Below are 57,611 nucleotides of genomic sequence, written 5' to 3'. Positions count from 1 at the left end.
CCGCGGCCTGCGTGGCGGGCGGCACGTTTGCACCGCGCCGCCAGAACTGGACTTAGGCCAGCAGGTGTTTCACGCCTTCGCGCTCTTCGGTCAGTTCTTTCAGGGTCAGGTTGATGCGCTCTTGCGAGAATGCATCGATTTCCAGACCTTGAACGATGGTGTACTCACCGTTGTCGGTGGTGACCGGGAAGCCGAACACGGTGCCTTCAGGGATGCCGTACGAACCATCCGAAGGAACGCCCATGGTGGTCCACTTGCCGTTGGTGCCCAGCATCCAGTCATGGATGTGGTCGATGGCGGCGTTCGCTGCCGACGCTGCCGACGACAGGCCGCGCGCTTCGATGATGGCCGCGCCGCGCTTGCCGACGGTCGGCAGGAAGGTGTTGGCGTTCCATTCCTGGTCGTTGATCAGGTCTTTCACAGCCTTGCCGTTGACGGTGGCGAAGCGGTAGTCGGCGTACATGGTTGGCGAGTGGTTGCCCCAGACGGTCAGCTTTTCGATGTCTTTCACGGCGGTGCCGGTCTTGGCAGCGACTTGCGACAGCGCGCGGTTGTGGTCCAGGCGCAGCATGGCGGTGAAGTTTTTCGCCGGCAGCGACGGTGCCGATTTCATGGCGATGTAGGCGTTGGTATTGGCAGGGTTGCCGACCACCAGCACTTTGACATTGCGCGAAGCGACGGCGTCGAGCGCCTTGCCTTGCACCGTGAAGATCTGCGCGTTCGCTTCCAGCAGGTCCTTGCGTTCCATGCCTGGGCCGCGTGGACGCGCGCCAACCAGTACGGCCACGTCGACATCCTTGAATGCCGTCAGCGGATCGGAGTGGGCGGTCATTTCCGTCAGCAGCGGGAATGCGCAATCGTCGATTTCCATCATCACGCCCTTGAGCGCCTTCTGGGCTTTTTCGTCCGGGATTTCAAGCAGTTGCAAGATGACAGGCTGGTCTTTGCCGAGCATGTCGCCATTGGCGATGCGGAACAACAGGGCGTAGCCGATCTGGCCGGCGGCGCCGGTCACTGCAACACGCATTGGGGTTTTAGCCATGATGAATCTCCAAAAATGGGAAAGAAAACGGGCTTGAAGCTGGGCTTACGCTTATCCGGAAAAACTATAATGATACCAAAACCGGCCCGCGCCACCGAATTGCTGGTGTACGCCGCCGTCACGCTTGTGCTGCACGAGGCCAGAGTGGCTGGCCGACAACATAAAACGCTGGCTCACAAGTTTTATCGAAGGCAGTTTAGGCCTCTGATCTGTATCTGTCAATCATATCTTATGTCTTATATAAGACAGATAACTACGAGTGTTTTACTGGACGCGGGCAGTGATTTGTGTTGAAATGTCGGACTATGAATTCCGCCTCGTCCAATCTGACCAACAATGCCACTGCTGCAAGCGGGGCGGTCAGTCCGACCGCGGGCACCCCGGCCACGCCCGTCGCTGCGGCGGCCAGTACCCCAGTCACCGTGACGGCCAGCAGCAATACCACTGCGCCCGCCGTGCCTGCAGTCACTGCATCGCCCACCTTCAGTCCCCTGTACCAGCAGATCAAGGCGCTCATTACGCAGAGCCTGCAATCGGGCGAATGGAAGCCGGGCGAGCTCATTCCCAGCGAAGTCGAGCTGGCAGGGCGCTTCAAGGTCAGCCAGGGCACGGTGCGCAAGGCCATCGATGAACTGGCAGCCGAGAACCTCGTCATGCGCCGCCAGGGCAAGGGCACTTTCGTTTCCACCCACCATGAGGCGCGCGCGCATTTCCGCTTCCTGCGCCTGGTGCCGGACGAAGGCGTGCCGCATTATCCCGAAAGCAAGTTTATCGAAGTCAAGCGCGTGCGCGCGCCGGCCGACGTGGCGCGCCTGATGGATCTGAAGTCCGGCGACGCCGTGATCTTCATCAAGCGCGTGCAGTATTTCGACGGCGTGCCGACCATCGTCGAAGAGCTGTGGCTGCCCGGCCTGATCTTCAAGGGCCTGACGGCCGAGCGCCTGGTGGAATACAAGGGCCCCATGTACGGCCTGTTCGAAACGGAATTTGGCACGCGCATGATCCGTGCGTCCGAGCAGATCCGCGCCGTGTGCGCCGATGCGGGCGCCGCGCAATTGTTAAATATCGACCTCGGCACGCCTTTGCTCAGTTCCGAGCGCGTGTCGTTTACCTACGGCGACAAGCCGGTCGAACTGCGCCGGGGCTTGTACCTGACCAGTCGCCACCATTATCAGAATGAACTCAGCTGAAGCAGCGGGATGCCTGCGGGCATCCGGAGAAGCGGCAAGGCTGAAGTGCATCGCTTGCAAGATGCCTGTCGCAAGGCGGGCAACGGAGACAACAGAAAGCGCAGCTAAAGCATGGCCGGCCCCGGCGGGCCGTGCTTTGCCGGCGATTCTGTAATTAAATTACGTGAACTACGGAAAGTAGCGCGGTATTTTGTAGTAAAAAACCATTTTGGTTATATGTAACAATAGATATTGGTATGGGTTGCGAAAATCGGCGAAAATCGCGGCTTCAATATTTAGTTGAAATTCAAAGGGGAGGTTTTTGTTATGTCTGAAGCCGTAAGAGAAGTACCAAAAAAAGAACGGCCGCAATTCCGTAACATTCATGTTACCGAATTGTCGAACTACCGCATGGCTGTCGGCGCCATCGTCTCGATCCTGCATCGTATCAGCGGTTTCATCATTTTCGCCTTGCTGCCGTGCATCCTGTACATGCTGGAACTGAGCCTGCGTTCCGAAATGTCCTACGCCTACTTCCAGGGCATCGCCTCGCACTGGTTCGTCAAGCTGATCACCCTGGGCCTGGTCTGGGCTTTCCTGCACCACTTCTGCGCCGGTATCCGTCACCTGTTCATGGATGTGCACGTTGCCATCGAGAAAGATTCGGCACGCAAGACCGCGTCGTCCGTGCTGGTCGTGAGCCTGGTGTTGACGGCTCTGGTCGCTTTGAAACTGTTTGGAGTATTTTAAACATGGCAGACAATAATATCGGACCGAAACGCCTCGTCGTCGGTGCCCATTACGGCTTGCGCGACTGGCTGGCGCAACGCGTCACCGCCATCGTCATGGTGGCATATGTTGCCATCCTGCTTATTTCTTTCTTGACTGGCAGCAACTTCAGCTATGAAGGCTGGGCTGGTCTGTTCGCACAGCAGTGGTTTAAATTGTTCAGTCTGGTGACCTTCGTCGCCCTGTTCTACCACGCATGGGTCGGCGTACGCGACATCTGGATGGACTACGTGAAAAGCGCTGGCCTCCGTCTGACCCTGCAAATTGCCACCATGCTGTGGTTGATCGCTTGTGCCGGCTGGACGGTACAGATACTCTGGAGTGTGTAATCGTGGCAGCATATAAATCTGCAATCCCTACCCGCCGCTTTGACGCGGTCATCGTTGGCGCCGGCGGTTCCGGCATGCGCGCGTCGTTGCAGCTGGCTGAAGCCGGCCTGAACGTCGCTGTTTTGTCGAAAGTTTTCCCGACCCGCTCGCACACCGTGGCGGCGCAGGGCGGTATCGGCGCGTCGCTCGGCAACATGGCCGAAGACAACTGGTTCTGGCACATGTTCGACACCGTCAAGGGCGGCGACTATCTGGGCGACCAGGATGCCATCGAATTCATGTGCCGCGAAGCACCGAAAGTCGTGTACGAACTGGAACACTTCGGCATGCCGTTTGACCGCAACCCTGACGGCACCATCTATCAGCGTCCGTTCGGCGGCCACACGGCCCACTTCGGCGAAAAGCCGGTGCAGCGCGCCTGCGCGGCAGCCGACCGTACCGGTCACGCCCTGTTGCACACCTTGTACCAGCGCAACGTGCGCGCCCGTACGCACTTCTTCGTCGAATGGATGGCACTCGACCTGATCCGTGACGCCGAAGGCGACGTGATCGGTGTTGTCGCGCTGGAAATGGAAACCGGCGAATGCATGATTCTGGAAGCAAAGACGACGGTCATGGCAACGGGCGGCGCAGGCCGCATCTTCGCCGCGTCGACGAATGCGTTCATTAATACCGGCGACGGCATGGGCATGGCGGCACGCGCCGGCCTGCCGCTGCAAGACATGGAATTCTGGCAATTCCACCCGACCGGCGTGGCCGGCGCGGGCGTATTGATCACCGAAGGCGTGCGCGGCGAAGGCGGCATCCTGATCAATAGCGAAGGCGAACGCTTCATGGAGCGCTATGCGCCGACCCTGAAGGATCTGGCGCCGCGCGACTTCGTCTCGCGTTCGATGGACCAGGAAATCAAGGAAGGCCGCGGCTGCGGTCCGAACAAGGACCACGTGATGCTGGATCTGCGCCATATCGGCGCCGACACCATCGCCAAGCGCCTGCCGTCGATTCTGGAAATCGGCCACAAGTTCGCCAACGTCGACGCCACCAAGGAACCGATTCCTGTCGTGCCGACGATTCACTACCAGATGGGCGGCATTCCGACGAACATCCACGGCCAGGTTGTCACCCCGACCGGTCCGGACAATTCGGCGAAGGTCGTCAACGGCCTGTACGCGATCGGCGAATGCGCCTGCGTTTCCGTGCACGGCGCCAACCGCCTGGGTACGAACTCGCTGCTCGACCTGGTGGTCTTCGGCCGCGCGGCCGGTAACCACATCGTCAACAGCGGCCTGAAAGCCAAGGAAAACAAGCCTTTGCCAGCCGATGCTGCCGATTTCGCCATGGGCCGTCTGCAGCGCCTGGAAAACTCGACCGGCACGGAAACCGTGCAGGGCGTGGCCAACGACATCCGCGCAACGATGCAGAAGTACTGCGGCGTGTTCCGTACCGACGAGATGCTGAACAAGGGCGTCGAAGAAATCATGAAGCTCGACGAGCGCCGCAAGCACGTCTCCTTCAAGGATAAATCGATGGTCTTCAACACGGCCCGCGTGGAAGCGCTGGAGCTGGACAACCTGATCGAAACGGCGAAAGCGACCATCGTTTCGGCGGCAGCGCGCAAGGAATCGCGCGGCGCCCACGCCCAGGACGACCATCCGCAACGTGACGACGACAACTGGATGAAGCACACTCTGTGGTATTCGGAAGGCAACCGACTGGAATACAAGCCAGTCGTGACCAAGCCGCTGACGGTTGATACCTTCAAACCGAAACCACGTACTTTCTAAGGCTATACCATGGCACGCACTCTTAAATTCAAAATCTACCGCTACGATCCTGACCAGGATGCCAAGCCGTACATGCAAGACCTGACGGTCGAACTGAAAGACACCGACAAGATGCTGCTCGACGCATTGCAGCGCATCAAGGCGGACGTCGATGACTCGCTGGCCCTGCGCCGCTCGTGCCGCGAAGGCGTGTGCGGTTCGGACGCGATGAACATCAACGGCAAGAACGGCCTGGCATGCACCACCAACCTGAACGAACTGTCGGAGCCTATCGTGCTGCGTCCGTTGCCAGGCTTGCCGGTCATCCGCGACCTGATCGTCGACATGACGCAATTTTTCAAGCAGTACGATTCGATCAAGCCTTTCCTGATCAACGATTCGATCCCGCCTGAAAAAGAACGCCTGCAGTCGCCGGAACAGCGCGAAGAACTCGATGGCCTGTACGAGTGCATCCTGTGCGCATGCTGCTCCACGTCGTGCCCGTCGTTCTGGTGGAATCCGGACAAATTCGTCGGCCCGGCCGGCCTGCTGCAAGCCTACCGCTTCATCGCCGATTCGCGCGACGAAGCCACGGGCGCGCGTCTGGACAACCTGGAAGACCCGTACCGCCTGTTCCGCTGCCATTCGATCATGAACTGCGTCGATGTCTGCCCGAAAGGGTTGAACCCGAACAAGGCGATCGGCAAGATCAAGGAATTGATGGTCCGCCGCGCGATCTGATCCTCGTGATCGCGTCCGCCGGGCGCCGTTTGCGGGAAGAGGGTATCCTCTCTTGCCTGCAGGCGGCGCCTGCAAAGCAGCATCGTGCCGCAAGGCACACGTAAAGTGGTAAACCAAATGACAGAATCAATTTTGTCCTCGCATCAGGCCGACCCGGCCAACCGCGCCCGCCTGCGCTGGCGTTCACGCCGTGGCCTGCTGGAAAACGACATTATCCTGACCCGTTTTCTCGATGCGTATGAAACCGAATTGACCGATGAAGAAGTTGACGCGCTGACGCGTTTGCTGGATTTGTCGGACAATGCGTTAATGGATCTGGTACTGGCCCGTAAAGAGCCGGAAGGCGAAGTCGATCTGCCGCATGTGCGCGCACTGCTGCAACGACTGCGCATTGCCTAGACGCCTGGGCGATATATTGCAAACGGTGCGAGTGGCGCGCTGTAGCACTGCCGAATGCGGTGCGAATTGCAGCCAGAATTTTTGATTTTAATTTCGACTCACTCCCGAGAAGGAAGAGCCCATGAATATCTCTGACACAAAAGCTACCCTGTCGTTCTCCGATGGCAGCCCATCGCTTGAATTTCCAATCTACAAAGGCACGGTTGGCCCGGACGTCATCGACATCCGCAAACTGTACGCCGGTAGCGGCAAGTTCACCTACGACCCAGGCTTTATGTCGACGGCCGCCTGCAACTCGTCGATCACCTACATCGACGGCGACAAGGGCGAGCTGCTGTACCGTGGTTACCCGATCGAACAGTTGGCCGTCAACGCCGACTTCATGGAATCGTGCTACCTGCTGCTGAACGGCGAATTGCCGAACGCGGCGCAGAAAGCCAAGTTCGTCGACACCGTCACCAAGCACACGATGGTGCACGAACAGATGCAATTCTTCTTCCGTGGCTTCCGCCGCGACGCGCATCCGATGTCGGTCCTGGTGGGCACCGTCGGCGCGCTGGCATCGTTCTACCATGACTCGCTGGACATCAACGACCCGCGTCACCGCGAAGTGTCGGCCATCCGCCTGATCGCGAAGATGCCAACCCTGGTCGCCATGACCTACAAGTACTCGGTCGGCCAGCCGTTCGTGTACCCGCGCAACGACCTGTCGTACAGCGCCAACTTCATGCACATGATGTTTGCCAACCCGTGCGAAGAGTACAAGGTCAATGACGTGCTGGTGCGCGCCCTGGACCGCATCCTGATCCTGCACGCGGACCACGAGCAGAACGCATCGACTTCGACCGTCCGTCTGGCCGGTTCGTCGGGCGCCAACCCGTTCGCCTGTATCGCTGCCGGTATCGCCTGCCTGTGGGGTCCTGCCCACGGCGGCGCCAACGAAGCGGCACTCAACATGCTGAAGGAAATCGGCACCGTCGAGAACATCCCTGCCTTCATCGCGCAAGTCAAGGACAAGAACTCGGGCGTCAAGCTGATGGGCTTTGGCCACCGCGTGTACAAGAACTTCGACCCACGCGCCAAGCTGATGCGTGAAACCTGCTACGAAGTGCTGCAAGAACTGGGGCTGCAAGACGACCCGCTGTTCAAGCTGGCGATGGAACTGGAAAAGATTGCGCTGAACGACGAGTACTTCGTGTCGCGCAAACTGTACCCGAACGTCGACTTCTATTCGGGCATCGTGCAATCGGCGCTGGGCATCCCTGTGTCGCTGTTCACCGGTATCTTCGCTATGGCCCGTACGATCGGCTGGATCGCCCAGTGGAACGAAATGATCGCCGACCCAGAGCAAAAAATCGGCCGTCCGCGCCAGCTGTTCGTCGGTTCGACCACGCGTGAAGTACTGCCACTGGACAAGCGTTAATCCAGAGCGGTATTGAGCAAACAAAAAACGGGCATCGGCCCGTTTTTTTATGCGCGCGGAAGAGGCATGACTCAGTCGAGCGCCGCCAGCAGCGACTGCAGGCAAACGCTGCCGCCTTCGAGTTGCAGGCTGGCGCCATCGTGAATGTGCGGCAGGACGATGCAGCGCGGCGCATTGTGCTTGAGGATGCCGCCCCAGTGGGCAACCCTGGCGCCGGCCTGGCGACGGATCGCCTCGACCGTCGCGCCGCTGGCGAGGATGCGGGCTTGCGGAAAGGCTTGCCGCAGCACGCCCAGGCCGAAATACGCTTGCGGCTCGGCCGCGCTGATATAGATGGTGGTCAGGCGCTTGCCGCTGGCGGCGATGGTGTGCGCTAACTGCGCCGCATCGTCGCGCAGGAACTGGGCATTGACGAGGATGGCATCGGCCGCGCCGCTCAGCAGCAACGAAGTGGACGGTGCGCGGCCCAGCACATCGAGGCGGAAGGTTTCCAGGGTGCGGGAGAGGAGGGCGGCGCATGCAAGCATATTATTCTTTCGATATCAGATACTCTTGTCGCATATTATCCTTTCGACCAGGCGCGACAAATAGGGTAGATTGCAATACTTAGTTGCATGGATCGGATGAATCAAGGGAGGGTTGCAGATGGACCGTATCACCGCCGCACAAGTATTCGTCGCCATCGCCGAGCGGGGCAGCATGGTGGCCGCCAGCGAGGCGCTCGACATGTCGCGCGCCATGGTGACGCGCTACCTGGCCGAGATGGAGCAGTGGGCGGGGGCGCGCCTGTTGCACCGCACCACGCGGCGTTTGAGTCTGACGGATGCGGGCGACGCGACGCTGGCGCGCTGCCGGCAGATGCTGGAAGTGGCCGGCGCCATGGCCGTCACGTCGCCCGAGGGTCTTGACACGCCGCACGGCTTGCTGCGCATCACCTGTTCGCAATCCCTGGCGCAGACGGCGCTCGCTGGCGCAGTGACCGCTTACCTGCGGCGCTACCCGCGCGCCGCCGTCGACCTGCAGATGGAGAACCGCGCCGTCAATCTGGTGGAGCAGCGCATCGACCTGGCGATCCGCATCACGAACGCGCTCGAACCGAACCTGATCGCGCGCCAGCTGGCCAGTTGCGCCTCGGTGGTGTGCGCCGCACCATCGTATCTGGCCGCGCACGGCACGCCGCGCCGGGCGGAAGACCTGGCCCTGCACAATTGCCTGACGTACACGTATTTCGGCAAGAGCCTGTGGCAGTTCACTCATCATGGGGAAGCGCTCACTGTGCCCGTCAGCGGCCGCCTGTCGGCGAATGAGTCGCTGGTGCTGCTGGTGGCCACGGTGGCGGGGGCGGGCATCGCCATGCAGCCGCGCTATTCGGCCGCGCCGCTGATCGCCAGCGGCCAGCTGGTGGAACTGCTGCCCGCCTACCAGCCGCAGGACATGGGCATCTACGGTGTCTATACCTCGCGCCAGCATATGTCGCCGCTGCTGCGCACCATGCTCGACTTCCTGGTGGAGTGGTTTGCCGGCGATGCCGATTGGCTGGCAGCCATCGCGCCGCCGTTGCCAGGCAGACCAGTTGGTCGCAGGCGGCACGCCGGCAGGGCCGCCGATGTGTTGTAAGCATAACAGTGACAGGCTTGCAAGCCCGGGAAAATCAACAACACAGCTTACATTTGCTTGCCAAATAAAATTCAACTTGCAGTTGTTGCGTTACAATACCGCGTGCTATTCTAAATGACGGTATGCAGAATGCTGGTGCAATAAAAAAGCCCTTCCCCACAACTTGATGTGCAATCCGCTAACCGGTCAGGCCGTGTCGCGGAAGGTTAGATTAACCCGCTAATTCCTCGCGAAGCGCGAAGAAAGGTGAGCAATATATGCAGCAATTAACGACCAACTCCTACCTGTTCGGTGGGAATGCTCCGTACGTGGAAGACCTGTACGAGGCGTATCTGAATAATCCAGGCTCGGTACCCGATAACTGGCGTTCCTACTTCGACGCCATGCAGCACGTGCCTGCCGTCGACGGCACCAACAAGCCTGACGTGGCGCATGCCTCCGTCGTCGCCTCGTTCGCCGAGCGCGCAAAAGCAGGTCCGATCCGCACAGTGACCGCTTCCTTCGATGCTGAAATGGGCCGCAAGCGCGTCGCCGCCACGCAACTGATCGCCGCTTACCGCTACCTCGGTTCGCATTGGGCCAATCTGGACCCGCTGCAACGCCAGGAACGTCCGATGATCCCGGAACTGGAGCCGAGCTTCTACGGTTTCACCGACGCGGACATGGACACCGTGTTCAACATCAGCAATACCTATTTTGGCCCCGAGACCGCCACCCTGCGCGATCTGCTGAACTATCTGCGCGATACCTACACGCGTTCGATCGGCGCCGAATTCATGTACATCTCCGACCCGGCCGAAAAGCGCTGGCTGCAAGAGAAACTGGAATCGATCCGCTCCACCCCGAATTTCACCCCAGAGAAAAAAATCCACATCCTCGACCGCCTGACCGCGGCTGAAGGCCTGGAACGCTATCTGCATACCCGCTACGTGGGCCAGAAGCGCTTCTCCCTGGAAGGCGGCGAAACGTTCATCGCCTCGATGGATGAAACCATCCAGCGCGCCGGCGAAAAAGGCGTGCAGGAAATCGTCATCGGCATGGCCCACCGCGGCCGTCTGAACGTACTGGTGAACACCCTGGGCAAGGCGCCGCAGGAACTGTTCGAAGAATTCGAAGGCAAGCATGGCGACGACCTGCCTGCCGGCGACGTGAAGTACCATCAAGGCTTCTCGTCGGACATCTCCACCGCGGGCGGCCCGGTCCACCTGTCGCTGGCGTTCAACCCGTCGCACCTGGAAATCGTCAACCCAGTGGTCGAAGGTTCCGTCAAGGCCCGCATGGATCGCCGCGGCGACGTGCACGGCGCGCAAGTGCTGCCTATCCTGGTGCACGGCGATGCCGCTTTCGCCGGCCAGGGCGTGGTCATGGAAACCCTGAACCTGGCGCAGACCCGCGGCTACGGCACGGGCGGCACGGTGCATATCGTGATCAACAACCAGATCGGTTTCACCACCTCGGACCCGCGCGACTCGCGCTCGACCCTGTACTGCTCGGACGTCGTCAAGATGATCGAAGCACCGGTCCTGCACATCAACGCCGATGATCCGGAAGCCGTGGTGCTGGCGACGCAGATCGCGCTCGACTACCGCATGGAATTCAAGAAGGACATCGTCCTCGACATCATCTGCTACCGCAAGCTGGGCCACAACGAGCAGGATACGCCAGCGCTGACGCAGCCGCTGATGTACAAGCGCATCGGCCAGCATCCAGGCACCCGCAAGCTGTACGCGGACAAGCTGGTTGCGCAAGGCGTGATCCCTGCCGATGGCGGCGACAAGATGGTGGCCGCCTTCCGCGACGCCATGGACGCCGGCAAGCACACCGTCGATCCGGTCATCTCGAACTTCAAGAACAAGTACGCCGTCGACTGGCTGCCGTTCCTGAACAAGAAATGGACCGACTCGGCCGACACGGCCGTGCCGATGACGGAACTGAAACGCCTGGCCGCGCGCATCACCACCGTGCCGGAACAGTTCAAGGTCCACTCGCTGGTCGAGAAAGTCCTGGGCGACCGCGCCACCATGGGCCGCGGCGAAATGAACCTGGACTGGGGCATGGGCGAACATCTGGCCTACGCTTCGCTGGTATCGTCCGGCTACGCCATCCGCCTGACGGGCCAGGATGCTGGCCGCGGCACCTTCGTGCACCGTCACGCCGTGCTGCATGACCAGAACCGCGAGCGCTGGGATGCCGGTACCTACATTCCGCTGCAAAACGTGTCGGAAAACCAGGCGCCGTTCACCGTCATCGACTCGGTGCTGTCCGAAGAAGCCGTACTGGCCTTCGAATACGGCTACTCGACCGCTGAACCGAACACGCTGACGATCTGGGAAGCCCAGTTCGGCGACTTCGCCAACGGCGCGCAAGTGGTGATCGACCAATTCATCAGCTCCGGCGAAGTGAAGTGGGGCCGCGCTTCGGGCCTGGTCATGATGCTGCCGCACGGTTACGAAGGCCAGGGTCCTGAGCACTCGTCCGCGCGTCCCGAGCGTTTCCTGCAGCTGTGCGCAGACAACAACATGCAAGTGGTGCAGCCGACGACGGCTTCGCAGATCTTCCATTTGCTGCGCCGCCAGATGGTGCGCCAGTTCCGCAAGCCGCTGGTCATCCTGACGCCGAAGTCGCTGCTGCGCAACAAGGATGCCGGTTCGCCGCTGACCGACCTGGCCAAGGGCGGTTTCCAGACCGTCATCGGCGAAGTCGACGACAAAATCGACGCCAAGAAAGTCAAGCGCGTGGTCGCCTGCTCGGGCAAGGTCTACTACGACCTGGTCAACGCACGCAAGACCCGCGGCCAGACCGACACGGCCATCGTGCGCCTGGAACAGCTGTATCCGTTCCCGCACAAGTCGTTCGCTGCTGAACTGAAGAAGTTCCCGAACCTGGTCGAAGTCGTCTGGGCACAGGACGAGCCGCAAAACCAGGGTGCCTGGTTCCAGATCCAGCACAACATCTTCGAAGGCCTGGAATCGGGTCAGCGTCTGGCCTACGCCGGCCGTCCTGCTTCGGCGTCGCCTGCTGTCGGTTACTATGACAAGCACTACGCCCAGCAAAAAGACCTGCTGGAAACGGCATTCTCGAAGCTGAAGGGCTTTATCCTGACCAAGTAAGGATAACGGGCGCCGTGCGATGCGCATTGCGCCTGATCAAGATGATGACGGAGCGCCGTCCTTGCTACGCAGGGTCGGCGCCGCAATAACAAAATAAACGGAGTTTTACATGGCACAAATCGAAGTCAAAGTTCCCCAGTTGTCGGAATCGGTTGCGGAAGCGACCCTGCTGGCATGGCACAAGAAAGTCGGCGAAGCAGTTGCGCGCGACGAAAACATGATCGATATCGAAACCGATAAAGTGGTGCTGGAACTGCCGGCGCCCGCCGCCGGCGTGATCGTTCAAATCATCAAGGCTGACGGCGCCACCGTCGTCGCCGGCGAAGTCATCGCCATCATCGACACCGACGGCTCGGCCAAGGTCAGCCCGATGGAAGTGTCCGCCGTGCCTGCACCAGCCCTGGCTGCCGCCGCACAAGACGCCGCTACCGCGTCCGCGCCAGCCGCTGCGACCAAAGGCGATGTCGCCATGCCTGCCGCCGCCAAGATCCTGTCCGAAAAAGGCCTGTCCGCTGGCGACGTCGCCGGTTCGGGCAAAGACGGCCGCGTGACCAAGGGCGACGCCCTGGCCGCTTCCGCCAAGCCAGCTGTCGCGCCACTGGCGCCAGCCGCTGCCAAGCCAGCGCTGCAGCAAGTTGCCACGCCGTCGGCCGCCAGCCTGGGCGACCGCCCTGAAGAGCGCGTGCCGATGAGCCGCCTGCGCGCACGTATCGCCGAGCGCCTGCTGCAATCGCAATCGACGAACGCCATCCTGACCACGTTCAATGAAGTGAACATGCAGCCGGTCATCGACCTGCGCAACAAGTACAAGGACAAGTTCGAGAAAGAGCACGGCGTCAAGCTGGGCTTCATGTCCTTCTTCGTCAAGGCCGCCGTCGCCGCCCTGAAAAAGTACCCGATCATCAACGCTTCCGTTGACGGCAACGACATCGTCTACCACGGCTACTTCGACATCGGCATCGCTGTCGGTTCGCCGCGTGGCCTGGTCGTGCCTATCATCCGCAACGCGGACCAGCTGTCGATCGCCGACATCGAGAAAAAAATCGGTGAATTCGGCGCGAAAGCCAAGGAAGGCAAGCTGACCCTGGACGACCTGACGGGCGGCACGTTCTCGATCTCGAACGGCGGCACCTTCGGCTCCATGCTGTCGACCCCGATCATCAACCCGCCGCAATCGGCGATCCTGGGCGTGCATGCGACCAAGGACCGCGCTGTCGTGGAAAACGGCCAGATCGTGGTGCGTCCGATGAACTACCTGGCCATGTCCTACGACCACCGCATCATCGACGGCCGCGAAGCCGTCCTGGGCCTGGTGGCGATGAAAGAAGCGCTGGAAGATCCTGCACGCCTGCTGCTGGACCTGTAAGCACTGTAGTCCCCCGGCGTAGCCGCCGGGGCAATGTAGCTGATACCCCTTGCCAGAAGACGCAGCTGGCTGATCTCAATGAAAGAGGATTCCCATGAACGTCTCTGAAGAAATCAAGCGTCTGCACGAGTTGCACCTGGCGGGCGCCCTGAGCGACGCGGAATTCGCGCAAGCGAAAGCCAAGCTCTTGAGCAATATCAACCTGGACAAGCCGGACAACGCGTCCGGCGCCGCTGCCGGCTCCGGCCCGGCGAACGACCTGGTGCAGGAATTCAACCGCCTGCGCCGTTCGCGCAACGACCGCTGGTTCGGTGGCGTGTGCGGCGGCCTGGGCCGCGCTTCCGGCATGGAAGCGTGGATCTGGCGCCTCGTCTTCGTCCTGTTTACATTGACCTTCGGCTTCGGCGTGGTGATTTACCTTCTATTGTGGATTTTCGTACCAGACGAAGAGATTGGAATAACAAAACATGAGTACTAAACAATTTGACGTAGTTGTCATCGGTGCGGGCCCTGGCGGCTACATCGCCGCCATCCGCGCAGCGCAGCTGGGCTTTTCCGTCGCTTGCGTCGACGAGTGGTCGAACGCCAAGGGCGGCGCCGCGCCTGGCGGTACCTGCACCAACGTCGGCTGCATCCCGTCGAAAGCGCTGCTGCAATCGTCCGAGCATTTCGAACACGCGGGCCACAGCTTCGCCGAGCACGGCATCGACGTCGCCGGCCTGAAGCTGAACCTGGGCCAGATGCTCAAGCGCAAGGACACCGTCGTCAAGCAGAACAACGACGGCATCCTGTACCTGTTCAAGAAGAACAAGATCGCCTTCTTCCACGGCCGCGCCGCTTTCGCTGCCGCCGCTGCTGGCACGTATGACATCAGCGTGACGGGCGAAGCCAACGAAACCCTGAGCGCCAAGCACGTGGTCATCGCCACGGGTTCGAACGCACGCGAACTGCCGGGCGCACCATTCGACGAGAAACTGATCCTGTCGAACACGGGCGCACTGGCCATCGACGCCGTACCCGCCAAGCTGGGCGTCATCGGCGCCGGCGTGATCGGCCTGGAAATGGGCAGCGTCTGGCGCCGCCTGGGTTCCGACGTCACCGTGCTGGAAGGCCTGCCGGTCTTCCTGGGCGCCGTCGACGAGCAGATCGCCAAGGAAGCGTCGAAGTTGTTCACGAAGCAAGGCTTGAAGATCAACCTCGGTTGCAAGATCGGTGCGATCACGCCAGGCAAGAAAGACGTCACCGTGGAATTCGTGGACGCCAAGGGCGAAGCGCAAAAAGCCGTGTTCGACAAGCTGATCATCTCGATCGGCCGCACGCCGAACACGAATGGCCTGGGTGCCGACAAGGTCGGCCTGCAGCTGGACGAACGCGGCTTCATCGCCGTCGACGGCGACTGCAAGACCAACCTGCCGAACGTCTGGGCAGTGGGCGACGTCGTGCGCGGCCCGATGCTGGCGCACAAGGCCGAAGAAGAAGGCGTTGCCGTGGCCGAGCGTATCGCCGGCCAGCATGGCCACACCAACTTCAACACGATTCCTTGGGTAATCTACACCTCGCCGGAAATCGCGTGGGTCGGCAAGACCGAGCAAACCCTGAAGGCCGAAGGCATCGCCTACAAGGCCGGCACCTTCCCGTTCATGGCCAACGGCCGTGCGCGCGCGCTGGGCGACACCTCGGGCATGGTGAAATTCCTGGCCGATGCGACTACCGATGAAATCCTCGGCGTGCACATCGTCGGCCCGATGGCCTCCGAACTGATTTCCGAAGCCGTCGTGGCGATGGAATTCAAGGCTTCGGCCGAAGACATCGCGCGCATCTGCCACGCTCACCCATCCCTGTCGGAAGCGACCAAGGAAGCGGCACTGGCGGTTGACAAGCGTACGTTGAACTTTTAATTGTAGTTAGTCCAGCAGGGGCGCTCGCGGATTTTTTCCGCCGGCGCCCTTGTGCGTTAAAGCGAATCCCATGAACGTAGAAGAGTTTTACCAGCACGCGCTGCAGAAGCGTGATTTCAAGGCCGACGCCGCCCAGCGGCGCGCGGTCGACCGCCTGCAGCTGTGCTATGACGAGTGGGTGGCTTACAAGGGCCAGCGTTCGAGCACCTTCAAGCGCCTGATCAACCGTCCCGCCGTGCCGAAAGGCGTGTACATGTGGGGCGGGGTAGGGCGCGGCAAATCGTTCCTGATGGACAGCTTTTATTCGGTCGTGCCCCTGGTGCGCAAGACGCGATTGCACTTCCACGAATTCATGCGCGGCGTGCACCAGCAGCTCGACGAATTGAAAGGCGTGGCCGACCCGCTCGACGAGGTGGCCAAGCGCATCGCCAAGAAATACCGCCTCATCTGTTTCGATGAATTCCACGTCTCGGACATCGCCGACGCGATGATCCTGTACAACCTGCTGTCGGCCCTGTTCGCCAATGGCGTGTCCTTCATCATGACCTCGAATTACGACCCCGACCTGCTGTATCCGGACGGCCTGCACCGCGACCGCATGCTGCCGACCATCGCGCTGCTGAAGGACAAGCTCGACGTGATGAACGTCGACGCCGGCGTCGATTACCGCGGCCGCGCCCTGGAACAGGTGGAAAGTTACTATACCCCGCTCGGTGCGGATACGGACCGCTCCCTGCGCGACGCCTACACGCGCATCGCCGAGACGGCCGACGAAGATGCGCGCATCCGCATCGAGAGCCGCGAAATCCATTGCCTGCGCCGCGCCGGCGGCATCATCTGGTTCGATTTCGCCACCCTGTGCGGCGGGCCCCGCTCGCAAAATGATTACCTGGAAATCGCCAGCCGCTTCCATACGGTGATATTGTCCGGGATACCGGCCATGTCGGCGGCGCAGTCGTCCGAGGCGCGCCGCTTTACCTGGCTGATCGACGTGTTTTATGATCAGAAAGTCAAGCTGATCATGTCGGCCGAAGTGGCGCCCGAGCAGCTGTACACGAACGGTACGCTGGCCAACGAGTTTCACCGCACCGTTTCGCGTATCATCGAGATGCAATCGCGCGAATACATGGAAAAAGAACAGCGCGGCGCGGCCGACGCGATCGTTTGAGGCAGGGATAAGGAAGATGATGGCAAATACACTATACAAGCTGGGTGCGGCGCTGGGCCTGGTTCTGGCATTGTCCGGCTGCGCGCACCAGGGCGGTGCCGCGTTGGATGAGGTCGGTGTACCGCAGGTGCCCGCCACCTTGTCGGTGGACGAAGCGGACGCCAAGCTGAAGCAGGTCGCCAGCGAGCGCGAGGCCGCGGAAAACGAGTTCGCCGCGCGCGAACTGGAGTGCTACGACAAGTTCTTCGTGAACAATTGCCTGGACAAGGCCAAGGAAAAGCGCCGCCTGATCCTCGTGCGCCTGCGCGCCGTCGAAGCGGAAGCGAATTACTTCAAGCGCGCCGAATCCGTGCGCCTGCGCGATATCGACCTGGCCCGGACCCAGGAAGATGCGCGCCTGGACGCCGAGCAGCGGGCCGCGGCTCCGCCCAAGCCCGTGAAAGTGGTCACGCCCGAGCCGGCGCCGCCCAAGCCGGAAGGCAAGAGCGTTGCCGAGCGCGAAGCTGCGCAAGCGGCGAAGGTGGCGAAACAGGCTGCCGCCGATGCCGCCGACGCGCCGCGCCGCGCGGCCCGCGAAGCGGCGTATGCGAAAAAACAGGCTGACGCCGTGGCACGCCAGCAAAGAGTGGCGCAACGGCTGGCCGAGCGCCAGGCCGAAGCGCAGGCCAAGGCTGCCAAGGCCGCCGCGGAGGCTGCCGGCACGCCGGCCGCTGCTGTCCCTGTTCCAGTGCCCGTGCCGCCGGCCAAATAACGCCGCCGCGCAGGGGGCATGCCGGAAATGGCGTGCCCTAACGCGCGCGGCAGGTTAAACTATGCACCATGGCTGCCTGCGTATGCTGCGCGCGCCGGTTTCCCAACACTGTTACCAACACTGCCTGGAACGCAACACATGAGCGATGCACAGCAAATAGAGCGGCGCCTGATTGAACTCAACGTGGAACACCGCGACCTCGATGCCGTCATCGAGTTGCTGATACTCGATGGCCACCATGACGAGCTGCAACTGCGCCGCCTGAAAAAGCGCAAATTGCAATTGAAGGATCACATCACCTTGCTGAAAATGCAGTTGGTGCCCGACGTTCCCGCCTGAGGGGCGCCAGTAGCGTCCAGTCCAGTCTTCACCTAAGTATATTTTGACCGATCACAATTTATTGCCAGTAAACCCAGATGGCCAGCCTGCCGATCCGCAAGCCAGTCTGCCAGCCGAACCGCAGGCGGCGCCTGGCAAGCACGATGCCGACATCGAGCGCCTGTTCGGCGCCGGCGGCCCGCTCGGTCCGGCCGTTGGCAGCTACAAGCCGCGCCGTTCGCAAACGGAAATGGCCAAGGCCATCGCCAGCGCCATCGACAGCCAGACGACCCTGATCGCCGAGGCGGGCACGGGCACAGGTAAAACGTTTGCCTACCTGGTGCCGGCCCTGATGTGGGGCGGCAAGACCATTGTTTCCACCGGCACGAAGAACTTGCAGGATCAATTGTTCCTGCGCGATATCCCCACCGTGCGCGCCGCGCTGCAGGCGCCTGTCTCCGTCGCCTTGCTGAAAGGCCGCTCGAACTACGTTTGCCACTATCACCTGGAACGCACCTTGCAGAACGGCCGCATGACGTCGCGCGACGACGTGGGCCACCTGCGCGAAATCTCGCGCTTCATCAAGATGACGAGCTCGGGCGACAAGGCGGAACTGGCCAAGGTACCGGAAAACGCCATGATCTGGAATCTGGTGACGTCCACGCGCGACACCTGCATGGGCGCCGAATGCCAGTATTACCAGGATTGCTTCGTGATGAAGGCCCGCAAGGAAGCCCAGCAGGCCGACGTGGTGGTGGTCAACCATCATTTATTCTTTGCCGACGTAGCCCTGAAGGACACGGGCGTGGCGGAATTGCTGCCATCGGCCAACACCATCATCTTCGATGAGGCGCACCAGCTGCCCGATACGGCCACCTTGTTCTTTGGCAACACAGTATCCACCTCGCAAATCCTGGAACTGTGCCGCGACGTGCTGGCCGAGGGCCTCGCGCATGCGCGCGGCATCGACTGGGCCAAGACGGTCACGGTGGTGGAAAAGGCGGCGCGCGACCTGCGCCTGACGTTCCCGCAGGATATCGTACGCCTGTCCTTGCCGCAGATCGCCCCGTCCAGCGATTTCTTCCCCGCGCTCGACACCCTCAAGGATGAGCTCGACGGCATGGTGGCCGTCTTGGAAACCCAGGCGGAGCGGGCGGAAACCCTGGAGCAGTGCCGCGTGCGCGGCGTCGAACTGGCGCAGCAGCTGAGCGGCTGGAAGTTCGATCCGAAAGCCAAAGTGGCGGCCGGCGAAGAAGCCGTGTTCTGGATGGAAGCGTTTTCCAGCTCCCTGCAATTGCATAAAACGCCATTGTCGATCGCGCCGATCTTCAACAACCAGCGCGAAGGCACGCCGCGCAGCTGGATCTTCACGTCCGCCACCCTGGCCGTGAAAAACGATTTCAAGCATTTTTCCGAACAGATGGGCTTGACGGGCGAACCGTCGCACACGTGGCCGAGCCCGTTCGACTATGGCCAGCAGGGCTTGCTGTTCGTGCCGCAAAATCTGCCGCAGCCGAACTCGCTGGGCTACACGGACGCCGTCATCGATTGCGCCCTGCCCATCATCGAGGCGGCGGGCGGGCGCACCTTCTTCCTGTGCACCACCTTGCGCGCCGTCAAGCGCGCGGCCGAGCGCCTGGCCGACGAATTCAGGCAGCGCGGCCTGAATTTCCCCCTGTTCGTGCAGGGAGAAAAGGGCCGCACGGAATTGCTCGACCAGTTCCGCGCCGCCGGCAACGGCGTGCTGATCGGTAGCCAGAGCTTCTGGGAAGGCGTCGACGTGCGCGGCGATGCGCTGTCCCTCGTCATCATCGACAAGCTGCCGTTCGCGCCGCCCGACGATCCGGTATTGGCCGCGCGCATCGAAGTGATGGAAAAGCAGGGCAAGAACGGCTTCATGCACCACTCGCTGCCGGAAGCCATCATCAACCTGAAGCAGGGCGCCGGCCGGCTGATCCGCGACGAGGGCGACCGCGGCGTGCTGATGATCTGCGATCCCCGTCTCATTTCCAAGCCGTACGGCAAGCGCATCTGGCAAAGCCTGCCGCCGTTCAAGCGCACGCGCGATACCGCCGAAGTGGTCGAGTTCTTCCGCAACCTGCCCGCCAAGGGCATCTAGTCCACCCAGCCGGCGCCATCCGCGCGTCGGCATATTTCCCTTTGTTATCAGGCGAGTAGCGTTTTTCGCGCGGCGCCTGCCTGCGCGCCTGGCATGCCAGGAATGGGCGCGATCGCGCCAGTTTCTGGCTTTTTCCTTCATGTCCAGGACGCCAGACACATCTTTGCGCCAGCGCAAACAGGGTTGTTGCCGGGCGGTCTACAGTGAACTCATGCCTTGCAGGATGAAGGCGCGGCGATGGCAGGGCCGCACGGGGAACAGGGGGATGCCATGGAGATCCGCTACGGCTGTTTCTTGAGCTATGCACACGGCCAATATGCGTTCATGAACAAGTTCAAGAATGACCTGATCGAGGCGCTGGCGTGCTATCTGGAGCCGCACCTCGATCGCGAGGAAGTGTTGTTCATCGACAGCGAGCAACTGGGGGGCGGCGACGATATCGACCTGCGCGTGGCGCGCGCCATGTGCCAGAGCGTCTGCATGATCGTGCTGTACACGCCGAAATATGAAGCGCATGGCTACACGCGGCGCGAATTTGCCGCCATGCAACTGATCGAGCAGGAGCGGCGCGCCTGGTATGAGCTGCCCAGCCACCTGATCATCCCCATCATCATGACACGCCATCCGGACGGTTTGCCGCCGCAAATCACGGAGTCGGGGCTGTACGTCGATTTCTCCGGCTACACCCTGGCCAGCGGCGACCTGAAATCGAATCCGCAATACCTGCCCGACATCGAACGCATCGTGCAGCGCATCGCCACGCATTACCACTTGCTCAAGCGGTCAACACCGCCCGGCCACGATTGCAGCCGTTTCGTGTTGCCCGCCATTCCACCGGAATGGCGCACCATTCCGCCTCCCCACTTTCCACGTTAATCACGTAAAAGGTACAGTCATGGAATGCCAACGCCTCTCCCTGCCACCTTTGAGCGCCCCTGGCGAAGTCGTCACCTTCTATTCCTACAAGGGCGGTACCGGCCGCACCATGGCCCTGTCGAACATCGCCGTTTTGCTGGCGCGCCGCGAAAACGCCAGCGTGCCCGTGCTGATGCTGGACTGGGACATGGAGGCGCCGGGCCTGCACCATTATTTCGAGCAGCACGAGGAGCGTCCGGGCGTACTGGAATTCTTCGAGGCCTGCCGCCAGCAGCTGGAACGCTTCAGCCTGGAAGGCGGCGGGCAGGGCGCAGGCCGCGACGATGCGGCGCTGGCCCAGCGCGTGCTCGACGCCATCGACTGGCAGCAGTACGTGGTGCGCGTCGACCAGGGCAGTCCCCTGTACCTGATGCGCGCGGGGCGCTTCGACGCCAGCTACAGCGAGCGCCTGGCGCAGATGCGCTGGGACCAGCTGTTCGATACCTGCCCGGCCCTGTTCCGCTGCTTTGCCGATACCCTGGCCCAGCATTTCCGCTACGTGCTGGTCGATTCGCGCACGGGGCGCACGGACAGCGCCGGCATCTGCACCACCTTGCTGCCGAAAAAGCTGGTGGTGGTATTCACGCCGAACCGGCAAAGCCTGGAAGGCGTCGATGCGCTTGTCACGCGGGCCATCGAATACCGCCGCAGCCATGAGGACGAACAGCGTCCGCTGCTCGTGTATCCCTTGCCCTCGCGCATAGAAATGGGCGACGGCGCGCAGCGGGCCGAGTGGCGCCGCGGCGACGCGCACAAGGGCATCGCCGGCTTCCAGCCCATGTTCGAGCGCCTGCTGCGCACTTCCTACGGCTTGCCGCAAATCTCCCTCGACAGCTATTTTGACGAAGTCCAGCTGCAGCAGACGAAAACCTTTGCCTATGGCGAGCAGCTGGCCGTGCGCATCGACCAGGGCGGCGACCGCTTTTCCCTCACGCGCACCTTCGAAGCCTTCCTGCACTGGATGACGGGCGGCTACTTTCCGTGGCAATCGGGCCGCGAAATCGCCTTGTTGGGCGCCATCGGCGAAGCGCGCCAGGCCTTGCTGGCCGAGCCGGGCCGCGCCGTGGCGCTGCCGCTGGCACGCGACCTGGCGCGCCTGGGCGAACTGTATCGCAAAGATGGCCGCAGCGCGCAGGCGCTCGAGGCCTTTCGCCAGAGCGTCGAGATCCGCGTGCGCCTGCTGGGCGAGGAGCATCCCGACAGCCTGGCGTGCAAGAGCGGCATGGCGCGCCTGCTGCGCCAGCTGGGCAAGCTCGAGGAAGCCCGTTTCCTGGAAGAAGACGTGGTCGACGTGCGCGAGCGCGTGCTGGGCGGCGAACATCCCGATACCCTGGCAGCCAGAGCTTGCCTGGCGCAAACCCTGTTGTTGCAGGGCGAGCTGGCGACGGCGCTGCTGCTGCAGGATGCCGTGCTGGCGGCCTACGCGCGCCAGTTGGGCGGCGAGCATCCGCTGACCCTGGAAGCGATGAATGGGCGCGCCGCCACCTTGCTGCGCATGGGCCGGCTGGCGCAGGCGCGGCAAGTGCTGGCCACGGTGGTGGCGGCGCGCGAGCGCCTGTTTGGCGCCGAGCATGGCGATACCTTGCGCAGCAAGCTGGCGCTGGCGCAGGCGCTGGGGCGCGAAGGCGACCTGGACGGCGCGCGGCGCCTGCTCGCTGCCGTCCTGCAGGCGCAGGAGCGGCGCCTGGGCAGCGACCATGCGGCCACCCTGGCCACGCGCGACTTGCTGGCCGATATCGTGGCGGGGCAGGGCGACTGGGCCGGCGCGCGCCAGTTGCACGAAGACCAGGTGGCGGCGCGCGAGCGCACGCATGGACTCGACCATCCGGAAACCCTGATGAGCCAGCGCAAGCTGGCCGAAGCGCTGCTGCGGCGCGGCGAACTCGATGCGGCGCGCAGCGTGCAGGAACAGGTGCTGGAAGTGCACGCGCGCCTGCTGGGCGAAGACCACCTCGATACCTTGCACAGCAAGACGCAACTGGCCGGCACCTTGCAGCAGCAGGGCGACAGCGAGGCGGCGCGCCTGCTGGAAGACGCCGTGCTCAGCGGCAGCGACCGGCTGTTGAACGCCCCCGTCACGGGGCATGCGGACAGCGTGCTCGACGGCGCGCGGCATTTGCAGGAAACCATCCTGGCCGGCCGTGCCAACGGGCACGAAGGGGCCGAGCCGGATACGCTGGCCAGCATGATCGCGATGTTGCAAGGCATGATAGAGCGTGAACAGTATGCGCAGGCGGGCGAACTGGCCGAACATTTGAAGTCTTGCCTGCTTCGCCCGGGCGTGCCTGGCAAGCTGCGCAGGCGCGGCATGGCGCAGCTGAAAAGAATGTACAAATTGCAAGGAGATTTGAATGCCTTGCTGGCCTTGCAAGAGGATGAAGTGCAGGCGCTGGAGGGGGCGCTGTCCGAGGCACGCACCGAGCAGCGCTGACGCCTTGCGCCATGTCAGCGCGGCGGCACAAATAATGCTGTCTATCGGCGTGCGGCACGCGCAGTGTTGGCATTGCTTCAGGTAAAATCTCGTTATGAGAATTCTTATCAGTAACGACGACGGTTACCTGGCGCCAGGCCTGGCGGCACTGGCTGACGCGCTCGCACCCATTGCGGAGATCGTCGTGGTGGCGCCCGACAGCAACCGCTCGGGCGCATCCAATTCGCTGTCGCTGGACCGGCCTTTGTCCGTGCACAAGGCCGCCAACGGTTTTTATTTTGTCAACGGCACGCCCACCGACTGCGTGCACGTGGCGCTGACGGGCATGCTCATCGAGCGTCCCGACCTGGTGGTGTCCGGCATCAACAACGGCCCCAATATGGGCGACGACACCCTGTATTCAGGCACGGTGGCCGCCGCCACGGAAGGCTATCTGTTCGGCATTCCCGCCATCGCCTTTTCCCAGTCGCAGTTTGGCTGGGCCAACCTGGACGCAGCCGCCCGCGTGGCCAGGGAAATCGTCGAGCGCCAGTTCGACGCCCTGCAGAAACCGTATTTGCTGAATGTGAACATACCCGCCATCCCTTACGAGCAGTTGCAAGGCATGGCGGCCACGCGCCTGGGCAAGCGTCACTCGGCCGAACCCGTGATCCGCGCGCTCGATCCCCGTGGCCGTGAAATCTTCTGGATCGGCCCCGCCGGCGCTGCCAAGGAAGGCGGTCCCGGCACGGATTTTTACGCCGTTGAACATGGACAAGTATCGATCACGCCGCTGCAGATCGACCTGACCCATACCACTCAACTTGATGCACTGGCAAAAGGCCTGGCATGACCGCCCACTATGACTGACAAGCCGCGTACCTTCCCCCTTACCCTCGATTCGCTGGCCGGCAAGCCCGCCAGGCAGGGCGGGGGCCAGTCGCTGGCCCAGTCGCGCATTGCCACGCCGCAGACGGCCACGCAGAATGCGGCGCAGAACGCGGCGCGGGGCGGGGCGCCGCACCATGGCGCAACGGCGCCCATCGCGCCGTCGCGCGCGCAAGCCATCGCCAATGAGCGGGCGCAGCCGGCGGTGGTGCCGCCGCCGCGGCAAAATCCCCTCGTCTCGGAGGCCGTGCGCCGTGCCATGGTGGCGCGCATCGCGAAACAGGGCGTCAAGGATCAGCTGGTGCTCGACGCCATGCAGGCCGTGCCGCGCCACATGTTCATGGACGAGGCGCTGGCGTCGCAGGCGTATATCGACGCCTCCTTGCCCATTGGCCACCACCAGACCATTTCGCAGCCATACATCGTGGCACGCATGATCGAAGTGATGCGCCAGGGCGGCAGCTTGCAGCGCGTGCTGGAAATCGGCACGGGCTGCGGCTACCAGGCGGCGGTGCTGTCGCTGGTGGCAAAAGAGGTGTATTCGATCGAGCGCATCCGGCCCCTGCACGAGCTGGCGAAGGTCAATCTGCGCCCGCTGCGCGTGTCGAATCTGCGCTTGCAGTACGGAGATGGTATGCTTGGCCTGCCGCAGGCGGCGCCCTTCGACGGGATCATCCTTGCCGCAGCCGGCCTGGAAGTCCCGCAAGCCCTGCTGGAACAGCTGGCGCCCGGCGGGCGTCTGGTTGCGCCGGTGGGGGCTAAATTGCAACACTTACAACTCATTACCCGGGTGGGGAAAATGGAATGGACTAGCCAAACCCTGGAAGATTGCCATTTCGTGCCTTTGCGCCCGGGCACCATATGATCCCCGGATCAGCTAGCAAGCAGGACATACAATTACATGCGAATGATTAAGAAAAGTAACATACTTCTATGTAGCATCACCTTGGCCGCGCTGTTGAGCGGTTGCGGCACGACGGGCGTCCAGGCACCCGTCGTCGAGCGCCATCCATCGGGCAGCAGCGCCGCCGCCAGCGATCCGCGCGACCGCGACCCGGCCTATTACACGGTCAAGCGCGGTGACACCCTGTTGCGCATTGCCCTTGAACATGGCCAGAATTACCGCGACCTGGTGGCCTGGAACGACTTGAGCAACCCGAACGACATCAAGGTCGACCAGGTGCTGCGCGTGCTGCCGCCGAATGGCGATACGGGCGGCGCGCAGACGTCGGCCATCGTCATGCCGCCGGTGACGGAAGTCAAGCCGGCCGCACCTGCCGTGCCGAAGAAAACGGGCCCGCGCGGCGAGAAGCGCGCGTATTCCGACGCCACCCTGGCCGAGCTGCGCGCCGATGGCGGCACCGGCGACGTCAAACCCGCGCCAGCGCCGGCCCCGGCCGTCACCACTGCACCGGCCGCCGCGGCAGCCCCTGCGGCATCGGCGCCTGGCGACGAGAAGATCAGCTGGATGTGGCCTTCCGAAGGCAAGGTCATCGGCACTTTCGACGAAGGCAAGAACAAGGGCGTCGATATCGCCGGCAAGGCGGGCCAGCAAGTGGTGGCCGCCGGCGCGGGAAAAGTCATGTATGCCGGGAGCGGAATCCGTGGTTATGGTAATCTTGTCATCGTGAAGCACAGTAATAGTTTATTGTCGGCGTATGCGCATAACCGCAGCATTCTGGTGAAGGAAGGGCAGAACGTCAACAAAGGCCAGGCCATCGCCGAAATGGGCGATTCCGATGCCGACCGCGTGAAGCTGCACTTTGAAATCCGCCAGCAGGGCAAGCCTGTCGACCCTTCGAAATTCCTGCCTAACCGTTAGGTAAAGCAATGACACACGCGTCGCACGACCAGCTGGACGATGACCCGGAACTGCCGGAAGACGGGGCAGACGAAGTCGTGACGGACGATGCCGGCGAACTCGACGGCATTGACGCCGTCGACGCGGGCGAGGGCGGCGAAGTGGCCAGCGTCAGCGTGCTGGTCGAAAGTGTCGATGAACTGAAAAAAGTGCTGGCGGCCGAGCTGTCGACCGATACCACGCAGCACTACCTGAACCAGATCGGCACGCGGCCCCTGCTGACGGCGGCGCAAGAGGTGCATTACGCCACCCTGGCCAAGCAGGGCAACTTCGAAGCCCGGCAAACCATGATCGAGCACAACCTGCGCCTGGTCGTGTCGATCGCCAAGCATTACATCAACCGCGGCGTGGTCTTGCTCGACATGATCGAGGAGGGCAACATCGGCCTGATGCGGGCCATCGACAAGTTCGAGCCCGAGCGCGGTTTCCGTTTTTCTACCTATGCGACCTGGTGGATACGCCAGAGCATCGAGCGCGCCATCATGAACCAGGCGCGCACGGTGCGCCTGCCCGTGCACATGGTGCGCGAACTGAATCAAATTCTGCGCGGCAAATACCACCTGGAAGCCCAGCACCACGATGGCAAGGATGCCACTGCGGAAGACATCGCCCACCTGGTGGGCCGTCCCGTGGAAGAGGTGCAGGATATCCTGGCCCTGTCCGAGCACGCCACTTCGCTGGACGCGCCGCTCGACAACGACCCGCAATCGTCCTTGATGGACATGTTGCCCGGCGCCAGCGAAGACAGCCCCGATGCGCGCGCGGAACACCATGAAATGACGGTGCTGGTGCGCGACTGGCTGACCAAGCTGCCCGACAAGCAGCGCGTGGTGATCATGCGCCGCTTCGGCCTCGACAATGACGATCCCGCCACCCTGGAAACCCTGGCCGAGGAAATGGGCGTCACGCGCGAGCGCGTGCGCCAGATCCAGCAGGAAGCGCTGATTAAACTGAAACGGGCTATGGCGGCACGCGGCGTCGTGCGCGACTCTCTGCTCTAGGACGCCCGGTCCCGGTATTTCCGGGGCCGCATCTGCTATCATACGCCCCGCTCGCGGCGCCTGACCTTTCCCCCATTGTTTGCAAGTTCCAGCGCGGCCCTGCGTCCTGGCCCACTCTTACCTATTGATCGCTATGCAAGAAAATATCATCGAAATCAAATCGCTCGACATGGACGCCCGTGGCGTTGGCCATATTGAGAACGAAGACGGCTCGCCGGGCAAGGTCGTGTTTGTCGAAGGCGCGCTGCCGGGCGAGCGCGTCAGCTTTGTGACGTTCAAGAAGAAGAAAAACTGGGAAATGGCCCGCATGACGGCGCTGCACCGCGAGTCATCGATGCGCGTGACGCCCAAGTGCAAGCATTTCGACAACTGCGGCGGCTGTTCGATGCAGCACCTGGAGCCGTCGGCCCAGGTGGCGATCAAGCAGCGCGTGCTGGAAGACAACTTGTGGCATATCGGCAAGGTACGTCCGCAAAGCATCATGCGCCCCATGTATGGCCCGACCTGGGGCTACCGCTACCGCGCGCGCCTGTCCGTGCGCCACGTCAAGAAGAAGGATGCCGTGCTGGTGGGCTTCCATGAAAAGAAATCGGCGTTCGTGGCCGACATGGATAGCTGCGAAATCTTGCCGCCGCATATCTCGGCCATGCTGCTGCCGCTGCGCGGCTTGATTGCTTCTCTGTCCATCTTCGACCAGATGCCGCAGATCGAACTGGCCGTGGGCGAAGACGTGACCGCCATGGTCTTGCGCATCATGGCGCCGTTGACGGCGGATGACGAAACGAAACTGAAGGCTTTTGCCGACGAGTACGGCGTGCAATGGTGGCTGCAGGTGAAAGGCCCGGAAACGGCCGTGCCGTTCTATCCGCTGGACAAGCAATTGCACTACCTGCTGCCGGAATTCGGCGTCAAGATGCCGTTCAAGCCCGTTGATTTTACGCAAGTGAACCACCACATCAACCGCGTGCTCGTATCTAAAGCCCTGCGCCTGCTGGAAGTGCAGCCGACCGACCGCGTGGCCGACCTGTTCTGCGGCCTGGGCAATTTTACTTTGCCGCTGGCCACGCAAGGCAGCGCAGTGGTGGGCATCGAAGGCAGCACGACCCTGACGGAGCGGGCGCTGGAAAACGCGCTGGCCAATGGCCTGGCGGAAAAAACCTCGTTCTCGACGCGCAACCTGTTCGAAGTCACGACGGATGACCTGATCGCGCTGGGCAAGTTCGACCGTATCCTCGTCGACCCGCCGCGCGATGGCGCCATGGCCCTGTGTCAGGCGCTGGTCGGCCTGTCGCAAGTGCGTCCGGACCTGCTGCCCAAGCGCATCGTGTACGTGTCGTGCAGCCCGTCCACCCTGGCGCGCGACGCCGGCATCCTGGCGCTGGAAGCGGGTTATGTATTGAGCAAGGCGGGCGTGGTGAACATGTTCCCGCATACGTCGCACGTCGAGTCGATGGCGGTATTTGATTTACCTCAGTAAGTCTGTCTGACGCGGCGGGTGGCCAGGCAGGCACCCGCCGCTGCCGCGTTCAGCGGCGTAGCAAGCAAGCGCAATACCACTTACAGCGTATTAAAAAACTGGTCTGTCTTTTCCCGATTCAGCGTCTTTTTTCCTCCTCCCTCTGCCATTTTTTTGCTTGTCCAGTAGGACAACACGCCGTTTACCTGTGCCGCTGCGCGTTCTGCACGAAGTGGTATTGCCCACTTCGAGGCCACTTCAAAACCACTTGACCGCCTATTTTTTCAGCAGCATGCTGTTCTTGCAACTGCAAAAAAACAAGATCACAGGGTAGCTTTTTATCGAAGCAGAGTGGTATTTCCGCAAACCTGAACAGGAGACAGCGTGGAAAATTTAATACTCAAAAAAACGATCAGGAACATGATGGTATGTCTGGCCAGCGGTGGCGTGCTGGCGGCTTGCGGCGGTGGCGGCGACGCCAGCGCACCGGCTGGCTCACAATTGCTGGCGGCCAGCACGGTGGTCGCTTGCGTGCCGTGGCAAGAGGGCGGCACGTATAACGCCGGCACGGTGGTCACTTACCTGGGCGCCAACTATACGGCCCTGGTGACGCAGACCGATCACGTGGGCTCGGGCTGGAATCCCGTTGCCACGCCTAGCCTGTGGAGCGCCGGCGGCACCTGCGACGGCGGCACCACGCCGACACCAACACCTACTCCGACGCCAACCCCGACGCCCACACCAACCCCGACACCGGCGCCAACGCCGAACCCGACGCCTACCCCGACGCCAACGCCAACCGGCGGCACGTGCGCACTGGCGTGGGTGGCCGGCACGGCCTACAGCGCGGGCGCCACCGTCAGCTATGCGGGCACGAATTACCGCGCCAACTACTGGACGCAGGGCGACAACCCGTCGACCAGCAGCGGTGCCGCCGGCACGGGCAAGCCATGGACCAGCCTGGAGATCTGCAGCACCACGCCGACGCCGACGCCAACACCTACCCCAACGCCTACTCCAACACCGACACCGACACCGACACCAACGCCAACGCCAACGCCAACGCCAACGCCGACCGGCCGCGAAGTCGGTTCCTATTTCGCCCAATGGGGCGTGTATGGCCGCGATTACGAAGTGGCGAACGTGCATTCCAGCGGCGTGGCCGATAAGTTGACCTTCATCAACTATGCCTTCGGTAATATCTATCCGAAAAACGGCGGCTACGAATGCGGCATGATCACCAAGACGGAGCCGGGCGCGACGAATCCGAATTCGCCGGACGCGGGCACGGGCGGCGATGCCGAAGCCGACTACATCCGCACGCCGAAGCGCACCGTCGATGGCCAGGCCATTCCGTGGGATGCTCCATTGTCGGGCAACTTCCTGCAGCTGAAAAAGCTCAAGGCGGCGCACCCGAACCTGAAATTGTTCATCTCGCTGGGCGGCTGGAGCTGGTCGAAGAACTTCTCCGTCGGTTCGGCCACCGATGCGCTGCGCAAGCAGATGGTGCGCTCGTGTATCGACATCTACATCAAGGGCAACTTGCCGGTGCAGGGCGGTCGCGGCGGCGCGGGTGCGGCGGCCAACATCTTTGACGGCATTGACATCGACTGGGAATACCCGGTCGGCGGCGGCCAGCCGTACAACACGGTCAGCCCCAACGACAAGCGCAACTTCACCTTGCTGATGGCGGAATTCCGCAGCCAGCTCGATGCGCTGGGCGCCGCCAATGGCAAGCGCTACTTGCTGACGGCCGCTGTCGGCGCCGGCAAGGACAAGATCGACAACACGGAACCGGCCCTGTACTCGCAGTACATGGATTGGATCAATCTGATGACGTACGACTTCCACGGCGGCTGGGAAAACAGCACCAACTTCAACGCCCAGCTGTATGCCGACCCTGCCGATCCGTCGACGGGCATGGCGCGCGAATACGTGGGCGACAAGGCGGTGCAGTACATGATTGCCGCCGGCGTGCCGCGCGACAAGCTGCTGCTGGGCATACCGTTCTATGGCCGCGGCTGGACGGGCGTGGCGCCGGGTCCGAATGGCGATGGCCTGTATCAGGCGGCCACGGGCACGGCGCCGGGCACCTACGAGTCGGGCATCGAGGACTATAAAATCCTCGTCGCCAAAGCCGGCACGCGCTACTACCATCCCGTGACCAAGCAGCTGTACCTGTACACGGGTGCGGGCGGCCAGTGGTGGAGCTATGACGATCCGACCGTCATCGGCACCAAGGTCAAATACGTCAAGGACCAGGGCTTGCGCGGCGCGTTCTCGTGGGAACTCGATGGCGACGCGAATGGCGTGCTGGCGACCGAGGTGTGGAAAGTGCGGTAATGTTGATGTAGCGTAAGACGCGGCCGGATAGTCATGCTGTCCGGCCGTTTAGTCGCGTTTGGTCACACACAACACAGGAGGCGGGCGATGGCGGCGGTATCGGCATTCGGAGTCAAGCAGCACGAGCTGCAGCAGGAACAGGAACTGAGCCGCGAGTGGCGCGGCTGGATCGCGGAAAACCTCATGCTGGGCAGCCACCCGTCGGCGCTGATGCCGGTGCTGCAGCAGGCCGGCATCGCCGAGCCCCTGGCGCGCCGCGAAGTGGAGCTGGCGCTGCAGAGTCCCTACCTGGCCGGCGCCGTGCGCCTGTCGAACCGCCTGGCCAAGCGCGATTGGGTGATCGATATCCAGCGCAAGCTGAACCAGCTGCGGCCCCCCGAGATTCCCCGCCGCGAGAGGCTTTCCGCGCAGGAATTCCTCGACGAATACTATTCGACCAACCAGCCCGTCATCATCACGGGCATGCTGGACGACTGGCCCGCCTTGAGTAAATGGAGTCCGGCGTATTTCCGCGAACATTACGCGCAGCGCGAAGTGGAAGTGCAGTTCGGCCGCGAAGCTGATGCCCAGTATGAAATGAACAGCGTGGCGCACAAGCGCAAGATGGCGTTCGGCGAGTACGCCAGCCTGGTCGAGAACAGCGGCGCGACCAATGATTTCTATATGACGGCGAATAACAATTCGCAGAACCGGCAAGCCTTGCGCGAGCTGTGGGACGATATCGGCCAGCTGCCCGAGTATCTGGAGCAGAGTGGCGGCCCGACGGGTTTTTTATGGTTTGGCCCGGCCGGCACGGTGACGCCGTTCCACCACGACCTGACGAACAATTTCATGGCGCAAGTCAAGGGGCGCAAGCGCCTGCGCATCATGGCCGCCTGCGAAGTGGCGCGCGTGTACAACCAGCGCCACTGTTTTACGCCCGTCGACGGACGCGACATCGACGTGCGGCGCTATCCGCTGATGGCCGACGTGCAGGTGCGCGAATGCGTGCTGGCGCCGGGCGAGATCCTGTTCCTGCCCGTCGGCTGCTGGCATTTCGTCGAAGCGCTCGACGTATCGATGACGGTGGCGTTTACCAACTTCAAATGGGATAACGATTTTTACAGCAAGTATCCGCCGAATCACGACTTTTGATTGGCATCCGGATTGCCGCGAACGCGCAGGGAACGGCCGCCGAACAGGCGGCTTTTTTCATGCTACGGTGCGCTTCTTGTATAAGATATTTCCATAAAATAATTGATTGAAATCATTTTGCAGCAATTATTTTGATATGAATGGCCATGATGTTTCATTATCCAGATGGTCATGGCGGGCGGATAATTTGATGGCTGGTGTGCCGCCGGGCCTCTGAGTGGACTTGCCGGCGCGCGCCGGCACCGACAACCATCTGGAGGCGGCAGGGCATGAACACGCAGCAAATGACACAGTTACAGCAAGCACCGGCAAGTAATACTGAACTCCAGCGCGACACGCGCCTCACCCGCGAAGCGGCCGAACTGCTGGCCCGCGCCGACATCCGCCTGAATGGCCGCGCCGCTTGGGACATGCAGCTGCGCAAGCCCGGCGTGCCCGAGCGGGCTTTTGCCAGCGGCAACCTGGGCCTCGGTGAAGCCTACATGGATGGCGACTGGGATGCGCAGCAGCTCGATGAATTCTTTTGCCATCTGCTGCGCGCCCGCGTGGCCGACGACGTGCGCCCCATGCGCCTGGCCTTCCACGCGCTGTATGCGCGCCTGTTCAACCTGCAGACGGAGCGCCGCGCGTGGATGGTGGGCAAGGAACACTACGACCTGGGCAACGCCTTCTATGCGGCCATGCTCGATCCGCGCATGACGTATACGTGCGGCTACTGGAAGGATGCGAATAATCTGGCCGAGGCGCAGGAAGCCAAGCTCGATCTGGTCTGCCGCAAGCTGCGCCTGGAGCCGGGCATGCGCGTGCTCGACATCGGCTGCGGCTGGGGCAGTTTCATGCGCTATGCGGCGGAGAAATACGGGGTGCAGTGCGTGGGCGTGACGATTTCGCAAGAGCAGGTTGCGTATGCGCGCGGCATGCCGGGCGGCGAAAAGCTGGATTTCCGCCTGCAGGATTACCGCGACACCGATGAAAAATTTGACCGCATCGTCAGCATCGGCATGTTCGAGCACGTGGGACACAAGAATCACCGCACCTTCATGGAAGTGGCGCACCGCTGCCTGGAGGACGACGGCCTGTTCCTGCTGCACACGATCGGCAAAAATAAACGCCATTCCACGTGCGACCCGTGGATCGACAAATACATCTTCCCGAATGGCGACTTGCCGTCCATCGGCCAGATCGGCGACGCCATCGACGATCTGTTTGTCGCCGAGGACTTGCATAACTTCGGCGCCGACTACGACAAGACCCTGATGGCCTGGCATGCGAATGTTGAACAGGCGTGGCCGCGCTTTGCCGCCCAGCTGGGCGAGCGTTTCCACCGCATGTGGTCATATTATCTGCTGTCGTGCGCGGGCGCCTTCCGCGCGCGCGACTTGCAGCTGTGGCAATGGGTGTTGTCGAAGCAGGGCGTGCTCGGTGGCTACGAGCGCGTGAGTTGAGATGTGCGGCACCTGATATGATGGATTGATGGATATCAATCAAGCGCGTACCTTCCTGGAAGTGGCTTCCTGCGGCAGTTTCATCATGGCTGCCGAACGCATGCACGTGACGCAGACGGCCGTCAGCGCCCGCATCCGCACGCTGGAGCAGCAGCTGGGGCGCCAGCTATTCGTGCGCAACAAGGCGGGCGCGCGCCTGACGCCAGCCGGCGAACGCTTCATGCGCCATGCTGCCACCATGGTGCAGGTGTGGGAGCGGGCGCGCCACCAGGTGGCCTTACCGCCGGGGCGCGACGACGCCGTCAGCATCGGCTGCGAGCTGAGCCTGTGGCAGCCGCTGCTCGGCGACTGGCTGATACGCATGAGCCGCGACTGCCCCGAGATCGCCTTGCGCGCCGAAGTCGACAGCCCCGCGCGCCTGCTCGACGCCGTGCACGACGGCTCGCTGGATCTGGCCGTGCTGTACAACCCGCCGCAGCGTCCGGGCCTCGTCAGCGAGTTGCTGGCCGAGGAAAAACTGGTGATGGTGACCACGCGCGCGGACGGGCAGATGCTTGCCGATAAGTACGTGTACGTGGACTGGGGCCCCAGCTTTGCGGCCAACCACCAGGCGGCGTATCCGGAGCTGAGCAGCCCGCCCGTGTCGATTTCGCTGGGGCCGCTGGCCCTCGTCTACCTGCTGGAAGTGGGCGGCGCCAGTTATTTTCGCATCGGCAGCGCGCAGCCGTATCTCGACGGGGGCTTGCTGTACCGCGTGCGCGACGCGCCCGAATTCTCGCATTCCGCCTATGCCGTGTATGCGGCCCAGCGCGACAACCCGACCCTGGACCGCGCCCGCGCGTGCCTGCTGGAGGTGGCGGAGAAGATCAAGTAATTTAAACAGACGTAAAAAAGCCGACCCGCGGGTCGGCTTTTTGCTGTTTCAATCGCAGCGCTTAGTCGCGGCTGCCGCCAGCGAAACCTAAAAGTGACAGCAGGCTGGTGAAGATGTTGTACACGTCCAGGTAGATGCGCAGGGTGGCCGAGATGTAGTTGGTCTCGCCGCCGTTGATGATTTGCTGCACGTCATACAGGATGTAGGCCGAGAAGATGGCGATGGCGACCATGGAGATCACGATCGACAGTGCCGACAGGCCCAGGAAGATGTTCGCCACCGATGCCAGGATCAGCACGATCACGCCGGCGAACAGCCATTTGCCCATGGCCGAGAAGTCGCGCTTCGACACCGTGGCGATCGTCGCCATCACGGCCAGGATGGTGGCCGTGCCGCCGAATGCCGTCATGATCAGCATGCCGCCGTTCGAGTAGCCGAGCGTGCGCGTCAGGATAGGCGTGAGCATCAGGCCCATGAAGAAGGTAAAGCCCAGCAGGACGGCAACGCCGAGGCCCGAGTTCTTGGTTTTCTCGATCGCGTACATGAAGCCGAATGCGACGGCCATGAAGATGATGAAGCCCATGCCGCCGGTCAGCATCGGCAAGTGCATCTGCACGCCGATGAAGGCGCCCAGCACGGTCGGTATCATGGACAGTGCCAGCAGCCAGTAAGTGTTGCGCAAGACCTGATGGCGGACTTGCTGCATGCCCCCCGACAGGTCAAAGGTGCGTTGCATGTTCTGATTCATAGTGCCTCCGTGTTGTCAATTCAAATTACTGCTTTGCCCAAGGATAGCATGAGGGCCGGAATTTGCCAAAAAAGCAGCTTAAGATTTCATTAAACTCAAGCGGCAGGGAAGGATGCCCCCTGCCTGTCTGGGTGATATGGGGTGGAGTATGGTAAAATCAAAGGTTGATTGAGTTATCAATTTACCGTTTTAAACCTTACTTTTTATTGGAGTTTTCACACATGGCAATCGAACGCACCCTGTCGATCATCAAACCAGACGCAGTTGCAAAAAACGTAATCGGTCAAATCTACTCCCGTTTTGAAAACGCTGGCCTGAAAATCGTTGCAGCACGCATGACCCAACTGTCGCGCGAACAAGCTGAAGGTTTCTACGCAGCGCACAAAGAGCGCGGCTTCTTCAAGGATCTGGTCGACTTCATGGTTTCCGGTCCAGTCATGATCCAGGCCCTGGAAGGCGAAAACGCCGTTCTGGCCCACCGTGACCTGATGGGCGCGACCGATCCGAAGAAAGCAGAAAAAGGCACGATCCGCGCCGATTTCGCCGATTCGATCGACGCCAACGCCGTACACGGTTCCGACGCTGTCGAAGCTGCTAAAGTGGAAATCGCTTACTTCTTCCCAGAACTGAAGGCTTAATTGCCTTAGATAACGTTATTTCCTGGCGTTATCTGTGAAATAACTTATCACCCCCTGTTCCCGCTGCGCTGTGGTGCTTTGCCCCTGATGCGCGCGGGGACGGATTTTTAGAATAGACAAGATCATGAATACGACGACCCTCACCAACTTGCTGGACCTTGATCCCGCGCAACTCATCGCTTACTGCGCCGAGTTGGGAGAGAAACCGTTTCGTGCGAAACAATTGCAACGTTGGATACACCAGTTCGGCGCTTCCGATTTCGACGCCATGACGGATCTGGCCAAGTCGCTGCGCGACAAGCTGGCCACGCGCGCCGAAGTGCGCGCCCCGGCCATCATCAGCGACCATACGTCGACGGACGGCACGCGCAAGTGGCTCGTTGATGTGGGCAATGGCAATGCCGTGGAAACCGTGTTCATCCCGGAAGAAAACCGCGGCACCCTGTGCATTTCGACCCAGGCCGGCTGCGCCGTGAATTGCCGTTTCTGCTCGACGGGCAAGCAAGGCTTCAACCGCAACCTGTCCGTGGGCGAAATCATCGGCCAGCTGTGGATGGCGGAATTCGAATTGCGCCGTACCAAGGGCATTGAGCCAGGCCCGAAAGGCGAGCGCCAGATCACCAACGTGGTGATGATGGGCATGGGCGAGCCCCTGCTGAACTTTGAACCGACCGTCACGGCCCTGAAATTGATGCTCGACGACAACGCCTACGGCCTGTCGCGCCGCCGCGTGACCCTGTCGACCTCGGGCGTGGTGCCGATGATGGACAAGCTGTCGCAGGAAGTGCCGGTGGCCCTGGCCGTCTCGCTGCACGCCTCGAACGATGCCTTGCGCGACGGGCTGATTCCACTGAACAAGAAATACCCGCTGAAGGAATTGATGGCGGCCTGTAAACGCTATCTGGAATTCGCCCCGCGCGATTTCATTACCTTCGAATACTGCATGCTCGACGGCGTCAACGACAGCGACGAGCACGCGCGCGAACTGCTGGCGCTGGTGCAAGACCGCGAGTTCGGCGTGAACTGCAAGTTCAACCTGATCCCGTTCAATCCTTTCCCCGAGTCGGGCCTGTTCCGCTCGAAAAACCCGCGCATCAAGGCGTTTGCCCAGGTACTGATAGATGGCGGCATCATCACCACCGTGCGCAAGACGCGCGGCGACGATATCGATGCGGCCTGCGGCCAGCTGGCCGGCGAAGTCAAGGACCGCACGCGGGTGCAGGAACGCATGGAAAAGATGACTGAGTATCAACAGAAATTTGGCGCCAACTTCGGCAAGATCGTGGAGATCCGCTCCTGATGCGGGGAAGCATGGCTTATCCTGGCGTACTTGCCGCGGCTGTTGTCAGCCTGGGCGTGCTGCTGGCCGGCTGTGCTTCCACCGTGGACAAAGAGCAAGCTGCCTCTGTCGAGCAGCGCGCCGCCTTGCGCTTGCAGCTGGCCAGCGCCTATTATATGCAAGACCAGTTTGCGGTGGCGTTGGCCGAAGCGGAGCAGGCGGTGCAGCTGGTGCCGGACAATGCCCAGGTGCGCGGCATGCGCGCCCTGATTTTTGCTGCCATGCGTCAACCTGTGGCTGCTGAAAAAGATTTTCTTTACGCATTGCGCCTCGCGCCCCACAATCCCGAGTTGAGCAATAATTATGGCCTGTTTCTGTGCCAGACCGGGCGCGCGGCGCAGTCGCTGGCGTATTTTGATGCCGCATTGCAAGATGCCGCCTATGGCACGCCTGAACTTGCGCTGCATAATGCGGCCGCGTGCAGCCTGCTCATGAAAGATTACCCGCGCGCCGCCAGCTACTGGCTCAAGGCGGAGCGCATCGCACCTGGCGCGGCAATGACCTATGCCGGCCTGGTGCGCGTGTATTACCAACAGCAGGATTACCGGCAAGCGGCTCATTACCTTGAGCGGCTCGGTAAAGTAGCGACAATGGAGAGCCAGGCGGCCGATGTGCTGTGGCTCGGGATCAAGGTGCAGCATAAGCTCGGGGATGCGGGTGCGGAAGCTGGCCTGGGGGCGCATTTGCGCAACCACCATTCCGCCTCCCCCGAATATGCTGCTTATCAAAATGGGGCGTTTGATGAGTGAGACAGGGATACCAATGAATTCAGAGTGGGCAGAAACGCCTCAGCAGCAGCCCCAGGGCAATCTTGCGTTGGCAGGTGCACAATTAAAGGCGCAGCGCGAAGCGCTGGGCTGGCCCGTGGAACAGGTGGCCGACCAGCTCAAGCTGGCGCCGCGCCAGGTGATCGCGCTGGAAGAGGGCGACATGGCGGCCTTGCCGAACGTGGCCGTGGTGCGCGGTTTCGTGCGCGCCTATGCCAAGGTGGTGCGTCTCGACGCGGCGCCGCTGGTGGCCATGATCGAAGTCCACCCGGCGCCGGCGCAAGACCCGGCCGCGCCCGTGCGGCGCGAGATTTCCGCCACGTTCTCGGAATCGCGCTTCCCGTCGATGACGCAGCGCTCGTCGAACCAGACCCCCCTCTGGATCGCCGGCGCCGTGGCCGTCGTCGTGGCGGCCGCCTTTGGCGCCTATAAACTCGGCTATGTGCCGGCCAGCCTGCTGTCCTCGCACACCGAGAAAGAAACGGCGCATGCGGACGTGGGCCCCGTGGAAACGACCCTGATCAAGCCGGGCCAGGATTTGACGCCCGTGCAGACGCCATCCGTGCCCCTGATTTCCGTGCCGCCGCCGCCAGGCAACGATACGCAGACGGGCGCACCGGCCTCCGCCGCCGCTTCGGCGCCGGCCGCCGCCGTGCCGCCAGCAGCTGCACCGGCAACGCCGCCAGCGGCGACGGCCGCCGTCACGCCGCCCGCTGCCGCCGCCGCCCCTGCCGTGGGCGCGAATGCGCTGGTGCTGAAGGTGGAGCAGGATTCCTGGGTCGAGATCCGCCGTCCCGGCGCTTCGCCGCTGATTTCGCGCATGGTCAAGGCGGGCAGCACGGAAACATTCGATATCACGGGCCCAGCCACCTTGGTGGTGGGCAAGCCGGGTGTCGTGCAGGCAACTTTGCGCGGCGCCAAGCTGGACTTGCCGACCGTGGCGGGCGGTACGATTTCGCGCGTGAGCATTAAATAATTATCAAACAAGCATCAATCAGGTATTGAAATCAGTCGTTTAAGCAAGTAGTTTAAATAAGCAAACTCACAAGATAATATTATGGCTACCTCGAAAACAGCGATCGGCTCCGGCCCTTCCGGCCGCCGCGACAGCCGCAAGGTACTGATCTCGCATGGCCAGCGCCAGATCTGGGTGGGCGGCGACGCCCCCGTGGTGGTGCAGTCGATGACGAACACGGATACGGCCGACGCCATCGGCACGGCGATCCAGATCAAGGAACTGGCGCGTGCCGGTTCGGAACTGGTGCGCCTGACGGTGGACCGTCCGGAAGCGGCCGCGGCCGTGCCCTACATCCGCGAGCAGCTCGACAAGATGGACATCGACGTGCCGCTGGTGGGCGATTTCCACTACAACGGCCATACCCTGCTCAACGATTATCCCGATTGCGCGCGCGCGCTGTCGAAGTACCGCATCAATCCGGGCAACGTGGGCAAGGGCGCCAAGCGCGACACGCAATTTGCGCAAATGATCGAAGCGGCTTGCAAGTACGACAAGCCGGTGCGCATCGGCGTGAACTGGGGCAGCCTGGATCAAGCCTTGCTGGCACGCATCATGGACGAAAACGCGGGCCGCGCCGAGCCATGGCCGGCGCAAGCCGTCATGTACGAGGCGCTGGTGACGTCGGCGATTGAAAACGCCGTGCGCGCCGAAGAGCTGGGCCTGGGCCGCGACAAGATCATCCTGTCGTGCAAAGTTTCTGGTGTGCAAGACCTGATCGCCGTGTACCGCGAGCTGGCGCAGCGCTGCGACTATCCGCTGCACCTGGGCCTGACGGAAGCGGGCATGGGCAGCAAGGGCATCGTGGCGTCCACTGCGGCCCTGGCCGTGCTGCTGCAGGAAGGCATCGGCGACACCATCCGCATTTCGCTCACGCCCGAACCGGGCGGCGACCGCACGCGCGAAGTCATCGTCGGCCAGGAAATCCTGCAAACCATGGGCTTGCGCAAGTTCGCGCCCATGGTGATCGCCTGCCCAGGCTGCGGGCGGACGACGTCGACCACCTTCCAGGAGCTGGCCGACAATATCCAGACGTATCTGCGCGAGCAGATGCCGGAGTGGAAGAAATCGTATCCGGGCGTGGAAGCGATGAACGTGGCCGTGATGGGCTGCATCGTCAACGGTCCCGGCGAATCGAAGCATGCGAACATCGGCATCAGCCTGCCCGGCACGGGCGAGTCGCCTGCCGCCCCCGTGTTTGTGGACGGCGAAAAAGTCGTCACCCTGCGCGGCGAACGCATCGTCGAGGAATTCCAGGACATCGTCTTGAAGTATGTACAGAGTCACTATGGAAACACGGTTGCCGTCTGAGCCTGATCCGATAAAAAGTAAAGAAGAACACTATGTCCGAAAATAAGAAATTCGATAAAATTACCGCGGTGAAAGGCATGAACGACGTGCTGCCCGCCGACGCCCCGCTGTGGGAATTGTTTGAAAACACGGCACAATCCGTGCTGCAAAGCTACGGTTTCCAGCAGATCCGCACGCCGATCGTGGAAGAAACGAAGCTGTTCGCGCGCGCCATCGGCGCCGTGACCGACATCGTCGAAAAGGAAATGTACTCGTTCACCGATTCGATGAACGGCGACAACCTGACCCTGCGTCCTGAAGGCACGGCCGGCGTCGTGCGCGCCGTCGTCGAGCACAACCTCGTGTACGAAGGCCCGAAACGCCTGTGGTACAAGGGCCAGATGTTCCGCCACGAGCGCCCGCAAAAGGGCCGCTACCGCCAGTTCCACCAGTTCGGCGTGGAAGCCATCGGTTTCACGGGCCCGGATATCGACGCCGAGATCATCATGCTGTCGCGCCGCCTGTGGGATGACCTGGGCCTGGAAGGCATCCGCCTGGAACTGAACTCGATCGGCGACGCGGCCGAGCGCCTGCGCCACCGCGCCGACCTGATCGCCTACCTGGAAAGCCACAGCGAGCTGCTCGACGAAGAAGCCAAGCGCCGCCTGCACAGCAATCCGCTGCGCATTCTGGACACCAAGAATCCTGCCATGCAGGACCTGGTCAATGGCGCGCCGAAGCTGCTGGACTACCTGGGCGAAGAATCGCTGGCCCACTTCCACGGCGTGCAGAAGATCTTGAACCACAATAATATCCCGTTCACCATCAATCCACGCCTGGTGCGCGGCCTCGATTACTACAACCGCACGGTGTTCGAGTGGGTCAGCGACAAGCTGGGCGCGCAAGGCACGGTCTGCGCCGGCGGCCGCTATGACGGCATGGTGGAAATGTTCGGCGGCAAATCGACGCCCGCCGTCGGTTTCGGCATGGGCGTCGAACGCCTGGTGCTGCTGATGAAGGATGCGGCTGAACCGGAAGCCCCGGCCCAGTGCGACGTGTATCTGGTGCACCAGGGCGAGCAGGCTGGCTTGCAAGCGTTCGTGCTGGCCGAGCGGATTCGCGATGCAGGCCTGGACGTTGTGCTACATTGCGCAGCGAGCAACGGCGGCGGCAGCTTCAAGACGCAAATGAAAAAAGCCGATGCCAGTGGCGCGGCGTTTGCCGTGATCCTGGGCGACGATGAAATCGCCAACAATGTTGCCACGGTGAAAGCCATGCGCGAAGCCGATGCGGGCGCGCAGCAGAACACGGTGCCGTTCGACGATGTCGTCGATTACGTGGTGGACCAGATCATCGGCGACCATGATTGCGGCCACGACCATGGTCCTGGCGGCCACGTGCATCACCACCATTAATTTGCAGCAAGACCGTACTACCCTCGATCAACTACTCATTCAAACTGACGACCCATGGCATACGATCACGAAGAACAAGAACAACTGGCAACCCTCAAGGCCTGGTGGCAGCGCAATGGCAATCTGACCTCCTGGGTCCTGATCGTGGCGCTGGCCGGCTACAGCGGCTGGGCTGGCTGGCAGTACTACCAGCGCACGCAGGCGGCGCAGGCGGGCCAGCTGTACGACGAACTGCAAAACGCCATCGCCGCCAAGGACACGGCCAAGGTGATGCGCGCGGCTGGCGACATGCAATCGCGCTTCAGCGGCACGGCATATGCGCAGATGAGCGCCCTGGCCGCGGCCAAGGTGGCGTTCGACGCGAATGACCTGAAAACGGCGAAGACCCAGCTGCAATGGGTGGCCGAGCACGGCACGGAAGAGTACAAGGCCATCGCCAAGCTGCGCCTGGCCGGTGTCTTGCTGGACGAAAAAGCCTACGATGAAGCGTTGAAAGTGCTGGCGACGGCCACCGTGGCGCAATTTGCCGGCGCCGTGGCCGACCGCAAGGGCGACATTCTGGTAGCGCAAAACAAGCTGGCCGATGCGCGCACGGCCTACCTGGCCGCGATAGCCGCGACGGACAAGAACAATCCAGGCCGTCAATTGATCCAGGTCAAACTGGAAGCGATCGGCGGTACGGTGCCGGAAGACAAGGCCAAGGCTGACAAGGCCGCCGCCTGACAGGAACACTGATGGTGCGGCCGCGCGGCGTTGTGCGCCGCCTGCCGTGCCCTTACAAGTACAAGAAAAAGGTTGGATAACACTTATGCGTGTCACTGAAAAGCTGGTAGCTGCAAGTCTGTTGGCCCTGATGGCCGGTTGCTCGTCCTGGAATCCGTTCGCCTCGAAAGATCCGAAAGTCGAACCGGCCAAGCTGGTCGAGTTAAAATCGAGCATTGCCGTGCGCGACGCCTGGAAGTATTCGATCGGCAAGGCCGGCGTGTACGCGTTTACGCCTGCGCTGGCCGGCAACAGCCTGTACGTGGTCAACGCCGATGGCGCGCTGGCGCGCCTGGATGCGGCCAGCGGCCGTGAAACGTGGCGCATCAAGGCCGGCAGCGACATCACGTCGAGCGCTGGCAGCGATGGCAGCGTGGTGGCCGTGGGCGCCGCCAAGGGCGCCGTGCTGGCGTTTGACGCCGATGGCAAGCAGCTGTGGAAGGCGCAGGCCTCCAGCGAAGTATTGACGGCGCCCGTCGTGGGACAGGGCGTGGTCGTGGTGCGCAGCGTGGACAACCGTATCGTCGGCTTCGACGCCAAGACGGGCGAACGCAAGTGGACGGTGCAGCGCGCCACGCCAGCATTGACCTTGCGCAATGCGCCGGGCATGGTGCTGGGCGGCGCGAATATCTACGTGGCCCAGCCGGGCGGCAAGCTGCTGGCACTGACGGCGGCCACCGGTGTGGTACGCTGGGAGATCGTCGTCAGCGAACCGCGCGGCGCTACCGAACTGGAGCGCGTCTCCGACATCGCCGGCGCGCCGGTGGTGTTCGAAGGCGAAGTGTGCGCCGTCACCTACCAGGGCAAGGCGGGCTGCTTCGATGCCGCCACGGGCGTGCCGCGCTGGACCAAGCCGATCTCGTCCGATGTGGGCGTGGCCGTCGACCAGCGTTTCGTGTTCGTCGCCGACGCCCAGGGCGCCGTGGTGGCGTTCAGCCGCGAAGGCGGCCAGAGCGCCTGGAAGAATGAGGCGCTGGCGCGCCGCCGCCTGTCGACGCCGGCCTCCTACGGCCGCAGCGTCGCCGTCGGCGACTATCAAGGTTATATCCACTTCCTGTCACGGGAAGATGGCGCATTAATAGGTCGTGTCAGCACCGACGGTAGCCCGATTGTTTCGGCTCCTGTTGTTGCCGGTTCGAATTTGATTTTTCAAACCCAATCAGGGACAGTGACCGCTCTCGCGGTCGAGTAATACAATGAAGCCGGTTATTGCACTAGTAGGTCGACCCAATGTTGGGAAATCGACTTTATTCAATCGTCTGACCCGCTCGCGCGATGCGCTGGTGGCGGATTTGCCTGGGTTGACGCGCGATCGTCACTATGGCGAAGGCCGTGTCGGCGAACGTCCCTTCCTAGTCATCGATACGGGTGGTTTCGAACCCGTCGCCAAGGAAGGCATCATGCACCAGATGGCACTGCAGACCAAGCAGGCCGTGGCCGAGGCCGACGTGGTGGTGTTCATCGTGGACGGCCGCCAAGGCCTGACCCCGCATGACAAGACCATCGTCGACTTCCTGCGCAAGAGCGGTCGCCCGGTCTTGCTGGTGGTCAACAAAAGCGAAGGCATGCGCTACACGGCCGTCGTGTCCGAATTCTATGAATTGGGCATGGGCGATCCGTATGCGATCTCGTCGGCGCACGGCGACGGCGTCAACGATCTCGTCGAAGTGATGCTGGACCTGGCGTTCGCGCAGCGTCCGGATGAGCCCGAAGAGCTGGAAAAGACCGACCGCGGCATCAAGATCGCCCTCGTCGGCCGTCCGAACGTGGGCAAGTCGACTTTGATCAACACCTTGCTGGGCGAAGAGCGCGTGATCGCCTTCGACATGCCGGGCACGACGCGCGACTCGATCGAGATTCCGTTCGAGCGCGATGGCCAGCAATACACCTTGATCGACACGGCCGGTATCCGCCGCCGCGGCAAGGTGTTTGAAGCGATCGAGAAATTCTCGGTGGTGAAAACGCTGCAGTCGATTTCCGAAGCCAACGTGGTCGTGCTGATGCTCGACGCGCAGCAGGATATTTCCGAGCAGGACGCGCATATCGCCGGCTTCATCCTGGAATCGGGCCGCGCGCTGGTCGTGGCCGTGAACAAATGGGATGGCTTGCAATCGCACCAGCGCGATGAAATCAAGATCGATATCGACCGCAAGCTCGATTTCCTGTCGTTCGCGCAGATGCATTTCATTTCGGCGCTGAAAGGCACCAACATCGGTCCATTGATGAAGTCGCTCAACGCCGCCTATGCGGCCGCCATGTGCGACCTGTCGACGCCGAAGCTGACGCGCGCCCTGATCGAGGCCGTGGAGAAGCAGGAACCGCGCCGCAAGGGCTCGATCCGTCCGAAGCTGCGTTATGCCCACCAGGGCGGCATGAACCCGCCTGTGATCGTTATTCACGGCAATGCGCTCGACGCCGTTGGCGATCCGTACAAGCGTTATCTGGAAAAGCATTTCCGCGATACGTTTGCCCTGGTCGGCACGCCGCTGCGCATCGAACTGCGTACGGGTAAAAATCCGTTTGCACGCACGCCAAGCAAGTAAAATTAAGTGCATATTAAGGCGCCGCAGAGATAATGCGGCGCCGACAGCCAATTCAATGGCTTTTGCACGGAAATAATAAAGTGTTAATGCGCCATGCGCGACAGCGATCGCGAAAACAGGTTACAGTAGCTATGACGCATCTTTCTTTCTTTGAAAGGTGTGAGAGCACTTGAAATCAAGCGAGTCGCCTCCAATTCTTACACAACAACATAAACAACGGAGCTGTTATGAGCAACAAAGGGCAACTGTTACAAGACCCATTCCTCAATGCATTACGCAAAGAGCATGTTCCTGTCTCGATCTACTTGGTCAATGGCATTAAATTGCAGGGCCATATCGAATCGTTCGATCAATATGTCGTATTGCTGCGCAATACGGTCACGCAGATGGTGTACAAGCATGCCATCTCGACAGTGGTGCCGGCCCGTGCCGTCAATCTCAATATTGAATCTGAAGCGGAGTAAAGCGTTGAGCTTGACGGCCCAGCGCCTTTCACCCTCCATCGCCCCCGTCCGCGCCAGTGGCGCTGATGCGTTTGCATCGGCGTCGGCGTCCGCCGCAACTCATCAGATGCCATCATGCGCGCGGCACTAGTCGGGGTTGACTTCGGTCACAGCGACTTCGCCGCCAGCATGGAGGAACTCATGCTGTTGTCGCGTTCGGCTGGTGCGGATCCGATTTCCACCATCACGGCCAAGCGTTCCAGTCCCGATTCCGCGTATTTCGTCGGCAGCGGCAAGGCCGATGAAATTGGCGACGCCGTCGTCAACGATGGCCTGGAAATCGTCATCTTCAATCACGCCCTCTCGCCCGCCCAGCAGCGCAATCTGGAAAAGCGCCTGAATGTGCGCGTGCTCGACCGTACCAGCCTGATCCTCGACATCTTCGCGCAGCGCGCCAAGAGCCACGAGGGCAAGCTGCAAGTCGAGCTGGCCCAGCTGCAGCATCTGGCCACGCGCCTGATCCGCGGCTGGACCCACCTGGAACGGCAAAAGGGCGGTATCGGCTTGCGCGGTCCCGGCGAGACGCAGCTCGAGACCGACCGCCGGCTGATCGGCGAGCGCGTCAAGTCCTTGCGCGCGCGCCTGGAAAAGCTGCACAAGCAGCGCGAAACGCAGCGCCGCGCGCGCGGCCGCAATCACACATTCTCCGTGTCCCTCGTCGGCTATACCAATGCCGGCAAGTCGACCCTGTTCAATGCCGTGACCAAGGCCGGCGTGTACGTCGCCGACCAGCTGTTCGCCACCCTGGACACCACCTCGCGCCGGGTTTACCTGGGCCAGGAAGTGGGCAATGTGGTGATCTCCGACACGGTCGGCTTCGTGCGCGAATTGCCGCATCAGCTGGTGGCCGCCTTCCGCGCCACGCTCGAAGAAACCATCCATGCCGATCTGCTGCTGCACGTCGTCGACGCCGCGTCGCCGGTGCGTATGGAGCAGATCGAGCAGGTCAACCTGGTCTTGAAAGAGATCGGCGCCGATCATATTCCGCAAATCCTCGTGTGGAACAAGATCGATGCGGCCGGGCTGGAGCCTTCGGTGGAGCGCGACGAATATGCTACGATCAGTCGCGTGTTCGTCAGTGCGCAGAAGGGTAGCGGGCTCGACCTGCTGCGCGATGCGATCGTCGAGATGGCCAGGAAGGCGCCCGGTTCGGCCCATCTGTACCAGAACGATGAAGCACAGGAAGATCAGTTTGACGGTCAGTACGACCAGCACGATGGCGCCGCCCCGGACCAGGACGAAGAGCCTGGCGAGGACGATAGGATTTCCACCCACTCCCAAGTCGGAACACGATAGTTATGCTTGTCTCCCTACTCAAAAAAACAGGCTTGAAGTTGTCCCTGAACGATCCCCGCTGGGGCAATCGCAAGGACGACGGCAAGAAAGCCCAAGAAGGCAAAAAGCCCGGCGAAGGTCCGCCGGACCTCGATCAGCTGTGGCGCGATTTCAATCAGCGCCTGAACGCGTTTTTCGGACAGAAGAACCGTCCCGACAACGGCGGCAATAACAACGGTGGCGGCAGCGGCCCGCGTCCCGACATGAAGGGCGCCGGCATCACCGCCGGCGTGGTCGGCGTGATCGCCGTCTTCATCTGGCTCGCCAGCGGCGCCTTTATCGTGCAAGAGGGCCAGAGCGGCGTGGTGCTGACGTTTGGCCAATACACGCGCACGGCGCCGGCCGGTCTCAACTGGCGCTGGCCGTATCCGTTCCAGACCGATGAAACCGTCAACGTGTCGCAGGTGCGCACGGTGGAAGTGGGTTACCGCCAGTCGCTGCGCAACAAGCAGGCCAGCGAGTCGCTGATGCTGACGGACGATGAAAACATCATCGACATCCAGTTCGCGGTGCAGTACACCTTGAAAGATCCGGTGGAATGGCTGTTCAGCGTGCGCGACCAGGAAGACACCCTGCGCCAGGTCGCCGAGACGGCGATCCGCGAAGTGGTCGGCCGCAGCAAGATGGACTTCGTGCTGTATGAAGGCCGCGAAAAAGTGGCCTTTGACACGCAGAAATTGATGCAGCAGATTCTTGATGGTTACAAGGCTGGCGTGTTGATTAACAATGTGACGATGCAGGCCGTGCAGCCGCCGGAGCAGGTGCAAGCCGCCTTCGACGATGCCGTCAAGGCAGGCCAGGACCGTGAGCGCCAGAAGAATGAAGGCCAGGCCTACGCCAATGACGTCATTCCAAAAGCACGCGGCTCAGCATTCCGCCTGCTGCAGGAAGCCGAGGCCTACCGGGCCATGGTGACTGAGAACTCCGAAGGTAATGCGTCGCGCTTCAAGCAGGTGCTGGTCGAATACCAGAAGGCGCCGGCCGTCACGCGCGACCGCATGTACCTGGAAACGATGCAGCAAGTGTTCAGCAGCGCCAGCAAGGTCATGGTCGACGCGAAGACGGGCAGCAATCTGCTGTACCTGCCGCTCGACAAGTTGATCGCCCAGCAGGCGGCGTCGGACGCCTCGGCCGCGGCAGCGCGCGCCGCAGCGGCCGCACCCGCAGCCAATACCGTAATGCCACAGGAAGCCATGCAGACAGTAGAAGTCAATTCGCGTCGCGACAGCCGCTCTTCGCGTGAACGGGAGAGCCGCTAATGAACCGTATCGTCGCCGCCCTGATCGCGGGCTTTATCGCGATCATGCTCTTGTCCTCGACCGTGTTCGTCGTCGATCAGCGTAAATACGCGGTCGTCTTCGCCCTCGGTGAAGTCAAGGAAGTCATCAGCGCGCCGGGCCTGTATTTCAAGCTGCCGCCGCCGTTCCAGAACGTCATCTACCTGGACAAGCGCATCCTGACCCTGGACACGCCGGAGCCGGAACGCTTCATCACGGCCGAGAAGAAGAACATCCTCGTCGACGCGTATGTGAAGTGGCGCATCGTCAATCCGAAGACCTATTTCCGCAGCTTCGGCGGCGATGAAAGCCGCGCCCGCAACCGTATGTCGCAAATCGTCAAGGCCGCGCTGAACGATGAAATCACCAAGCGCACGGTGCGCGAAGTGATCTCGGGCGAGCGTGGCAAGGTGATGCAGGCGATCAAGGCCAAGGTGGCGGCCGAGGCCGAGGCCATCGGCGTGGGCATCGTCGACGTGCGCCTGAAACGCGTCGACTACGTCGAGCAGATCAACAACTCCGTGTACGAGCGCATGAAGTCCGAGCGCGTGCGTGTGGCGAATGAACTGCGTTCGACCGGTTCGGCCGATTCCGAGAAAATCCGCGCCGACGCCGACAAGCAGCGCACGGTGATCCTGGCCGAAGCCTACCGCGAAGCCGAGAAGATCCGCGGCGAGGGCGATGCCAAGGCGTCGCAGATCTATGCGGAAGCGTTTGGCAAGAATCCGGAGTTCTACAAGTTCTACCGCAGCCTGGAAGCCTACCGCGCCACCTTCAAGGACAAGGGCGACGTGATGGTGGTCGATCCGAGCTCGGAATTCTTCAAGTACTTCAAGGGTAACGGCACGGCCGCTCCGTCCAAGAAGTAAGGCAGCATCGCACTGCACCCGGCCGCAAGGACGGGGGCGGCAGCAGCGGGGCCGGCATCGATGCCGGCCCCGTTTTTTTTGTGCCTGCCAAGCTGTTGCGGGAAGGCGTAAAATGCGGTGTTTTTAGGGCTGTGCGGCAGCGATTCGGACAACTTATCCCTAAAGGCCCGTGTTTTCGCGTAAAATATCAGGTTCGGCCTCATGCCTGGCGCGCCCGCCGCTGCCTCGCATGATGCATTTTTTCAACTTTCTTCCGTATCTCGCTCCCTCATGCCGAATTGGCTTTTGCCCGAAAATATTGCCGATGTTCTGCCGTCGGAAGCGCGCAAGATCGAAGAGCTGCGCCGCCTCATGCTGGATAATTTCCGTCTGTACGGATATGAACTGGTGATGCCGCCGCTGCTCGAGTATCTGGAATCGCTGATGACCGGCGCTGGCAAGGATACCGACCTGCGCACGTTCAAACTGGTCGACCAGCTGTCGGGCCGCATGCTCGGCCTGCGCGCCGACATGACGACGCAAGTGGCGCGCATCGACGCGCACCTGCTCAACCGTGCCACCGTCACCCGCCTGTGCTATGCCGGCAGCGTGCTGCATACCCGTCCGTCGGGCCTGCACGCCACCCGCGAACCGCTGCAGATCGGCGCCGAAATCTATGGCCACGCCGGCCTGGAAGCCGATGCCGAGATCCAGGAACTGGCGCTCGCGTCGCTGGCGCTGGCCGGTTTCGACAGCGTGCGCCTGGATTTGTCGCACGTCGGCCTGTTGCGCGCTATCATTGCGCAAGACGCGAACGCCGTGCGCGACGAAGCTGCGCTGTACAGCCTGCTGCGCGCGAAAGATGCGCCTGGCCTGCGCGCCCTGACCGCATCCTACGATGCCGTCACCCGCGATGCGCTGCTGGCCTTGCCGAACCTGTACGGCGACATCGACGTGCTGGCACGTGCGCGCGCAGTGCTGCCGCCGCTGCCGGGCGTGCTGAAAGCGCTGGCCGAACTGGCCGCGCTGGCAGGATCGGCCCTGGGCCGCGCCGAAGTGGCGATCGACCTGGCCGACCTGCGCGGCTACCAATATGAAAGTGGCGCGATGTTTGCGCTGTATGTACCTGGCTTGCCGAACGCGGTTGCGCGCGGCGGCCGTTATGACCACGTCGGCGAAGCGTTCGGCCGGGCACGTCCCGCGACCGGCTTCTCGCTCGATTTGCGCGAACTGGCGCGCCTGTTGCCGACCGCGGAACGGAAGCATTCGATCCGCGCGCCGTGGGGCAGTGCGCCAGAATTGAAGGAAAAAATCGCCGAGTTGCGCAAGGCGGGCGAGGTCGTGATCCAGAGCATGCCGGGTCACAGTAATGAACAAGACGAGTTCGAGTGCGATCGCGTGCTGGTACTTGCCGATAATGGTAGTAGCTGGATTCTTAAAAACTTAGGTTGAGTGATGTCAAAGAAAATTATGGCAAAGAACGTTGTTGTCATCGGCACCCAATGGGGCGATGAAGGTAAAGGCAAGATCGTCGATTGGTTGACCGATCACGCCCAAGGCGTGGTGCGCTTCCAGGGCGGCCACAATGCAGGCCACACGCTGGTCATCGGCGGCGTGAAAACCGCGCTGCAGCTGATCCCGTCGGGCATCATGCGTCCAGGCGTTGCCTGCTACATCGGTAACGGCGTAGTCGTTTCCGTGCCGGACGTGCTGCGCGAAATCGACAAGCTCGAAGCGGTCGGCGTCGAAGTCGCCTCGCGCCTGAAAGTGTCGGACGCGGCGCCCGTGATCCTGCCTTACCACACCGCGATCGACCTGGCGCGTGAAGCCAAGCGTGGCGATGCGAAGATCGGCACCACCGGCAAGGGCATCGGCCCGGCCTACGAAGACAAGGTGGCGCGCCGCGCGATCCGTATCGCCGACCTGCTGAACGAGAAGCGCTTTGCCGAAAAGCTGGCCGAAAACCTCGATTACCACAACTTCGTGCTGGAAAACTACCTGAAGGCGCCGAAAGTCGACTATCAGAAGACCCTCGACGACGCGCTGGCCTATGTGCCGCGTCTGCGTCCGATGGTCACCGACGTATCGAGCGCGCTGTACAAGGCGCACAAGGCCGGCGCGAACCTGCTGTTCGAAGGCGCGCAGGGTTCCCTGCTTGACGTCGACCACGGCACCTATCCGTTCGTCACCTCGTCGAACTGCGTGGCCGGCAATGCCGCCGCCGGTTCGGGTGTCGGTCCTGGCATGCTGCACTACATCATGGGCATCACCAAGGCTTACACGACGCGCGTCGGTTCCGGCCCGTTCCCTTCGGAACTGCCAACGGATGCGGGCGTCGGCCACCACCTGGCACAAGTCGGCCATGAATTCGGCACCGTGACGGGCCGTGCCCGCCGCTGCGGCTGGTTCGACGCCGCCTTGCTGCGCCGCTCCGTGCAGATCAACGGCGTGACGGGCATGTGCCTGACCAAGCTGGACGTGCTGGACGGTATCGAAACGCTGAAGCTGTGCACCGGCTACACCATCGACGGCGTCGCCACGGACATCTTCCCATCGGGTGCTGAAGAAGCCGCCCGTTGCGTACCGGTGTACGAAGAGATGCCAGGCTGGACGGAAAGCACGGTCGGCGCGAAATCGCTGGCGGCCCTGCCGGCCACGGCGCGCGCCTACATCAAGCGCATCGAAGAACTGGTCGGCGTACCGGTGGACATGGTTTCGACCGGTCCGGATCGTGAAGAAACGATCGTGCTGCGCCACCCATTCGAGTAAGCTGCTGGACACAATCCGCCGCAAGGCGGATTTTTTTAATCACGCTAATAATAAGATTCCACTATCATGACTACCCCACAATCGAACGATCAACATCTCTGGGTCAACTGGGAAGAATACCACCGCCTGATCGAGCGCCTGGCGCTCAAGGTCTACGAATCGGGCTGGAAATTTGACCAGGTACTGTGCCTGGCGCGCGGCGGCGTGCGTCCCGGCGACGTATTCTCGCGCATTTTCGATTTGCCGCTGGCCATCCTGTCGACCAGCTCCTACCGCGAAGACGCGGGCACGGTGCGCGGCGACCTCGATATCGCCAAGTACATGACCATGACCAAGGGCCCGCTGGCTGGCCGCATCCTGCTGGTCGACGACCTGGCCGATTCGGGCGTCACGCTGGACAAGGTCACGCGTCACCTGAAGGAAAACTTCCCTGACGTGACCGAAGTCAAATCGGCCGTGATCTGGCTGAAAGGCTGCTCCGTCGTGCGTCCCGACTACTTCCTCGACGAACTGCCGCACAATCCGTGGATCCATCAGCCGTTCGAAGACTACGACGGCCTGCGTCCGCACCAGCTGGCGGCGTGGATCAAGAAGGGCGAAGCAGGCAAGTAATTGCGTGCGCGCTTGCAAAAAAAAGACGATCGTGTATCGTCTTTTTTTTCGTCCAAGGAAATGCCATGACCATCTTGCACACGGCGCGCCTGCGCCTCGAACCCGTCACCGAGAAGCATTACGACGCCATGCACGCCATGAACTCGGATACCGAAGTGATGACTTACCTCAATGCGGGCCAGCCGGAGACGGAGGAACATACACGTGCAGCCGTTGCCCGCATCATGGGGCGCTGGGCCGAGTGGGGCTATTCGTGGTGGGCCTTGATCTGCACCGAAGATGAGGTGCTGGTGGGGCTGGCCTGTCTGCAGCATATCGGCGGCGATAAGGCGCAGCCGCACGAAATCGGCTGGCGCCTGGCGCGGGCCGGCTGGGGCAAGGGCTATGCCAGCGAGGCGGCCAATGCCATCGTCGCGCATGCGTTCGACGTCGTCGGCGCGCCCGAAGTGGTGGCTGTGGCGCACCCGGACAACGCCGCCTCGATCAAGGTCATGACGCGCCTGGGCATGCAGTACGTGGGCATGGAACGCCATTACGATATCGACAGCGTGGTGTACCGCCTGGCGCGCCCATGACGGCGACGCGCAAGCCCTTGAAGCTGGGCTGCAGCTACGGCGTGCAGTTTTCACCTGATGGCACGCATCTGGCCGTGCTGGGGCGCGACCTGGTGCTGTGGGGCGTGGCGGCGCGCCAGAAGCGGTGGCGCGGCAAATTCATCGCGCACATGTCGGGCATGGCGTTTTCGCCCGACGGTTGCCGGCTGGCCATCAAGAGCACGACGGGCCAGATGGCCGTGGTGGATGCCGAGGCGGGCCAGTTGCTGGTGAACTTCCAGAACAAGAAGGATGGCGAAGGCTGCGGCCCCGCGTGGTCGCCGTGCGGCCGGTATCTTGCCGACGGCGGCTGGGACGGCCGCCTGCGCGTGCGCGACGCGCAGACGGGCGAGGTGCTTTTCATGCAGGAGCACCCGGGCCAGATGCTGCGCGCCATGCACACGATCGACGCCATCGATGGCGGGCGGCGTTTGCTGGTTCAGCACGGCGTCAAGTCGGTGGACGAAGGGCAGGTGCAGCCGCCCGACTACTGCAGCGTGTGGGACTGGCCGCTGCAGGCGGGAGGAGGGACGGTGGCGCTGTCGCTGCCGGGCATGATGTCATGTGCGCCGTCGCCGGACGGCGAATTTCTGGCCGTGCTGCACCACACGGGCGGCGCGCAGTATCTGTCGATGTATGCGCTGGCCGATGGGCGCTGTCTGGCCAGGGTGCCGGTGGAGGCGGGCGGCGGCACGGGCGACGCCCTGCGCTGGCTACCCGACGGCAGCGCGCTGGGACGCATCGGCAAGGGCAAGCTGCTGTTTTATGGCTGGCCCGGGTTAAACGTCCTGGCGCAGGAAGATTTTATTTATCCCTGCGCGCTGGATTTCCTGCCTGGCGCGCCCTTGGCCGCCATCGGCTCCTGGGAATCCGGCATGCTGATGGAGTTGAACATTCACGAGGAGACCGCATGATTACCTGTTACCTGCGCTACATCATCGACCCGTACAAATTGCGGGAATTCGAAGCCTACGGCAAGCTGTGGATACCGCTGGTCGAGCGCTTCGGCGGCCAGCATCACGGCTACTTTTTGCCGTCCGAGGGGGCCAGCAACGTGGCGCTGGCCATGTTCTCGTTTCCCAGCCTGGCCCTGTACGAGCAGTACCGCAGCGACTCGATGCAGGACGCCGAATGCCAGGCCGCTTTCCGCTATGCAGAAGAGACGCGCTGCATCGTCAGCTACGAGCGCAGTTTTTTCAGGCCTGTGTTTGCCTGATCTGCCTCAATCGCGCTGCGGCGCGCCCAGGGGGAAGAGGTGGCGGTACGGGCGTGCCTCTTCTACCGCGCGGGCGAACGATGGACGGGCCAGCAGGCGGGCGCGGTAGGCGCGCAGCAGGGGCAAGGTGGCGGGAATCGGCTGCGTCCAGTCCGCATAGAACAGCGATGGGGCAGCGGCGCAGTCGGCCAGGCTGAAGTGGTCGCCGGCGGCCCACGTCCTGCCGGCCAGGTGATTTTCCAGCCAGGCGTAGGCGAGGTTCAGCTTTTCGCCGGCAAACGCGCGGCCTTCACGGGTCTTTGCCGGGTCGCCGGTCAGGGCGGCGCCGACGGCATGCTGCACGGGCGTCATGACGTGCAGGTCGAAATAGCGGTCGAGAAAACGCACGTCCAGCGCCTGCATGGGCTCGTCCGGCAGCAGGCGCAGCGGGCCGGGATGGGCCAGTTGCAGGTATTCGATGATGATGCTGGTCTCGGCGACGTTGCGCTCTCCGTCCACCAGCAGGGGAAACTTGCGCAGCGGCCAGCGCTCCAGCCATTCCTGAAGGTGCCGGGGCATGTCCGGCGCCAGGCAGCGGAAGTCGAAAGGTATGGCGTTTTCGTACAGGGCGATGAGCACCTTTTGCGTGTACGAGGAAAAGGGATGGCCGTAGAGGATCAGCGACACGATGGGATCTCCTGTCATTGCGAAAGGGTTGGCAACACGCGCGTGCCAACGATAGTGCAATGACCGTATCAATGCAAGCGCCCCGGGTCATGCTGATGTCGGGCGTGGCATTGCCCGCTCCCCAGTGGCAGGCCTCAATCCTCGGCCTGGAACTCTTTGGCCGAGACGAACAGGTCCCACGAGGCGATGAACAGGGCCGCCACGACGGGGCCGATGACAAAGCCGTTCAGGCCGAACAGGGCCATGCCGCCCACGGTCGACAGCAGCACCACGTAGTCGGGCATCTTGGTATCCTTGCCCACCAGGATGGGGCGCAGCACGTTGTCGACCAGGCCGATGACGAAGACGCCGAAGGCGGCCAGGCCCGCGCCTTGCCAGATGGCGCCCGTGGCCAGGAAGTAGGCGGCCACCGGCGCCCAGACGAGGGCGGCGCCGACGGCCGGCAGCAGCGACAGGAAGGCCATCAGCACGGCCCACAGCAGGGGCGCGGGCACGTCGAGGAACCAGAACGCCAGGCCGCCGAGGGCGCCCTGGGCGATCGCAACGAGGATGTTGCCCTTCACGGTGGCGCGGATCACCGTGGTGAAATTGGTGAACAGGCGCTGCTTGTACTTGCGGCTCAGCGGTACGGCGTTCTTGATGCGGGCCGACAGGGCAGAGCCATCGCGCATGAGGAAAAACAGCAGATACAGCATGATGCACAGGCTGGTCAGAAATTCGAAGGTGTACAGGCCCACATTGATGGCTTTTACTGCCACCACCTGGCTCACCTGTGTTGCGCCCTCGGCCAGCTTGTCCTGCAGGCTGGCCAGGCTGGTCAGGTTGAAGCGGTCGAGCAAATTGATCAGCCATTGCGGCAGCACCGCCATGATTTTATTGAAGAACATGCCGACCGTGATCTCGCCCGAACGTACCATTTCCACGACGCTGGCTGCCTGGTTCACGAGCGACACGGAAATGAGCGATAGCGGCAGGATCACGATGACGATGATCAGCAGCAAGGTCAGCAGCGACGCGAGGGCGGCGCGCCCCTTGGTTTTGGCCAGCAGCCAGCGGTACACGGGCGCGAACAGGATCGCCAGGATGACGCCCCAGAAGATGGCGCCCGCATACGGCGCCAGTATCCAGCCAAAGCCGATGGTAACGATGCTCAAGAGGAGCAAGAACACTTTCTGGTGCAGCGTGAGGGTTTGCATGGGCGGTAGCGCTATGATAGGGGTTGAGTTGGCCCATCATAAGCGAGGCGTGGCGCGCTGCGCCATACAATTGTCGCGCTGCGTGCGCGAGCGCACCTGGCACGCCGGGGGCAAGGCGCTGGCGGCAATGCCGGCAAGCTGTCGTTCCCCGTGTCCGATCCCCGGCGTCCATCACATTTTCAGGTTGGCAACACGCGCGTGCTGCAACGATAGTGCAATGACCGTATCAGTGCAAGCGAACCTGGCCGTTCGCGCGCGGCCGTTTCGCTTGCAGCCGCACCTTAGCCCAGGCTCGCCAGATAGCGCAGTCCCGTAATGCTGGGGAAAAAGCAATACACGCCGCCACGCGTGATGACGCTGCGCGAGAAATGTTGCAGTTCCGTGTTGCCGCTGCCCTTGGGGCCCACGCCGGGCAAGGTGAAGGAACTGACGGCCGGGTCGTTGACACCCAGAAACACGTCCTGGCCGCTGATGTTGAGCGTGGCATTGCCCGCCTCGGGACCGGCCGGACCGACGGCCGATTTGACGAAAGTATCATCATTGTTCCATTGCTTCATCAGGAATTCGAACTGATTGCGCAGGCTGGCATTGATGAAATAGCCGACCAGGCCGCGCTGCTCTGCGATGGGGGTGGCCGGATCATATTCGCTACCGTAGGGCATGGCGCGCCGCACGATGCGGTGGTGGCGGGCGGAGGCGCCCACGACGGCTTCGTCGCGCGGATTGTTGCGGCGGATATGCGCGCCGATCGGGCATTTCAGGCCCAGCGTGTCATCCAGTTCCGGTTGCCCATCGACATAGTGAAAGCGGTTCAGGCTGGCGTCCGGCAGCACCGGGCCGGCCTCGTCCGGCCTGAGCACGAGCGGATTGCCGTTGCGCCAGCGCCCGCACATCTTGGCGGCCACCATTTCGGTGCTGAGCCCGGAACTGGCCGCGCCCTGGCTCAGGATGCTGTCGAACAGGGGCACGTCCTGCTCCAGGATGCGGAAGGCGGCATAGCTGCCATTGGTGGACAGTTGCGGCGGCTGCACCTGGTAGGTGCCGCCGTTCTCATTCTGATAGCCGAGCAGGAATTCCCCCGTCATGACGCTGTTGAGCGGATCAGGGTCATGCTCGCGCTTGCGTTGCGGGGCGCCATCGACGTCCGGCTGGGCGATGCTGTCGCGGTAGCCGAAATGCACGCGGTTGCCTGGCAGGGCCACGCCATCATGCGCATACAGTTCACGCCAGCCGGCGGCAAAGGCGTGGCGTAGTCTGGCCGAGCTTGCCTCCAGCACCTCCGCCGATTCGCTGACCCACAGGCTCAGCAGCGCATGCACCTGGCCGGCCTCGGTCGCCGGTCCCAGGTTGCCGAGCCAGTGTTCGGGGGCGCTGTCGCCCACGTCGCCCACGGCTTTCACGCTGGCCGGGTCGGCGGCGCCCCGTTGAAATGCCTGGTCAAAGGTGGCCAGGTCGGTCGCGGCAACGCCCAGCGCCGACAGGCCGGGAGCGGTAAAGCTGAGGTTCAGGAAGCAGGGCGGCTTGGGGTGGATATGGCGCGCGGTGGTAATGGATGGCAGGCCGTCGCTGCCGTCGAGCAGGGCCGTGATGGTGCGCCGTGCCTGCGCCGCATCCGTGATGCTGAAGATGAAATGGCGCGCCAGGTTGACGCGGTAGCCGCGCAGGATCGTGCCTTGCACGTCGTCGTAATCGATGGTGGGATCGGCCATGCTGTCTCCGGGGGCTGGGGTGGTGGCTGGCAGGGTGGTGG

At 62.3% G+C, this 57,611-nt stretch carries 52 protein-coding genes; 46 read left to right on the top strand and 6 right to left on the bottom strand.

The window, feature by feature from the left end; genetic code table 11:
- Positions 1-52: 52 nt before the first annotated feature.
- On the bottom strand, positions 53-1,042 hold the full coding sequence (locus AC07X6_RS23425) for a malate dehydrogenase (protein ID WP_230542180.1): 990 nt from the start codon (positions 1,040-1,042) through the stop codon (positions 53-55).
- 305 nt (positions 1,043-1,347) lie between these two features.
- Here AC07X6_RS23425 and AC07X6_RS23420 point away from each other — a divergent pair, with 305 nt between their 5' ends.
- From AC07X6_RS23420 to gltA, 7 genes are all read left to right on the top strand, one after another.
- A complete protein-coding gene (locus tag AC07X6_RS23420; RefSeq protein ID WP_230542179.1) occupies positions 1,348-2,232 on the top strand; it encodes a GntR family transcriptional regulator in 885 nt (294 codons plus the stop codon).
- Positions 2,233-2,538: 306 nt separating this feature from the next.
- Positions 2,539-2,961: a succinate dehydrogenase, cytochrome b556 subunit gene (gene sdhC, locus AC07X6_RS23415; RefSeq protein WP_034752080.1), complete on the top strand. Its 423-nt coding sequence runs from the start codon at positions 2,539-2,541 to the stop codon at positions 2,959-2,961.
- 2 nt (positions 2,962-2,963) lie between these two features.
- Positions 2,964-3,329: a succinate dehydrogenase, hydrophobic membrane anchor protein gene (gene sdhD / locus AC07X6_RS23410; protein WP_034752078.1), complete on the top strand. Its 366-nt coding sequence runs from the start codon at positions 2,964-2,966 to the stop codon at positions 3,327-3,329.
- Positions 3,330-3,331: 2 nt separating this feature from the next.
- A complete protein-coding gene (gene sdhA / locus AC07X6_RS23405) occupies positions 3,332-5,113 on the top strand; it encodes a succinate dehydrogenase flavoprotein subunit (protein ID WP_230542178.1) in 1,782 nt (593 codons plus the stop codon).
- Positions 5,114-5,122: 9 nt separating this feature from the next.
- A complete protein-coding gene (locus tag AC07X6_RS23400) occupies positions 5,123-5,833 on the top strand; it encodes a succinate dehydrogenase iron-sulfur subunit (RefSeq protein ID WP_034752075.1) in 711 nt (236 codons plus the stop codon).
- A gap of 117 nt (positions 5,834-5,950) precedes the next feature.
- Positions 5,951-6,232, top strand: coding sequence for an FAD assembly factor SdhE (locus AC07X6_RS23395; RefSeq protein ID WP_034752073.1), 282 nt, complete (start codon positions 5,951-5,953; stop codon positions 6,230-6,232).
- A 121-nt stretch (positions 6,233-6,353) separates the two neighbouring features.
- Positions 6,354-7,655 (top strand): citrate synthase, encoded by a 1,302-nt coding sequence (gene gltA, locus AC07X6_RS23390; RefSeq protein ID WP_034752071.1) that lies wholly within the window; start codon positions 6,354-6,356, stop codon positions 7,653-7,655.
- A 71-nt stretch (positions 7,656-7,726) separates the two neighbouring features.
- Here gltA and AC07X6_RS23385 read toward each other — a convergent pair whose 3' ends face one another.
- A complete protein-coding gene (locus AC07X6_RS23385; protein WP_494792542.1) occupies positions 7,727-8,182 on the bottom strand; it encodes an MBL fold metallo-hydrolase in 456 nt (151 codons plus the stop codon).
- A 118-nt stretch (positions 8,183-8,300) separates the two neighbouring features.
- On the opposite strand from AC07X6_RS23385, the gene AC07X6_RS23380 reads away from it, so the two are divergent.
- The 20 genes from AC07X6_RS23380 (at position 8,301) to AC07X6_RS23285 (ending at position 34,329) form a co-directional block, all read left to right on the top strand.
- Positions 8,301-9,272, top strand: a complete 972-nt coding sequence (locus AC07X6_RS23380) for a LysR family transcriptional regulator (protein WP_474292142.1) — start codon at positions 8,301-8,303, stop codon at positions 9,270-9,272.
- Positions 9,273-9,529: 257 nt separating this feature from the next.
- Positions 9,530-12,382 carry a 2-oxoglutarate dehydrogenase E1 component gene (locus tag AC07X6_RS23375; protein WP_230542175.1) on the top strand — a complete coding sequence of 951 codons (2,853 nt, stop codon included), beginning with the start codon at positions 9,530-9,532 and terminating at the stop codon, positions 12,380-12,382.
- A 109-nt stretch (positions 12,383-12,491) separates the two neighbouring features.
- Positions 12,492-13,748: a 2-oxoglutarate dehydrogenase complex dihydrolipoyllysine-residue succinyltransferase gene (gene odhB / locus AC07X6_RS23370; protein ID WP_230542174.1), complete on the top strand. Its 1,257-nt coding sequence runs from the start codon at positions 12,492-12,494 to the stop codon at positions 13,746-13,748.
- Positions 13,749-13,842: 94 nt separating this feature from the next.
- Positions 13,843-14,226 carry a PspC domain-containing protein gene (locus AC07X6_RS23365; RefSeq protein ID WP_230542173.1) on the top strand — a complete coding sequence of 128 codons (384 nt, stop codon included), beginning with the start codon at positions 13,843-13,845 and terminating at the stop codon, positions 14,224-14,226.
- A complete protein-coding gene (gene lpdA, locus AC07X6_RS23360) occupies positions 14,216-15,646 on the top strand; it encodes a dihydrolipoyl dehydrogenase (protein WP_230542172.1) in 1,431 nt (476 codons plus the stop codon). The genes AC07X6_RS23365 and lpdA overlap by 11 nt, the downstream gene beginning before the upstream one ends.
- A 70-nt stretch (positions 15,647-15,716) precedes the next feature.
- Positions 15,717-16,814, top strand: coding sequence for a cell division protein ZapE (gene zapE / locus AC07X6_RS23355; RefSeq protein WP_230542171.1), 1,098 nt, complete (start codon positions 15,717-15,719; stop codon positions 16,812-16,814).
- 19 nt (positions 16,815-16,833) lie between these two features.
- Positions 16,834-17,565 (top strand): hypothetical protein, encoded by a 732-nt coding sequence (locus AC07X6_RS23350; RefSeq protein WP_230542170.1) that lies wholly within the window; start codon positions 16,834-16,836, stop codon positions 17,563-17,565.
- A gap of 138 nt (positions 17,566-17,703) precedes the next feature.
- A complete protein-coding gene (locus AC07X6_RS23345; protein WP_034752051.1) occupies positions 17,704-17,904 on the top strand; it encodes a YdcH family protein in 201 nt (66 codons plus the stop codon).
- A 61-nt stretch (positions 17,905-17,965) separates the two neighbouring features.
- Positions 17,966-20,002: a DNA repair helicase YoaA gene (yoaA, locus tag AC07X6_RS23340; RefSeq protein WP_494792541.1), complete on the top strand. Its 2,037-nt coding sequence runs from the start codon at positions 17,966-17,968 to the stop codon at positions 20,000-20,002.
- Between the two features lie 270 nt (positions 20,003-20,272).
- Complete coding sequence (locus AC07X6_RS23335; RefSeq protein WP_230542169.1) at positions 20,273-20,878, top strand: toll/interleukin-1 receptor domain-containing protein; 606 nt, start codon at positions 20,273-20,275, stop codon at positions 20,876-20,878.
- A gap of 19 nt (positions 20,879-20,897) precedes the next feature.
- Positions 20,898-23,348, top strand: coding sequence for a tetratricopeptide repeat protein (locus tag AC07X6_RS23330; RefSeq protein ID WP_494792540.1), 2,451 nt, complete (start codon positions 20,898-20,900; stop codon positions 23,346-23,348).
- 94 nt (positions 23,349-23,442) lie between these two features.
- Positions 23,443-24,180 carry a 5'/3'-nucleotidase SurE gene (surE, locus tag AC07X6_RS23325; protein WP_099762953.1) on the top strand — a complete coding sequence of 246 codons (738 nt, stop codon included), beginning with the start codon at positions 23,443-23,445 and terminating at the stop codon, positions 24,178-24,180.
- Positions 24,181-24,189: 9 nt separating this feature from the next.
- Positions 24,190-25,080: a protein-L-isoaspartate(D-aspartate) O-methyltransferase gene (locus tag AC07X6_RS23320; protein WP_494792539.1), complete on the top strand. Its 891-nt coding sequence runs from the start codon at positions 24,190-24,192 to the stop codon at positions 25,078-25,080.
- A gap of 42 nt (positions 25,081-25,122) precedes the next feature.
- Complete coding sequence (locus tag AC07X6_RS23315; protein ID WP_494792560.1) at positions 25,123-26,037, top strand: peptidoglycan DD-metalloendopeptidase family protein; 915 nt, start codon at positions 25,123-25,125, stop codon at positions 26,035-26,037.
- A gap of 8 nt (positions 26,038-26,045) precedes the next feature.
- Positions 26,046-27,077: an RNA polymerase sigma factor RpoS gene (rpoS, locus tag AC07X6_RS23310; RefSeq protein ID WP_494792538.1), complete on the top strand. Its 1,032-nt coding sequence runs from the start codon at positions 26,046-26,048 to the stop codon at positions 27,075-27,077.
- Between the two features lie 133 nt (positions 27,078-27,210).
- A complete protein-coding gene (rlmD, locus tag AC07X6_RS23305) occupies positions 27,211-28,554 on the top strand; it encodes a 23S rRNA (uracil(1939)-C(5))-methyltransferase RlmD (protein ID WP_230542166.1) in 1,344 nt (447 codons plus the stop codon).
- Positions 28,555-28,953: 399 nt separating this feature from the next.
- Positions 28,954-30,876 (top strand): glycosyl hydrolase family 18 protein, encoded by a 1,923-nt coding sequence (locus AC07X6_RS23300; protein ID WP_494792537.1) that lies wholly within the window; start codon positions 28,954-28,956, stop codon positions 30,874-30,876.
- Between the two features lie 87 nt (positions 30,877-30,963).
- On the top strand, positions 30,964-32,010 hold the full coding sequence (locus AC07X6_RS23295) for a cupin-like domain-containing protein (RefSeq protein ID WP_230542165.1): 1,047 nt from the start codon (positions 30,964-30,966) through the stop codon (positions 32,008-32,010).
- 284 nt (positions 32,011-32,294) lie between these two features.
- Positions 32,295-33,455, top strand: coding sequence for a cyclopropane fatty acyl phospholipid synthase (gene cfa / locus AC07X6_RS23290; protein ID WP_494792559.1), 1,161 nt, complete (start codon positions 32,295-32,297; stop codon positions 33,453-33,455).
- 28 nt (positions 33,456-33,483) lie between these two features.
- Positions 33,484-34,329 carry a LysR family transcriptional regulator gene (locus AC07X6_RS23285; RefSeq protein WP_230542163.1) on the top strand — a complete coding sequence of 282 codons (846 nt, stop codon included), beginning with the start codon at positions 33,484-33,486 and terminating at the stop codon, positions 34,327-34,329.
- A gap of 61 nt (positions 34,330-34,390) precedes the next feature.
- On the opposite strand, the gene AC07X6_RS23280 is transcribed toward AC07X6_RS23285, so the two are convergent.
- Positions 34,391-35,077 (bottom strand): Bax inhibitor-1/YccA family protein, encoded by a 687-nt coding sequence (locus AC07X6_RS23280; protein WP_034752039.1) that lies wholly within the window; start codon positions 35,075-35,077, stop codon positions 34,391-34,393.
- Between the two features lie 221 nt (positions 35,078-35,298).
- Here AC07X6_RS23280 and ndk point away from each other — a divergent pair, with 221 nt between their 5' ends.
- The 19 genes from ndk (at position 35,299) to AC07X6_RS23185 (ending at position 53,999) form a co-directional block, all read left to right on the top strand.
- Positions 35,299-35,715, top strand: a complete 417-nt coding sequence (ndk, locus tag AC07X6_RS23275; protein WP_034752036.1) for a nucleoside-diphosphate kinase — start codon at positions 35,299-35,301, stop codon at positions 35,713-35,715.
- 124 nt (positions 35,716-35,839) lie between these two features.
- A complete protein-coding gene (gene rlmN, locus AC07X6_RS23270; protein ID WP_139089966.1) occupies positions 35,840-37,015 on the top strand; it encodes a dual-specificity RNA methyltransferase RlmN in 1,176 nt (391 codons plus the stop codon).
- Between the two features lie 56 nt (positions 37,016-37,071).
- The gene (gene pilW, locus AC07X6_RS23265; protein WP_494792536.1) at positions 37,072-37,803 is read left to right on the top strand and encodes a type IV pilus biogenesis/stability protein PilW; all 732 of its coding nucleotides are present in this window, start codon (positions 37,072-37,074) and stop codon (positions 37,801-37,803) included.
- Between the two features lie 67 nt (positions 37,804-37,870).
- On the top strand, positions 37,871-38,797 hold the full coding sequence (locus tag AC07X6_RS23260) for a helix-turn-helix domain-containing protein (RefSeq protein ID WP_494792535.1): 927 nt from the start codon (positions 37,871-37,873) through the stop codon (positions 38,795-38,797).
- A gap of 81 nt (positions 38,798-38,878) precedes the next feature.
- Positions 38,879-40,147 (top strand): flavodoxin-dependent (E)-4-hydroxy-3-methylbut-2-enyl-diphosphate synthase, encoded by a 1,269-nt coding sequence (ispG, locus tag AC07X6_RS23255; protein ID WP_230542159.1) that lies wholly within the window; start codon positions 38,879-38,881, stop codon positions 40,145-40,147.
- Positions 40,148-40,179: 32 nt separating this feature from the next.
- Positions 40,180-41,541: a histidine--tRNA ligase gene (gene hisS, locus AC07X6_RS23250; protein ID WP_077407312.1), complete on the top strand. Its 1,362-nt coding sequence runs from the start codon at positions 40,180-40,182 to the stop codon at positions 41,539-41,541.
- Between the two features lie 54 nt (positions 41,542-41,595).
- Positions 41,596-42,264 carry a tetratricopeptide repeat protein gene (locus AC07X6_RS23245; protein WP_326459252.1) on the top strand — a complete coding sequence of 223 codons (669 nt, stop codon included), beginning with the start codon at positions 41,596-41,598 and terminating at the stop codon, positions 42,262-42,264.
- Between the two features lie 85 nt (positions 42,265-42,349).
- Positions 42,350-43,495, top strand: a complete 1,146-nt coding sequence (gene bamB, locus AC07X6_RS23240) for an outer membrane protein assembly factor BamB (protein ID WP_494792534.1) — start codon at positions 42,350-42,352, stop codon at positions 43,493-43,495.
- A gap of 4 nt (positions 43,496-43,499) precedes the next feature.
- Complete coding sequence (der, locus tag AC07X6_RS23235; RefSeq protein ID WP_070221915.1) at positions 43,500-44,846, top strand: ribosome biogenesis GTPase Der; 1,347 nt, start codon at positions 43,500-43,502, stop codon at positions 44,844-44,846.
- A 227-nt stretch (positions 44,847-45,073) separates the two neighbouring features.
- Positions 45,074-45,310, top strand: coding sequence for an RNA chaperone Hfq (gene hfq / locus AC07X6_RS23230; protein ID WP_008450615.1), 237 nt, complete (start codon positions 45,074-45,076; stop codon positions 45,308-45,310).
- 114 nt (positions 45,311-45,424) lie between these two features.
- The gene (hflX, locus tag AC07X6_RS23225) at positions 45,425-46,645 is read left to right on the top strand and encodes a GTPase HflX (RefSeq protein ID WP_230542157.1); all 1,221 of its coding nucleotides are present in this window, start codon (positions 45,425-45,427) and stop codon (positions 46,643-46,645) included.
- A 2-nt stretch (positions 46,646-46,647) separates the two neighbouring features.
- Positions 46,648-47,943, top strand: coding sequence for an FtsH protease activity modulator HflK (gene hflK, locus AC07X6_RS23220; protein WP_230542156.1), 1,296 nt, complete (start codon positions 46,648-46,650; stop codon positions 47,941-47,943).
- Positions 47,943-48,830 carry a protease modulator HflC gene (hflC, locus tag AC07X6_RS23215; RefSeq protein ID WP_230542155.1) on the top strand — a complete coding sequence of 296 codons (888 nt, stop codon included), beginning with the start codon at positions 47,943-47,945 and terminating at the stop codon, positions 48,828-48,830. Before hflK ends, hflC begins: the two co-directional genes overlap by 1 nt.
- A 270-nt stretch (positions 48,831-49,100) precedes the next feature.
- Positions 49,101-50,261: an ATP phosphoribosyltransferase regulatory subunit gene (locus AC07X6_RS23210; RefSeq protein WP_494792533.1), complete on the top strand. Its 1,161-nt coding sequence runs from the start codon at positions 49,101-49,103 to the stop codon at positions 50,259-50,261.
- A 3-nt stretch (positions 50,262-50,264) separates the two neighbouring features.
- Positions 50,265-51,578, top strand: a complete 1,314-nt coding sequence (locus tag AC07X6_RS23205) for an adenylosuccinate synthase (protein ID WP_034752021.1) — start codon at positions 50,265-50,267, stop codon at positions 51,576-51,578.
- 66 nt (positions 51,579-51,644) lie between these two features.
- A complete protein-coding gene (locus AC07X6_RS23200) occupies positions 51,645-52,190 on the top strand; it encodes a phosphoribosyltransferase (protein ID WP_034752020.1) in 546 nt (181 codons plus the stop codon).
- Positions 52,191-52,255: 65 nt separating this feature from the next.
- A complete protein-coding gene (locus AC07X6_RS23195; RefSeq protein ID WP_494792532.1) occupies positions 52,256-52,765 on the top strand; it encodes a GNAT family N-acetyltransferase in 510 nt (169 codons plus the stop codon).
- Positions 52,762-53,697, top strand: coding sequence for a WD40 repeat domain-containing protein (locus AC07X6_RS23190; protein ID WP_494792531.1), 936 nt, complete (start codon positions 52,762-52,764; stop codon positions 53,695-53,697). Before AC07X6_RS23195 ends, AC07X6_RS23190 begins: the two co-directional genes overlap by 4 nt.
- On the top strand, positions 53,694-53,999 hold the full coding sequence (locus AC07X6_RS23185) for an NIPSNAP family protein (RefSeq protein ID WP_034752016.1): 306 nt from the start codon (positions 53,694-53,696) through the stop codon (positions 53,997-53,999). Before AC07X6_RS23190 ends, AC07X6_RS23185 begins: the two co-directional genes overlap by 4 nt.
- Positions 54,000-54,005: 6 nt before the next feature.
- Here the strand turns inward: AC07X6_RS23185 and AC07X6_RS23180 are convergent, their stop codons facing one another.
- From AC07X6_RS23180 to AC07X6_RS23170, 3 genes are all read right to left on the bottom strand, one after another.
- Positions 54,006-54,665: a glutathione S-transferase family protein gene (locus AC07X6_RS23180; protein WP_230542151.1), complete on the bottom strand. Its 660-nt coding sequence runs from the start codon at positions 54,663-54,665 to the stop codon at positions 54,006-54,008.
- A 134-nt stretch (positions 54,666-54,799) separates the two neighbouring features.
- Positions 54,800-55,861, bottom strand: a complete 1,062-nt coding sequence (locus AC07X6_RS23175; RefSeq protein ID WP_230542150.1) for an AI-2E family transporter — start codon at positions 55,859-55,861, stop codon at positions 54,800-54,802.
- A 281-nt stretch (positions 55,862-56,142) separates the two neighbouring features.
- The coding region (locus AC07X6_RS23170) for a Dyp-type peroxidase (protein ID WP_494792530.1) at positions 56,143-57,611 on the bottom strand (1,469 nt) is incomplete at its 5' end.

Source organism: Janthinobacterium sp. GW460-12-1-14-LB5 (assembly GCF_059423585.1).
The sequence above is the reverse complement of the archived record's forward strand: the minus strand, read 5'-3'. Positions and strand labels throughout refer to the sequence as shown.

Bases quoted from the DNA above. Each gene is read 5' to 3' on its own strand.
- AC07X6_RS23425 (WP_230542180.1), bottom strand. From the start codon at position 1,042: ATGGCTAAAACCCCAATGCGTGTTGCAGTGACCGGCGCCGCCGGCCAG.
- AC07X6_RS23420 (WP_230542179.1), top strand. From the start codon at position 1,348: ATGAATTCCGCCTCGTCCAATCTGACCAACAATGCCACTGCTGCAAGC.
- sdhC (WP_034752080.1), top strand. From the start codon at position 2,539: ATGTCTGAAGCCGTAAGAGAAGTACCAAAAAAAGAACGGCCGCAATTC.
- sdhD (WP_034752078.1), top strand. From the start codon at position 2,964: ATGGCAGACAATAATATCGGACCGAAACGCCTCGTCGTCGGTGCCCAT.
- AC07X6_RS23400 (WP_034752075.1), top strand. From the start codon at position 5,123: ATGGCACGCACTCTTAAATTCAAAATCTACCGCTACGATCCTGACCAG.
- AC07X6_RS23395 (WP_034752073.1), top strand. From the start codon at position 5,951: ATGACAGAATCAATTTTGTCCTCGCATCAGGCCGACCCGGCCAACCGC.
- gltA (WP_034752071.1), top strand. From the start codon at position 6,354: ATGAATATCTCTGACACAAAAGCTACCCTGTCGTTCTCCGATGGCAGC.
- AC07X6_RS23385 (WP_494792542.1), bottom strand. From the start codon at position 8,182: ATGCTTGCATGCGCCGCCCTCCTCTCCCGCACCCTGGAAACCTTCCGC.
- AC07X6_RS23380 (WP_474292142.1), top strand. From the start codon at position 8,301: ATGGACCGTATCACCGCCGCACAAGTATTCGTCGCCATCGCCGAGCGG.
- AC07X6_RS23375 (WP_230542175.1), top strand. From the start codon at position 9,530: ATGCAGCAATTAACGACCAACTCCTACCTGTTCGGTGGGAATGCTCCG.
- odhB (WP_230542174.1), top strand. From the start codon at position 12,492: ATGGCACAAATCGAAGTCAAAGTTCCCCAGTTGTCGGAATCGGTTGCG.
- AC07X6_RS23365 (WP_230542173.1), top strand. From the start codon at position 13,843: ATGAACGTCTCTGAAGAAATCAAGCGTCTGCACGAGTTGCACCTGGCG.
- lpdA (WP_230542172.1), top strand. From the start codon at position 14,216: ATGAGTACTAAACAATTTGACGTAGTTGTCATCGGTGCGGGCCCTGGC.
- zapE (WP_230542171.1), top strand. From the start codon at position 15,717: ATGAACGTAGAAGAGTTTTACCAGCACGCGCTGCAGAAGCGTGATTTC.
- AC07X6_RS23350 (WP_230542170.1), top strand. From the start codon at position 16,834: ATGGCAAATACACTATACAAGCTGGGTGCGGCGCTGGGCCTGGTTCTG.
- AC07X6_RS23345 (WP_034752051.1), top strand. From the start codon at position 17,704: ATGAGCGATGCACAGCAAATAGAGCGGCGCCTGATTGAACTCAACGTG.
- AC07X6_RS23335 (WP_230542169.1), top strand. From the start codon at position 20,273: ATGGAGATCCGCTACGGCTGTTTCTTGAGCTATGCACACGGCCAATAT.
- AC07X6_RS23330 (WP_494792540.1), top strand. From the start codon at position 20,898: ATGGAATGCCAACGCCTCTCCCTGCCACCTTTGAGCGCCCCTGGCGAA.
- surE (WP_099762953.1), top strand. From the start codon at position 23,443: ATGAGAATTCTTATCAGTAACGACGACGGTTACCTGGCGCCAGGCCTG.
- AC07X6_RS23320 (WP_494792539.1), top strand. From the start codon at position 24,190: ATGACTGACAAGCCGCGTACCTTCCCCCTTACCCTCGATTCGCTGGCC.
- AC07X6_RS23315 (WP_494792560.1), top strand. From the start codon at position 25,123: ATGATTAAGAAAAGTAACATACTTCTATGTAGCATCACCTTGGCCGCG.
- rpoS (WP_494792538.1), top strand. From the start codon at position 26,046: ATGACACACGCGTCGCACGACCAGCTGGACGATGACCCGGAACTGCCG.
- rlmD (WP_230542166.1), top strand. From the start codon at position 27,211: ATGCAAGAAAATATCATCGAAATCAAATCGCTCGACATGGACGCCCGT.
- AC07X6_RS23300 (WP_494792537.1), top strand. From the start codon at position 28,954: ATGATGGTATGTCTGGCCAGCGGTGGCGTGCTGGCGGCTTGCGGCGGT.
- AC07X6_RS23295 (WP_230542165.1), top strand. From the start codon at position 30,964: ATGGCGGCGGTATCGGCATTCGGAGTCAAGCAGCACGAGCTGCAGCAG.
- cfa (WP_494792559.1), top strand. From the start codon at position 32,295: ATGACACAGTTACAGCAAGCACCGGCAAGTAATACTGAACTCCAGCGC.
- AC07X6_RS23285 (WP_230542163.1), top strand. From the start codon at position 33,484: ATGGATATCAATCAAGCGCGTACCTTCCTGGAAGTGGCTTCCTGCGGC.
- AC07X6_RS23280 (WP_034752039.1), bottom strand. From the start codon at position 35,077: ATGAATCAGAACATGCAACGCACCTTTGACCTGTCGGGGGGCATGCAG.
- ndk (WP_034752036.1), top strand. From the start codon at position 35,299: ATGGCAATCGAACGCACCCTGTCGATCATCAAACCAGACGCAGTTGCA.
- rlmN (WP_139089966.1), top strand. From the start codon at position 35,840: ATGAATACGACGACCCTCACCAACTTGCTGGACCTTGATCCCGCGCAA.
- ispG (WP_230542159.1), top strand. From the start codon at position 38,879: ATGGCTACCTCGAAAACAGCGATCGGCTCCGGCCCTTCCGGCCGCCGC.
- hisS (WP_077407312.1), top strand. From the start codon at position 40,180: ATGTCCGAAAATAAGAAATTCGATAAAATTACCGCGGTGAAAGGCATG.
- AC07X6_RS23245 (WP_326459252.1), top strand. From the start codon at position 41,596: ATGGCATACGATCACGAAGAACAAGAACAACTGGCAACCCTCAAGGCC.
- bamB (WP_494792534.1), top strand. From the start codon at position 42,350: ATGCGTGTCACTGAAAAGCTGGTAGCTGCAAGTCTGTTGGCCCTGATG.
- der (WP_070221915.1), top strand. From the start codon at position 43,500: ATGAAGCCGGTTATTGCACTAGTAGGTCGACCCAATGTTGGGAAATCG.
- hfq (WP_008450615.1), top strand. From the start codon at position 45,074: ATGAGCAACAAAGGGCAACTGTTACAAGACCCATTCCTCAATGCATTA.
- hflX (WP_230542157.1), top strand. From the start codon at position 45,425: ATGCGCGCGGCACTAGTCGGGGTTGACTTCGGTCACAGCGACTTCGCC.
- hflK (WP_230542156.1), top strand. From the start codon at position 46,648: ATGCTTGTCTCCCTACTCAAAAAAACAGGCTTGAAGTTGTCCCTGAAC.
- hflC (WP_230542155.1), top strand. From the start codon at position 47,943: ATGAACCGTATCGTCGCCGCCCTGATCGCGGGCTTTATCGCGATCATG.
- AC07X6_RS23210 (WP_494792533.1), top strand. From the start codon at position 49,101: ATGCCGAATTGGCTTTTGCCCGAAAATATTGCCGATGTTCTGCCGTCG.
- AC07X6_RS23205 (WP_034752021.1), top strand. From the start codon at position 50,265: ATGTCAAAGAAAATTATGGCAAAGAACGTTGTTGTCATCGGCACCCAA.
- AC07X6_RS23200 (WP_034752020.1), top strand. From the start codon at position 51,645: ATGACTACCCCACAATCGAACGATCAACATCTCTGGGTCAACTGGGAA.
- AC07X6_RS23195 (WP_494792532.1), top strand. From the start codon at position 52,256: ATGACCATCTTGCACACGGCGCGCCTGCGCCTCGAACCCGTCACCGAG.
- AC07X6_RS23190 (WP_494792531.1), top strand. From the start codon at position 52,762: ATGACGGCGACGCGCAAGCCCTTGAAGCTGGGCTGCAGCTACGGCGTG.
- AC07X6_RS23185 (WP_034752016.1), top strand. From the start codon at position 53,694: ATGATTACCTGTTACCTGCGCTACATCATCGACCCGTACAAATTGCGG.
- AC07X6_RS23175 (WP_230542150.1), bottom strand. From the start codon at position 55,861: ATGCAAACCCTCACGCTGCACCAGAAAGTGTTCTTGCTCCTCTTGAGC.